The 55834-nt window shown below is 67.3% G+C and carries 52 protein-coding genes and 1 other RNA gene (2 of these 53 only partly in view); 30 read left to right on the top strand and 23 right to left on the bottom strand.

From position 1 onward, the window contains the following. Positions 1–46 carry the end of a CDP-6-deoxy-delta-3,4-glucoseen reductase gene (locus ACI766_RS28350; protein ID WP_003096331.1) on the top strand. The gene continues 923 nt to the left of window position 1, outside the view, so only the last 46 of its 969 coding nucleotides appear in the window; its start codon lies beyond the left edge, outside the window; its stop codon occupies positions 44–46. 36 nt (positions 47–82) lie between these two features. Here ACI766_RS28350 and glpT read toward each other — a convergent pair whose 3' ends face one another. Further along, complete coding sequence (gene glpT / locus ACI766_RS28345) at positions 83–1429, bottom strand: glycerol-3-phosphate transporter (protein ID WP_003096330.1); 1347 nt, start codon at positions 1427–1429, stop codon at positions 83–85. Between the two features lie 248 nt (positions 1430–1677). Beyond that, on the bottom strand, positions 1678–2655 hold the full coding sequence (locus tag ACI766_RS28340) for an NADPH:quinone oxidoreductase family protein (RefSeq protein WP_003114042.1): 978 nt from the start codon (positions 2653–2655) through the stop codon (positions 1678–1680). Positions 2656–2809: 154 nt separating this feature from the next. On the opposite strand from ACI766_RS28340, the gene ACI766_RS28335 reads away from it, so the two are divergent. From ACI766_RS28335 to ACI766_RS28320, 4 genes are all read left to right on the top strand, one after another. Next, positions 2810–3229, top strand: a complete 420-nt coding sequence (locus tag ACI766_RS28335) for a flagellar basal body-associated protein FliL (RefSeq protein ID WP_003096328.1) — start codon at positions 2810–2812, stop codon at positions 3227–3229. 206 nt (positions 3230–3435) lie between these two features. Beyond that, entirely contained in the window at positions 3436–4509 is a 1074-nt protein-coding gene (locus tag ACI766_RS28330; protein ID WP_003099200.1) for an HlyD family secretion protein, read from the top strand. Continuing rightward, the gene (gene rbbA, locus ACI766_RS28325; RefSeq protein ID WP_023086738.1) at positions 4506–7256 is read left to right on the top strand and encodes a ribosome-associated ATPase/putative transporter RbbA; all 2751 of its coding nucleotides are present in this window, start codon (positions 4506–4508) and stop codon (positions 7254–7256) included. The genes ACI766_RS28330 and rbbA overlap by 4 nt, the downstream gene beginning before the upstream one ends. A gap of 3 nt (positions 7257–7259) precedes the next feature. Further along, on the top strand, positions 7260–8384 hold the full coding sequence (locus ACI766_RS28320) for an ABC transporter permease (RefSeq protein ID WP_003099197.1): 1125 nt from the start codon (positions 7260–7262) through the stop codon (positions 8382–8384). A 9-nt stretch (positions 8385–8393) separates the two neighbouring features. Here ACI766_RS28320 and ACI766_RS28315 read toward each other — a convergent pair whose 3' ends face one another. Then, positions 8394–8852, bottom strand: a complete 459-nt coding sequence (locus ACI766_RS28315) for an EVE domain-containing protein (protein ID WP_003114044.1) — start codon at positions 8850–8852, stop codon at positions 8394–8396. 184 nt (positions 8853–9036) lie between these two features. Here ACI766_RS28315 and ACI766_RS28310 point away from each other — a divergent pair, with 184 nt between their 5' ends. Continuing rightward, positions 9037–9168 (top strand): hypothetical protein, encoded by a 132-nt coding sequence (locus ACI766_RS28310; protein WP_003096323.1) that lies wholly within the window; start codon positions 9037–9039, stop codon positions 9166–9168. 50 nt (positions 9169–9218) lie between these two features. Here the strand turns inward: ACI766_RS28310 and ACI766_RS28305 are convergent, their stop codons facing one another. From ACI766_RS28305 to ACI766_RS28290, 4 genes are all read right to left on the bottom strand, one after another. Beyond that, positions 9219–9830, bottom strand: coding sequence for a 5-formyltetrahydrofolate cyclo-ligase (locus tag ACI766_RS28305; RefSeq protein WP_003096321.1), 612 nt, complete (start codon positions 9828–9830; stop codon positions 9219–9221). A 9-nt stretch (positions 9831–9839) separates the two neighbouring features. Continuing rightward, positions 9840–10018: non-coding RNA, 6S RNA (ssrS, locus tag ACI766_RS28300), on the bottom strand. 33 nt (positions 10019–10051) lie between these two features. After that, a complete protein-coding gene (locus ACI766_RS28295; RefSeq protein WP_003096316.1) occupies positions 10052–10366 on the bottom strand; it encodes a cell division protein ZapA in 315 nt (104 codons plus the stop codon). After that, positions 10363–10572, bottom strand: a complete 210-nt coding sequence (locus tag ACI766_RS28290; RefSeq protein WP_003096314.1) for a TIGR02449 family protein — start codon at positions 10570–10572, stop codon at positions 10363–10365. Before ACI766_RS28290 ends, ACI766_RS28295 begins: the two co-directional genes overlap by 4 nt. A gap of 188 nt (positions 10573–10760) precedes the next feature. Between ACI766_RS28290 and ACI766_RS28285 the strand changes: the two genes are divergently transcribed. From ACI766_RS28285 to ACI766_RS28265, 5 genes are read left to right on the top strand one after another with little or no spacing between them, the layout of a single operon-like run. After that, a complete protein-coding gene (locus ACI766_RS28285) occupies positions 10761–11315 on the top strand; it encodes a YecA family protein (protein WP_003099193.1) in 555 nt (184 codons plus the stop codon). 9 nt (positions 11316–11324) lie between these two features. Then, positions 11325–12659: a Xaa-Pro aminopeptidase gene (gene pepP / locus ACI766_RS28280; RefSeq protein WP_003096308.1), complete on the top strand. Its 1335-nt coding sequence runs from the start codon at positions 11325–11327 to the stop codon at positions 12657–12659. Positions 12660–12666: 7 nt separating this feature from the next. Then, positions 12667–13851: a 2-octaprenyl-6-methoxyphenyl hydroxylase gene (gene ubiH, locus ACI766_RS28275; RefSeq protein ID WP_003099190.1), complete on the top strand. Its 1185-nt coding sequence runs from the start codon at positions 12667–12669 to the stop codon at positions 13849–13851. A gap of 4 nt (positions 13852–13855) precedes the next feature. Further along, entirely contained in the window at positions 13856–14338 is a 483-nt protein-coding gene (locus ACI766_RS28270) for a hotdog fold domain-containing protein (protein ID WP_003099189.1), read from the top strand. A 28-nt stretch (positions 14339–14366) separates the two neighbouring features. Further along, complete coding sequence (locus tag ACI766_RS28265; RefSeq protein ID WP_023086737.1) at positions 14367–15584, top strand: 2-octaprenyl-3-methyl-6-methoxy-1,4-benzoquinol hydroxylase; 1218 nt, start codon at positions 14367–14369, stop codon at positions 15582–15584. Positions 15585–15620: 36 nt separating this feature from the next. Here the strand turns inward: ACI766_RS28265 and ACI766_RS28260 are convergent, their stop codons facing one another. Further along, positions 15621–16442, bottom strand: a complete 822-nt coding sequence (locus tag ACI766_RS28260) for a hypothetical protein (RefSeq protein ID WP_003118038.1) — start codon at positions 16440–16442, stop codon at positions 15621–15623. A 38-nt stretch (positions 16443–16480) separates the two neighbouring features. Further along, positions 16481–17674, bottom strand: coding sequence for an MFS transporter (locus ACI766_RS28255; protein WP_003114048.1), 1194 nt, complete (start codon positions 17672–17674; stop codon positions 16481–16483). A 96-nt stretch (positions 17675–17770) separates the two neighbouring features. Here ACI766_RS28255 and ACI766_RS28250 point away from each other — a divergent pair, with 96 nt between their 5' ends. The 6 genes from ACI766_RS28250 to gcvP all read left to right on the top strand — a co-directional run bounded on the left by ACI766_RS28250 (position 17771) and on the right by gcvP (position 26157). Beyond that, positions 17771–18685, top strand: coding sequence for a LysR family transcriptional regulator (locus ACI766_RS28250; protein WP_003099180.1), 915 nt, complete (start codon positions 17771–17773; stop codon positions 18683–18685). A 67-nt stretch (positions 18686–18752) separates the two neighbouring features. Continuing rightward, positions 18753–19751, top strand: coding sequence for an extracellular solute-binding protein (locus ACI766_RS28245; protein WP_003096289.1), 999 nt, complete (start codon positions 18753–18755; stop codon positions 19749–19751). Positions 19752–19818: 67 nt separating this feature from the next. After that, positions 19819–21438 (top strand): ABC transporter permease, encoded by a 1620-nt coding sequence (locus tag ACI766_RS28240; RefSeq protein WP_003099178.1) that lies wholly within the window; start codon positions 19819–19821, stop codon positions 21436–21438. Between the two features lie 150 nt (positions 21439–21588). Then, on the top strand, positions 21589–22671 hold the full coding sequence (gene gcvT / locus ACI766_RS28235) for a glycine cleavage system aminomethyltransferase GcvT (protein ID WP_003114049.1): 1083 nt from the start codon (positions 21589–21591) through the stop codon (positions 22669–22671). 46 nt (positions 22672–22717) lie between these two features. Continuing rightward, entirely contained in the window at positions 22718–23107 is a 390-nt protein-coding gene (gene gcvH, locus ACI766_RS28230; RefSeq protein ID WP_003107397.1) for a glycine cleavage system protein GcvH, read from the top strand. 173 nt (positions 23108–23280) lie between these two features. After that, on the top strand, positions 23281–26157 hold the full coding sequence (gcvP, locus tag ACI766_RS28225; protein WP_023086735.1) for an aminomethyl-transferring glycine dehydrogenase: 2877 nt from the start codon (positions 23281–23283) through the stop codon (positions 26155–26157). Between the two features lie 34 nt (positions 26158–26191). Here the strand turns inward: gcvP and ACI766_RS28220 are convergent, their stop codons facing one another. From ACI766_RS28220 to ACI766_RS28205, 4 genes are all read right to left on the bottom strand, one after another. Further along, complete coding sequence (locus tag ACI766_RS28220) at positions 26192–26521, bottom strand: DUF2388 domain-containing protein (RefSeq protein ID WP_003118034.1); 330 nt, start codon at positions 26519–26521, stop codon at positions 26192–26194. 131 nt (positions 26522–26652) lie between these two features. Further along, positions 26653–27105, bottom strand: coding sequence for an NfeD family protein (locus ACI766_RS28215; RefSeq protein WP_003107402.1), 453 nt, complete (start codon positions 27103–27105; stop codon positions 26653–26655). Between the two features lie 221 nt (positions 27106–27326). Then, positions 27327–29111: a GspE/PulE family protein gene (locus ACI766_RS28210; RefSeq protein WP_003096276.1), complete on the bottom strand. Its 1785-nt coding sequence runs from the start codon at positions 29109–29111 to the stop codon at positions 27327–27329. Positions 29112–29148: 37 nt separating this feature from the next. Then, a complete protein-coding gene (locus ACI766_RS28205) occupies positions 29149–30513 on the bottom strand; it encodes an inorganic triphosphatase (RefSeq protein ID WP_023085852.1) in 1365 nt (454 codons plus the stop codon). Positions 30514–30626: 113 nt separating this feature from the next. Here ACI766_RS28205 and ACI766_RS28200 point away from each other — a divergent pair, with 113 nt between their 5' ends. The 3 genes from ACI766_RS28200 (at position 30627) to argE (ending at position 33871) form a co-directional block, all read left to right on the top strand. Continuing rightward, positions 30627–31304, top strand: a complete 678-nt coding sequence (locus tag ACI766_RS28200; protein ID WP_003100081.1) for a TIGR00153 family protein — start codon at positions 30627–30629, stop codon at positions 31302–31304. A 44-nt stretch (positions 31305–31348) separates the two neighbouring features. Beyond that, positions 31349–32617, top strand: coding sequence for an inorganic phosphate transporter (locus ACI766_RS28195; RefSeq protein ID WP_003100079.1), 1269 nt, complete (start codon positions 31349–31351; stop codon positions 32615–32617). Positions 32618–32716: 99 nt separating this feature from the next. Beyond that, positions 32717–33871, top strand: a complete 1155-nt coding sequence (gene argE, locus ACI766_RS28190; protein WP_003100077.1) for an acetylornithine deacetylase — start codon at positions 32717–32719, stop codon at positions 33869–33871. Here the strand turns inward: argE and ACI766_RS28185 are convergent. Beyond that, positions 33844–34545 carry a MarC family NAAT transporter gene (locus ACI766_RS28185; protein ID WP_014603398.1) on the bottom strand — a complete coding sequence of 234 codons (702 nt, stop codon included), beginning with the start codon at positions 34543–34545 and terminating at the stop codon, positions 33844–33846. The genes argE and ACI766_RS28185 overlap by 28 nt on opposite strands. A 336-nt stretch (positions 34546–34881) precedes the next feature. Here ACI766_RS28185 and argA point away from each other — a divergent pair, with 336 nt between their 5' ends. After that, positions 34882–36180, top strand: coding sequence for an amino-acid N-acetyltransferase (argA, locus tag ACI766_RS28180; RefSeq protein WP_003096265.1), 1299 nt, complete (start codon positions 34882–34884; stop codon positions 36178–36180). Positions 36181–36222: 42 nt separating this feature from the next. On the opposite strand, the gene gshA is transcribed toward argA, so the two are convergent. The 3 genes from gshA to ACI766_RS28165 form a co-directional block, all read right to left on the bottom strand. Then, positions 36223–37806, bottom strand: coding sequence for a glutamate--cysteine ligase (gene gshA / locus ACI766_RS28175; RefSeq protein ID WP_003109990.1), 1584 nt, complete (start codon positions 37804–37806; stop codon positions 36223–36225). Between the two features lie 206 nt (positions 37807–38012). Then, complete coding sequence (locus tag ACI766_RS28170; protein WP_042115369.1) at positions 38013–38375, bottom strand: PaaI family thioesterase; 363 nt, start codon at positions 38373–38375, stop codon at positions 38013–38015. 38 nt (positions 38376–38413) lie between these two features. Beyond that, positions 38414–40753: a Tex family protein gene (locus ACI766_RS28165; protein ID WP_003163050.1), complete on the bottom strand. Its 2340-nt coding sequence runs from the start codon at positions 40751–40753 to the stop codon at positions 38414–38416. 188 nt (positions 40754–40941) lie between these two features. On the opposite strand from ACI766_RS28165, the gene amgR reads away from it, so the two are divergent. Together amgR and amgS are read left to right on the top strand one after the other, a co-directional pair. After that, on the top strand, positions 40942–41685 hold the full coding sequence (gene amgR / locus ACI766_RS28160) for a two-component system response regulator AmgR (RefSeq protein WP_003096259.1): 744 nt from the start codon (positions 40942–40944) through the stop codon (positions 41683–41685). A 94-nt stretch (positions 41686–41779) separates the two neighbouring features. After that, complete coding sequence (gene amgS, locus ACI766_RS28155) at positions 41780–43099, top strand: two-component system sensor histidine kinase AmgS (protein WP_003096258.1); 1320 nt, start codon at positions 41780–41782, stop codon at positions 43097–43099. A gap of 76 nt (positions 43100–43175) precedes the next feature. Here the strand turns inward: amgS and ACI766_RS28150 are convergent, their stop codons facing one another. The 3 genes from ACI766_RS28150 to ACI766_RS28140 all read right to left on the bottom strand — a co-directional run bounded on the left by ACI766_RS28150 (position 43176) and on the right by ACI766_RS28140 (position 45761). Further along, a complete protein-coding gene (locus ACI766_RS28150; RefSeq protein WP_003100070.1) occupies positions 43176–44099 on the bottom strand; it encodes an LD-carboxypeptidase in 924 nt (307 codons plus the stop codon). Between the two features lie 190 nt (positions 44100–44289). Next, entirely contained in the window at positions 44290–45195 is a 906-nt protein-coding gene (gene rimK, locus ACI766_RS28145) for a 30S ribosomal protein S6--L-glutamate ligase (RefSeq protein WP_003096254.1), read from the bottom strand. A gap of 131 nt (positions 45196–45326) precedes the next feature. After that, complete coding sequence (locus ACI766_RS28140; protein ID WP_004347430.1) at positions 45327–45761, bottom strand: ATP-dependent zinc protease; 435 nt, start codon at positions 45759–45761, stop codon at positions 45327–45329. Between the two features lie 209 nt (positions 45762–45970). On the opposite strand from ACI766_RS28140, the gene ACI766_RS28135 reads away from it, so the two are divergent. Further along, a complete protein-coding gene (locus tag ACI766_RS28135) occupies positions 45971–46366 on the top strand; it encodes an RNA-binding S4 domain-containing protein (protein WP_003120401.1) in 396 nt (131 codons plus the stop codon). A 37-nt stretch (positions 46367–46403) separates the two neighbouring features. Here the strand turns inward: ACI766_RS28135 and ACI766_RS28130 are convergent, their stop codons facing one another. After that, on the bottom strand, positions 46404–47207 hold the full coding sequence (locus tag ACI766_RS28130) for a phosphatase PAP2 family protein (RefSeq protein ID WP_003109984.1): 804 nt from the start codon (positions 47205–47207) through the stop codon (positions 46404–46406). Between the two features lie 112 nt (positions 47208–47319). On the opposite strand from ACI766_RS28130, the gene hslO reads away from it, so the two are divergent. Beyond that, positions 47320–48213, top strand: coding sequence for an Hsp33 family molecular chaperone HslO (hslO, locus tag ACI766_RS28125; RefSeq protein ID WP_003096245.1), 894 nt, complete (start codon positions 47320–47322; stop codon positions 48211–48213). Between the two features lie 115 nt (positions 48214–48328). Next, complete coding sequence (locus tag ACI766_RS28120; RefSeq protein ID WP_003109982.1) at positions 48329–49870, top strand: phosphoenolpyruvate carboxykinase; 1542 nt, start codon at positions 48329–48331, stop codon at positions 49868–49870. A 57-nt stretch (positions 49871–49927) separates the two neighbouring features. On the opposite strand, the gene ACI766_RS28115 is transcribed toward ACI766_RS28120, so the two are convergent. After that, the gene (locus ACI766_RS28115; RefSeq protein ID WP_003118029.1) at positions 49928–50284 is read right to left on the bottom strand and encodes a hypothetical protein; all 357 of its coding nucleotides are present in this window, start codon (positions 50282–50284) and stop codon (positions 49928–49930) included. A 252-nt stretch (positions 50285–50536) separates the two neighbouring features. Here ACI766_RS28115 and ACI766_RS28110 point away from each other — a divergent pair, with 252 nt between their 5' ends. Beyond that, complete coding sequence (locus ACI766_RS28110; RefSeq protein WP_003100063.1) at positions 50537–51139, top strand: nitroreductase family protein; 603 nt, start codon at positions 50537–50539, stop codon at positions 51137–51139. A 14-nt stretch (positions 51140–51153) separates the two neighbouring features. Here the strand turns inward: ACI766_RS28110 and ACI766_RS28105 are convergent, their stop codons facing one another. Beyond that, positions 51154–52062 carry a LysR family transcriptional regulator gene (locus ACI766_RS28105; protein WP_003096239.1) on the bottom strand — a complete coding sequence of 303 codons (909 nt, stop codon included), beginning with the start codon at positions 52060–52062 and terminating at the stop codon, positions 51154–51156. A gap of 142 nt (positions 52063–52204) precedes the next feature. Here ACI766_RS28105 and ACI766_RS28100 point away from each other — a divergent pair, with 142 nt between their 5' ends. The 3 genes in view from ACI766_RS28100 to ACI766_RS28090 are tightly spaced (at most 26 nt apart) and all read left to right on the top strand, a layout consistent with a single transcriptional unit that may run on beyond the window. Further along, positions 52205–53440, top strand: a complete 1236-nt coding sequence (locus ACI766_RS28100; protein ID WP_087823884.1) for a 3-hydroxyacyl-CoA dehydrogenase — start codon at positions 52205–52207, stop codon at positions 53438–53440. Between the two features lies 1 nt (position 53441). Then, complete coding sequence (locus ACI766_RS28095) at positions 53442–55232, top strand: acyl-CoA dehydrogenase C-terminal domain-containing protein (RefSeq protein ID WP_003118026.1); 1791 nt, start codon at positions 53442–53444, stop codon at positions 55230–55232. 26 nt (positions 55233–55258) lie between these two features. Beyond that, a protein-coding gene (locus ACI766_RS28090; RefSeq protein ID WP_023108868.1) for an iron-containing alcohol dehydrogenase crosses the window boundary here: on the top strand, positions 55259–55834 show its 5' portion. Its footprint extends 588 nt past the window's final position; only the first 576 of its 1164 coding nucleotides appear in the window; the start codon lies at positions 55259–55261; its stop codon lies beyond the right edge, outside the window.

The raw sequence follows: 55834 nt of genomic DNA, 5'->3' as shown, positions 1-55834 counted from the left end.
GCACCAGATGCGCGCCGACGTGTTCGCCTACGCGCCGCGGGACTGAACGCGGCTCCGGCCTGGCGCCGGAGCCGCCGCGTCATCAGCCGGCTTGCTGCGGCGCGGCCTGGACCGCGGGTTTGCGCAGGGTCAGGCAGAGGAACAGGATGGCCAGCAGGCAGGCGCCGATCAGCAGCTTGAAGCCACCGTCCCAGCCGAAGTGATCCACCGTGTAGCCGACCAGGGCGTTGGCCGCCACCGAGCCGCCGAGGTAGCCGAACAGACCGGTGAAGCCGGCGGCGGTGCCGGCCGCTTTCTTCGGCGCCAGCTCCAGGGCCTGCAAGCCGATCAGCATCACCGGGCCGTAGATCAGGAAGCCGATCATGATCAGCGCGGCCATGTCGATCGCCGGGTTGCCGGCCGGGTTCAGCCAGTAGATCAGGGTGCCGACGGTCACCAGGATCATGAACACCACGCCGGTGGCGCCGCGATTGCCCTTGAACAGCTTGTCCGACAGCCAGCCGCAGAGCAGGGTGCCGGGAATCCCCGCCCATTCGTAGAAGAAGTACGCCCAGGACGACTTGTCGACGTTGAAGTGCTTGGCCTCCTTGAGGTAGGTCGGCGCCCAGTCGAGCACACCGTAGCGCAGCAGGTAGACGAACACGTTGGCCAGGGCGATGTACCAGAGCAGCTTGTTGCGCAGCACGTAGGTGACGAAGATCTCCTTGGTCGACAGCTCGCGCTCGTGGTGTTCGTCGTAGCCTTCGGGGTAGTCGTCCTTGTGCTTCTCGATCGGTGGCAGGCCGCAGGATTGCGGGGTGTCGCGCATGGCGAAATAGGCGAATACGGCTACGCCCACGGCGACGATGGCCGGCACGTAGAAGGCCGAGCGCCAGTCGCCGAACAGCGCCAGGCCGAGCAGGAACAGCGGGCCGATCAGGCCGCCGCCGACGTTGTGGGCGACGTTCCACACCGAGACCACGCTGCCGCGCTCCTTCTGCGACCACCAGTGGACCATGGTCCGTCCGCTCGGCGGCCAGCCCATGCCCTGGGCCCAGCCGTTGATGAAGAGCAGGACGAACATGATGGCGACGCTGGAGGTAGCCCAGTGCGCGAATCCGAAAATGAACATCACCGCCGCCGACACCAACAGGCCGAACGGCAGGAAGACCCGTGGGTTGGAACGATCCGAGACCAGGCCCATGATGAATTTCGACAGGCCGTAGGCGATGGCGATGGCCGACATCGCGACACCCAGTTGACCGCGGCTGTAGCCGTCCTCGATGAGGTAGGGCATGGCCAGGGAGAAGTTCTTGCGCAGCAGGTAGTAACCCGCGTAGCCGATGAAGATACCGGCGAAGATCTGCCAGCGCAGGCGCCGGTAGGTGCTGTCCACCTCGGCATCGGGCAGTGGCGCCTGGTGTGGCGCGGGACGAAAGATTCCGAACATCGCGAGCTCCGCTTGTTGTTGTGTCGCGCCTTTTTACGCGGTTGCGAACACTACATTTTTCGTAAATGAAAAAATAGCGGAAATGTTACAGGTTGAGTGCATTGGTCGGAAATAAGAAAGCCCCGGTCGGAAACCGGGGCCTTCATAGGGAAAAACATCTGACAGCGTGGGCCTCGGCCGGTGTATCGCTCCGGCCCGCCATGCCTTTCTCCGCACGGGCGGGAGGCAATACTCGCCGCCTTCGTGGCTCAGCGAACCTCCACCACCACCTTGCCGACCGCCCTGCGCTGGCCGAGGGCGTCGATAGCGTCGCCGGCCCGTTCCAGCGGGAAGCGCTGCGACACCAGCGGCTTCAGTTTGCCTTCGGCGTGCCAGGCGAACAGCTGGCGGAAGTTGTCAGCGTTGTCCTGCGGCTGGCGTTGGGCGAACGATCCCCAGAACACGCCGACCAGCGAGGCGCCCTTGAGCAGGGTCAGGTTGGCCGGCAGCGAAGGGATGCTGCCGCTGGCGAAGCCGACCACCAGCATCCGTCCGTTCCAGGCGATGCTGCGGAAGGCCTCCTCGAACAGTTCGCCGCCCACCGGATCGTAGATCACATCGACGCCCTGGCCGCCGGTCAAGGCCTTGAGCTGCTCGCGCAGGCTACCTTCGCTGTAGTTGATCAGTTCGTCGGCGCCGGCGGCCTTGGCCACGGCGAGCTTGTCGGGGGTACTGGCGGCAGCGATCACCCGCGCGCCCATGGCCTTGCCGATCTCCACGGCAGCCAGCCCGACCCCGCCGGAAGCGCCGAGCACCAGCAGGGTCTCGCCGGGTTGCAGATTGGCGCGCTGTTTCAGGGCGTGCATCGAGGTGCCGTAGGTCATGCCGAAGGCGGCGGCGCTGGCGAAGTCCATGCCTTCGGGAATCGGCATCACGTTATAGCCGGGCACCTTGACCTGCTCGGCGAAGCTGCCCCAGCCGGTCAGGGCCATGACCCGGTCGCCGGGCCTGACGTGGGCGACCTTTTCGCCGACCGCGGCGACCACCCCGGCCGCCTCGCCGCCCGGGGAGAAGGGGAAGGGCGGCTTGAACTGGTACTTGCCCTCGATGATCAGGGTGTCTGGGAAGTTGACCCCTGCGGCGTGCACATCGAGGAGGATTTCGTTCTTCGCCGGGCTCGGGCTGGCGATTTCTTCCAGGACCAGGCTGCTGGCCGGGCCGAAGGCTTTGCAGAGGACGGCTTTCATCGGGGACGCTCCAGTTTGCGGTCCGGCCAGTGTAGGAGGGAGACGCCGGGGGTCAATCAGCATCGCCGCAACTGATGGTTGTCCATAAACCCCGGGCTTGGGCCCGGCCGAGAGTCTGGCTATGCTTGCCGGCATTCGTCGAGGAGATGCGCCCGTGAGAACCCCCATTGCCCTGTCGCTGGCCCTGTGCCTGAGTCTGTTCCCGTCGTTCGCCTCGGCCGAGGAGGCCGCGCCGGAAGGCGAGGGCGCGAACAAGCCGGTCTACGTCGACCTGACCCCGGCGCTGGTCGGCAACTACGGCAGCGGGCCGCGCCTGCAGTACTACAAGGCCGACATCGCCCTGCAGGTGGCCGACAAGGACGCGGCGACCAAGGTCGAGCATCACGAGCCCTTGATCCGCAACCAGTTGATCATGCTGTTCGCCCAGCAGACCGACCAGAGCCTGGGTACGGTCGAGGCCAAGGAAAGCCTGCGCCAGGAGGCGCTGAAGCAGGTCCAGCAGACCCTCGAGCAGGAAGAGGGCAAGCCGCTGGTGACCGACCTGCTGTTCAACAACCTCATCGTCCAGCCCTGAGGTCAACTATCCGTTCTGTCCCGCGCTCCCGGATGCGAGGCACCGGCGATTCTGCTTTCCTGTGAGATTCGGTCGGGCGCGTCTGACGTGCATCAACACCCGCGCGCCGCCCTGGAGGGACAATCGAGCCAGTGAAGTCCGCGGCGGCCGCGCTTTCCAGCGTGAGCGCTATCGCCGCGGCCTGGCCGGACGTGCGAGGAGAAGGGATGAAACAGGAAAGCAAACGGTGGCTGAGCCGTGCCTTGATCGTGGCGGCGCTGCTCGGCGTAGGCGTGCTGGTCTGGCAGGTATCGCGACCGACCGGCCTGGGCGAGGGATTCGCCAGCGGCAACGGACGCATCGAGGCCACCGAGGTGGACGTGGCGGCCAAGCTTCCCGGGCGGGTCGCCGAGATCAAGGTCGACGAGGGCGACTTCGTCAAGGCCGGCGAAATCGTCGCGCGGATGGATACCCAGGTGCTCGAGGCGCAGTTGGCCCAGGCCCAGGCCCAGGTGCGCCAGGCGGAGAACGCCAAGCTCACCGCGACCTCGCTGGTGGCCCAGCGCGAGAGCGAGAAGAGCACCGCCCAGGCCGTGGTGGCGCAGCGCCAGGCCGAGCTGACAGCGGCGCAGAAGCGCTTCACCCGTACCGAGGCGCTGGTCAAGCGCAATGCCCTGCCGCAACAGCAACTCGACGACGATCGGGCGACCCTGCAGAGCGCCCAGGCGGCGTTGTCCGCGGCACGCTCGCAAGTGATTTCGGCGCAGGCGGCGATCGAGGCCGGGCGTTCCCAGGTAATCGAGGCGCAGTCGGCCATCGAGGCGGCCAAGGCCAGCGTCGCCCGGCTCCAGGCGGATATCGACGACAGCCTGCTCAAGGCGCCGCGCAACGGCCGCGTGCAGTACCGCGTGGCACAGCCGGGGGAAGTGCTGCCGGCCGGTGGCAAGCTCCTCAACATGGTCGACCTGGCCGACGTCTACATGACTTTCTTCCTGCCATCCATGCAGGCCGGCAGGGTCGGACTGGGCCAGGAAGTGCGCTTGGTGATCGACGCGGTGCCGGACTACGTGATCCCGGCCAAGGTTTCCTATGTCGCCAGCGTCGCCCAGTTCACCCCGAAAACGGTGGAAACCGCCAACGAGCGGGAGAAGCTGATGTTCCGGGTCAAGGCGCGGCTCGATCCGGCGCTGCTGGAAAAATACATCACCTACGTCAAGACCGGCGTGCCCGGAATGGCCTACCTGCGACTGGACCCTGAGGTCGAGTGGCCGGCCAACCTGCAGATCAAGGTTCCGCAATGACCGCTGGCGGGAGCGGCGTGGCGAGCCTCCGGGGCGTTTCGCTGCGCTACGGCGAGACGCGTGCGGTTGACGACGTCAGCCTGGAGATCCCGGCCAACCGCATGGTCGGCCTGATCGGTCCGGACGGGGTCGGCAAGTCCAGCCTGCTGGCGCTGCTGGCCGGCGCACGGAAGATGCAGGATGGCGAGATCCGCGTGCTCGATGGCGACATGCGCGACCGCCGCCACCGCCGGGCGGTCTGCCCGCGCATCGCCTACATGCCCCAGGGGCTGGGCAAGAACCTCTACCCGACGCTCTCGGTGTTCGAGAACGTCGACTTCTTCGGTCGGCTGTTCGGCCACGACAAGGCCGAGCGCGAGCGGCGCATCGCCGATCTGCTGCAAAGCACCGGATTGGCGCCGTTCGCCGAGCGTCCTGCGGGCAAGCTGTCCGGCGGCATGAAGCAGAAGCTCGGGCTGTGCTGCGCGCTGATCCACGATCCCGACCTGCTGATCCTCGACGAGCCGACCACCGGCGTCGACCCGCTGTCGCGCAACCAGTTCTGGGAGCTGATCGGCCGTATCCGCGCGGGCCGCGAAGGCATGAGCGTGCTGGTCGCCACCGCCTACATGGAGGAAGCCGAGCGCTTCGACTGGCTGGTGGCGATGGATGACGGAAAGGTCCTGGCCACCGGTACGCCGCAGGAGCTGCGCGAGCGTACCGGGACGCAGAGCCTCGAGTCGGCGTTCATCGCCCTGCTGCCGGAAAGCAAGCGCGCCGGCCACCATCGATTGGTGATCCCGCCGCGACCGCAGAGCGAAGGCGCGCCGCGGATCGCCATCGAGGCCGAGGGCCTGACCTGTCGTTTCGGCGACTTCGTCGCGGTCGATCACGTCAGCTTCCGTATCGAGCGTGGGGAAATCTTCGGCTTTCTCGGCTCCAACGGCTGCGGCAAGTCCACCACCATGAAGATGCTCACCGGCCTGCTGCCGGCCAGCGAAGGCACGTGCGCGCTGTTCGGCCAGCCGGTGGACGCCAGCGACATGGCGACCCGTCGCCGGGTCGGCTACATGTCCCAGGCCTTTTCCCTGTATGCCGAGCTGAGCGTGCGGCAGAACCTGGTGTTGCACGCCCGGCTGTTCCACCTGCCGGCGGATGGCATCCCGGCACGGGTCGGCGAAATGCTCCGGCGCTTCGACCTGGAGAAGGTGGCCGACGAGCTGCCCAACGACCTGCCGCTGGGCATTCGCCAGCGTCTGTCGCTGGCGGTGGCGGTGATCCACAAGCCGGAAATCCTGATCCTCGACGAGCCCACTTCGGGGGTCGACCCGGTGGCTCGCGACGGCTTCTGGGAACTGATGGTCGAGCTGTCGCGCCGCGACGGGGTGACCATCTTCATTTCCACCCACTTCATGAACGAGGCTCAGCGCTGCGATCGCATCTCGCTGATGCATGCCGGCAAGGTACTGGCCAGCGATACTCCCGATGAGCTGGTGCGCCAGCGTGGTCTGCCGACCCTGGAAGCGACCTTCATCGCTTACCTGGAGGAAGCCGCGGGTGCCGCCGCGCCAGCGCAACCGGCCGAGGCGCCGGCCGTCGCGGAGCAGCCCGGCGATGGCCAGGAGCGCCAGGCGCAACGCGAACGCTTCAGCCCCCTGCGGCTGTTCAGCTATGCGCGCCGCGAAGCCATGGAGCTGCGCCGCGACCCGATCCGCCTGACCCTGGCCCTGCTCGGCACCGCGCTGCTGATGTTCATCATCGGCTATGGCATCAACATGGACGTCGAGGACCTCTCCTGGGCGGTCCTCGACCGTGACCAGACCACCACCAGCCAGGCCTACGCGCTGAACATCGCCGGCTCGCGCTATTTCGTCGAACATGCGCCGATCACCGACCCGGACGACCTCGACCGGCGCCTGCGCAGCGGCGAGCTGAGCCTGGCGGTGGAGATTCCGCCGAACTTCGGGCGCGATCTCAAGCGTGGCTCCGATCCGGCCATCGGCGTGTGGATCGACGGAGCGATGCCGACCCGTGCCAACACCGTGCTCGGCTACGTGCAGGGTCTGCACACCAGCTACCTGGCGGACCTCTCGCGGCAGGCGGGTGGGGCCGAGGCCAGCGCGGCGGCCAGCACCGAGGTGCGCTATCGCTACAACCCCGACGTGGAAAGCCTGAAGGCGATGGTGCCGGCGGTGATCCCGCTGCTGCTGATCATGATCCCGGCCATGCTCACCGCCCTCGGCGTGGTGCGCGAAAAGGAACTGGGTTCGATCACCAACCTCTATGTCACCCCGGTGACGCGCCTGGAGTTCCTGGTCGGCAAGCAGCTGCCCTACGTCGCCATGGGCATGATCAACTTCCTGCTGATGCTGATCCTGGCCATCGTGGTATTTCGCGTGCCGCTCAAGGGCAGCTTCCTGGCGTTGACCATCGGCGCTTTCCTCTATGTGGTCACCAGCACTGGCCTAGGGCTGTTCCTCTCGACGTTCATGCGCAGCCAGATCGCCGCTGTATTCGGCGTGGCGATCGCCACCATGATCCCGGCGATCCAGTTCTCCGGGCTGATCCACCCGGTGTCCTCGCTGGAGGGTGCGGCGGCCTGGATCGGCAAGCTCTATCCGACCTCGCATTTCCTGGTGGTCAGCCGCGGCGCCTTTTCCAAATCGCTGGGCCTGTCCGATCTCTGGGCCTACTACCTGCCGCTTGCCGCTTCCATCGTGGTGCTGACCCTGCTCAGCGTGGCCTGCCTGAAGAAGCAGGAGGACTGAGCGATGCGCAGCCTGGCCAACATCTTCAACCTGGGCATCAAGGAGTTCCGCAGTCTCGGCCGCGACTACGCGATGCTGGCACTGATCGTCTGGGCCTTCACCCTGGGCGTCTACAGTTCCGCCACCGGTATTCCGGAAACCTTGCATCACGCGCCAATCGCGGTGGTCGACGAGGACCGCTCGCAGCTCTCGTCGCGTATCGTCAATGCCTTCCAGCCCCCATACTTCCGGCCGCCGGAAATGATCGGACATGCCGAGATGGATCGCGGCATGGACGTCGGCCTGTATACCTTCACCCTCGATATCCCGCCGGACTTCCAGCGCGACGTGCTCGCCGGGCGCAAGCCCTCGATCCAGGTCAACGTCGACGCGACCCAGACCGGGCAGGCCTTCTCCGGCGCAGGCTACATCCAGAACATCGTCGCCACCGAGGTGCGCGAATTCGTCAGCCGCTACCGCGCGGAGCCGAGCATGCCGGCGCAGATCGAGGTGCGCATGGAATTCAACCCGAACCTGACCCAGGCCTGGTTCGGTGGGGTGATGGAAGTGATCAACCAGATCACCATGCTGTCGATCATCCTCACCGGCGCCGCGCTGATCCGCGAGCGCGAGCACGGCACCGTCGAGCACCTGCTGGTGATGCCGCTGTCGGCCTTCGAGATCATGATGGCCAAGGTCTGGTCGATGGGGTTGGTGGTGCTGGTGGCGGCGGGGCTCTCGTTGCAGTGGGTGGTGCGTGGCTGGCTGGACGTGCCGATCAGCGGCTCGGTGGGACTGTTCCTGCTCGGCGCCGGATTGCATCTGTTCGCCACCACCTCCATGGGCATATTCCTCGGCACGGTGGCGCGTTCGATGCCGCAGCTCGGACTGTTGACCATCCTCGTGCTGCTGCCGCTGAACATTCTTTCGGGCGGCACCACGCCACGGGAAAGCATGCCGGAACTGGTGCAGAACATCATGCTGGCGGCGCCGACCACGCATTTCGTCAGCCTGGCCCAGGCGATCCTGTTCCGCGGCGCCGGTTTCGACATCGTCTGGCCGCAGTTCGCCGGTATCGTGGTGATCGGTTCGGCGTTCTTCTTCGGCGCGCTCTGGCGTTTCCGCCGGACCATCTCGCAGATGGCCTGAGCGATGGCTTCAGCGTTTCGCCAGCGGCAGGATCGCCTGCCATTCCTCGGCGCTGACCGGCATTACCGAGAGGCGGCTGCCCTTCTGCACCAGGGCGAGGTTGGCCAGGGCGTCCTGGGCCTTCAGCCGGGCCAGTGGAACGACCTCGGCGAAGGCTTCGACGAAGCTGACGTCGCGGGCGCTCCAGGGGTTCTTCCCGGCGCTGGCCTTGGGGTCGTGGTAGGGGCTGGCGGGATCCAGGGCCGTGGGATCGGGGTAGGCTTCGCCTTCGATGCGGGCGATACCGGCGATGCCGGGCTGCGGGCAACTGGAGTGGTAGAAGAAGAACAGGTCGCCGGGGTTCATGCTGCGGATGAAGTTGCGCGCCTGATAGTTGCGCACGCCATCCCAGCGGGCGGTTCCGAGGCGTTGCAGGTCGCGGATCGAGAGTTCGTCCGGCTCGGATTTCATCAGCCAGTAGGCAGGCATGAACTTTGCTCCTCTTTCGTAGATATACGTAGGAAACGTCTGCGCGTGACCACCGGTCGCCGGTGTAATTGCGTATGACTTCAGCTTATCGGAAAATGCCGTTTTTCAGCGGGGCAGGGTGCTCAGGCGATAAGATAATCGCAAGGACCGGCCTCGAAAATTGCCTGGAAGGGGGAGGCAATCGATGAAGCGCAAGCCAGACTTGCTGTGGGTTTTGGTCATCATCTTCGGACTTGGGGTCGTCACCACCGGTTATACCCAGAGCCTCTGGGAACGACAGGCCAGCACGCCCGCCCAGGTGACGCAACAGCCGTAAGACTCGCCGGGTATCGCATGGAACGCGGTACCCAGGGTTCTCCCTCCTTCCTAGCGTTTCCCTGCCACGTACCAGCCCGCATCGGTCACCGTTCCCGCCAGGGGAATGTCCCAGCTGGCCAGCGCCAGTCGATCCACCTTCTGACATTCATGGGCCAGGCCGATCAGCGTCGGTTTGTGACCATTTTTGCGCCTCGCCAGGTAGGCCAGGCTGCGGTCGTAGAAGCCGCCGCCCATGCCCAGGCGCCCGCCCTGTTCGTCGAACCCCACCAGCGGCAGCAGTACCAGGTCCAGCGCCCAGGCCTTGCGCTGGCGGCCGGCGTCGGCCAGCGGTTCGCTGATGCGGAAGCGGTTGCGGGTCCAGCGTTCGCCGCTGCCGACCCGCTGGAATACCATGCGCGTCCGCGGCCAGGGCGCCAGCACCGGCAGGTAGGTGGCCTTGCCGCGCTTCTGCGCCGCACGCAGCAGCGGACGCGGGTCGATCTCGCCGTCGTTGGGCAGGTACAGGGCGATATGGCGGGCACGGCGGAAAAGGGGATGCTGCGCCAGTTGTCGATAGAGGGCGCGGGCGGCGAGGCGTTGCTGCAGGGGGGAGAGCGCGCGGCGCGCCTGGCGGAGCTTGCGGCGCAGGGCCGGGCGGCTGAGGTCTTGCGATTCGATCATGTGGAAAGGTAGCTCCCCGGTCGTGCCGCTGTCGGGTTAGCCCTTGAACCCGAAAGTTCAAGGTGGCGGTTGCAGTAGACCTTAAGGCTTTCCGTCGTGCGGACATGCACACCGGTCCAACTGGCAACCTCCGTTGTTGCAGTTATCGGCTCAGGGACATCACCGACTGGCCAACACACCAGGGAGCGGAGGCCAGTATACCCGAATTGGCCGCGCCCGGGTCAGGCTTCGCCGGCATCGGCCGGATTCGCCAGGGCGCGGTCGACGCGATCGAGCAGTTCGCGCACGCGCTCGCGGGTCGAGCTGCTTTCCTGGTCCAGGCGCTCCTTGCGGTGCAGCAGGTCGTGGGTGATGTTGAGGGCGGCCATCACGGCAACCCGGTCGGCGCCGATGACTTTGCCGCTGGAGCGGATCTCGCGCATCTTGCCGTCCAGGTAACGGGCGGCGCTTTCCAGGTTGGCGCGCTCGTCGTCCGGGCAATTGATGCAGTATTCCTTGTCGAGAATCTGCACGGTGAGGGTATTCGACTGGCTCATGTGTCCTGCTCCAAGGCTTTCAGACGCAAAATCATCGCTTCGACCTTGTGTCTCGCCATTTCGTTCTTTTCGATCAGATGAGCGCGCTCCTCGCGCCAGGACTTTTCGTTCGCCCGCAGCAGCCGGTTCTCCGCCTTGAGCTGTTCCAGCTTCTGGAGCAGCTGGTCGAACTTGGCCGTCAACAATTGCAGATCGGCGTCTTCCATGGGCTCTCGCTTGGGAATTGGGGTGATTGGACAACTATATAGGATCGTCCCCGGTCGGGGCCAATGCCCCGGCCGGGCCGGCGCGCCGGCAACCGGTCGCATGGTCTTGCCGGGGCGGGCGGTGCTAGGATAACCATCTTCATTTCACGTGTAGCGCCCCAATGGCGCCCAGCCGTCAGGGTCCCGAGATGTCCACTCAGAATTCCGCCTACAGCGCCTTTTCCTCCCTTCTCGCCGAGGCGGCCATGCCGGTCTCGCCGGCCGAACTGCACGGCCATCTGCTGGGTCGGGTCTGCGCCGGCGCCGGCTTCGACGAGGCCGCCTGGCAACACGCTGCCGCCGAACTGCTCGGCGGCGCGCCGGGCGAACGACTCAAGGCCGCGTTGTCCGGCCTGCTCGGCATGGTCCGGCAGGACTTTTCCGCCGGCGAGGTCGCCGTCGTCATGCTCCTGCCCGACGACGAAACCCCGCTCGCCCAGCGCACCGAGGCGCTCGGCCAATGGTGCCAGGGTTTCCTCGCCGGTTTCGGCCTCACCGCCCGCGAAGGCAGCCTGACCGGCGAAGCCGAGGAAGTGCTGCAGGACATGGCCGCCATCGCCCAGGTCCAGGGCCAGCTGGAAGACAGCGAGGACGGCGAGACGGACTATATGGAAGTCATGGAATACCTGCGGGTCGCTCCGCTGCTGCTGTTCGCCGAGTGCGGCAAGCCGCTGGAGCCCGCTCCCAAGCCTTCACTGCACTGAGGTTTCTGCATGATCCGTATCCCCAAGTCGGAGTACGCCCGTCGGCGCAAGGCGCTGATGGCGCAGATGGAACCCAACAGCATCGCCATCCTGCCGGCGGCGCCGATGTACATCCGCAATCGCGACGTCGAGCATGTCTACCGCCAGGACAGCGACTTCCAGTACCTCACCGGCTTCCCCGAGCCGGAGGCGGTGATGGCGCTGATTCCCGGCCGTGCTCACGGCGAATACGTGCTGTTCTGCCGCGAGCGGGATCCGGAGCGTGAACTGTGGGACGGCCTGCGCGCCGGCCAGGACGGTGCGATCGGCCAGTACGGCGCCGACGACGCCTTTCCCATCGGCGATATCGACGACATCCTGCCCGGCCTGATCGAAGGCCGCGACCGGGTCTACTACGCCCTTGGCGCCAATCCCGACTTCGACCGCCGGCTGATGGACTGGATCAACGTGATCCGCTCCAAGGCCCGCCAGGGCGCGCAGCCGCCGAACGAGTTCGTTGCCCTCGACCACCTGCTGCACGACCAGCGGCTGTACAAGAGCGCCAACGAAGTGAAGGTCATGCGCTACGCCGCCGAGGTCTCCGCCCGGGCGCACATCCGGGCGATGGAGGTGTGCCGGCCGGGGCTGTTCGAGTACCACCTGGAAGCCGAACTGGAATACGAGTTCCGCAAGGGCGGGGCGAAGATGCCGGCCTACGGCTCGATCGTCGCCGCCGGACGCAACGCCTGCATCCTGCACTACCGCGAGAACGATGCGGCGATCAAGGACGGCGACCTGATCCTGATCGATGCCGGCTGCGAGATCGACTGCTACGCCAGCGACATCACCCGTACCTTCCCCGCCAATGGCCGCTTCAGTCCCGAGCAGAAGGCGATCTACGAACTCGTGCTGGAAGCCAACATGGCGGCGTTCGACTACATCGCCCCCGGTCGCCACTGGAACGAGGCCCATGAGGCCACCGTACGGGTCATCACCGCCGGGCTGGTGCGCCTGGGCCTGCTGGAGGGCGACGTCGACGAGCTGATCGCCCACGAGGCCTACAAGGCTTTCTACATGCACCGCGCCGGCCACTGGCTGGGGATGGACGTGCACGACGTCGGCGAGTACCGCGTCGGCGGCGAATGGCGGGTGCTCGAACCGGGCATGGCGATGACCGTCGAGCCGGGCATCTACATCGCCCCGGACAATACCTCGGTGGCGAAGAAGTGGCGCGGTATCGGCGTACGCATCGAGGACGACGTGGTGGTCACCCGCAATGGTTGCGAAGTGCTGACCAACGGCGTGCCGAAGACCGTCGCCGAGATCGAGGCGCTGATGGCCGCGGCCAAGAGCGAGGCAGCCTGAGGTGACGATGAGCAAGGTCAACCTGGCGATCATCGGCGGGGGCCTGGTCGGCGCCTCGCTGGCGCTGGCCCTGCAGGCCGGCGCTCGGGAGCGCGGCTGGTCGATCGTGCTGATCGAACCCTTCGCCCCCGGCAACGCCTACCAGCCCAGCTACGACGCCCGCTCTTCGGCGCTGTCCTACGGCAGCCGGCAGATCTACGAGCGACTCGGCCTGTGGCCGGCGATCGCCGAGCGCGCCGAGCCGATCCTGCATATCCATGTTTCCGACCGCGGCCGCTTCGGCGCCACCCGCCTGACCGCCATCGAGGAAGGCGTGCCGGCGCTGGGCTACGTGGTGGAGAACGCCTGGCTCGGCCAGTGCCTGTGGAAGGCGCTCGACCCCGAGGTGGTGCGCTGGCACTGCCCGGCCGAAGTGAAGACCCTGGAAGCCCGGGAGGGCGGTTACCGGCTTACCCTCGACGACGAGACGCAACTCGATTGCGAGCTGGCGATCCTCGCCGATGGCGGTCGTTCCGGGCTGCGCGAACAACTTGGCATCGCCGTGGAGCAGACGCCGTACCGGCAGACTGCGCTGATCGCCAACGTATCGCCCTCCGAGGCGCACCTCGGGCAGGCCTTCGAGCGCTTCACCCCCAGCGGTCCGATGGCCCTCCTGCCGTTGCCGGATAACCGTTGCGCGCTGATCTGGACCCGCCCAGGCAAGGACGCCGAACGCCTGCGTGGCCTCGATGACGCGGCCTTCCTCGGCGAGCTGCAGGCTGCCTTCGGCTACCGCCTCGGCGCCTTCCGCCAGGTCGGCGCACGGCACTGCTACCCCTTGCACCTGGTCGAGGCCCGCGAGCAGGTGCGTCCGCACCTGGTGGTGCTGGGCAACGCTGCGCACAGTCTGCACCCCATCGCCGGCCAGGGCTTCAACCTGTCGTTGCGCGACACCCTGGCGCTGGTCGACGCCCTGCTCCACGACGACGCGCCGCTGGGCGAGTTCGCCGTGCTGCAGCGCTACCTCGATGGGCAGCGCCTGGACCAGCAGATGACCGTCGGCTTCTCCGACCGGGTGACCCGGCTGTTCTCCAACGACCGCGCGCTGCTCGGCGCCGGGCGCAACCTCGGCCTGCTCGGGCTCGACCTGCTGCCGCCGGCCAAGCGCTGGTTCGCCCGCCAGGCCATGGGCCTCGGCGCGCGGCCGCTGTAGCGCCATGCCGGTCTGGTCGAGGGCGCGCAAGGCCCGCCTGCTGCGCTTCGCCATGAATCTCTACCCGCCCTTCCTGGGGGCGGGCATCCGTGTGCGGCACATCGCTGGCGATTTCCGCGAGGTTCGGGTGCGCATGGGCCTGAACCGGCTCAATCGCAACTATGTAGGCACCCAGTTCGGCGGCAGCCTCTACGCGATGACCGACCCGTTCTTCATGCTGATGCTGATGGAGAACCTGGGCCGCGACTACGTGGTCTGGGACAAGGCGGCCAACATCGAGTTCGTCAGCCCGGGCAAGGGCCCGGTGCATGCGCATTTCAGCATCGACCAGAAGCTGCTCGACGAGGTCCGCGAGCGGACCGCCGGCGGCGAGAAGTACCTGCCCCGGCTGCACGCCGAAGTGCGCGACGACGCCGGCACCCTGGTGGCGCGGGTTCAGAAAACCCTGTACGTGCGGCTCAAGCCGCGCCTGCGGAACGCGGCCTGAAGAGGGCCCACGAGTGGAGAACGAGGATATGCACGCGGATCTGGTCATCGTCGGCGCCGGCATGGTCGGTAGCGCCCTGGCCCTGGCCCTGGAGGGCAGCGGCCTGGAGGTGCTGCTGGTGGACGGCGGCTCGCTCGACGTGGCGCCGTTCAAGCCGGAGGCGCCCTACGAGCCGCGGGTCAGCGCGCTGTCCGAAGCCAGCCGGCGGATTCTCCAGCGCCTGCATGCCTGGGACGGCATCGTCGCGCGCCGCGCCGAGCCCTATCGCGAGATGCAGGTGTGGGATGGCTCCGGCACCGGGCGGATCGGCTTCAGCGCCGCCAGCGTGCACGCCGAGGTACTCGGCCATATCGTCGAGAACCGGGTGGTGCAGGACGCCCTGCTGGAACGCCTGCACGATTCCACCACCGGCCTGCTGGCCAATGCGCGCCTGGAACAGATGCGCCACTCCGGCGACGACTGGCTGCTGATCCTGGCCGACGGTCGCCAGCTGCGTGCGCCGCTGGTGGTCGCCGCCGACGGCGCCAACTCGGCGGTACGCCGCCTGGCCGGCTGCGCCACCCGCGAATGGGATTACCTGCACCACGCCATCGTCACCAGCGTGCGCTGCGAGAACGCGCACCGCGCAACCGCCTGGCAGCGCTTCACCGACGACGGTCCGCTGGCCTTCCTGCCCCTGCCGGACCGCGGCGACGAGCACTGGTGCTCGATCGTCTGGTCGACCACCCCGGAACAGGCAGAACGCCTGATGGCGTTGGACGAGGATGGCTTCCGCGCCGCCCTCGGCGAAGCCTTCGAACAGCGCCTGGGCGCCATCCTGCATGCCGACCGGCGCCTGTGCATCCCGCTGCGCCAGCGGCACGCCAAGCGTTACGTCGAGCCGGGCCTGGCGCTGGTCGGCGATGCTGCGCACACCATCCACCCGCTGGCCGGACAGGGCGTGAACCTGGGCTTCCTCGATGCGGCGGTGCTGTCCGAGGTCCTGTTGCACGCCCTGGAGCGCGGCGAACGGCTTGCCGACGAACGCGTGCTGAGTCGCTTCGAGCGGCGGCGGATGCCGCACAACCTGGGCATGATGACGGCGATGGAAGGCTTCGAGCGCCTGTTCCAGGCCGACCGGTTGCCGCTGCGCTGGCTGCGCAACGCCGGCCTGCGCCTGGTCGACGGCCATCACGAGGCGAAGGCGCTGTTCGTCCGCCAGGCGCTTGGCCTCAGCGGCGACCTGCCGATGCTGGCACGAGTCTGAGCGGGGCGGCCCCCCTGACGGGAGGGCCGCCAGTCCTCAGAACAGCGCCGCGCAGTCACGCATGACCTGCGCCTTGTTGCGCAGGTAGAGCCCGAACAGGTTGCGCGCGGCTTCTTCGTTCACCTCGATTTCCATCGCCTCGACGAAGGCGTTCACCGCCGCCGTGGCGTGGGCGAAGTGATTGCTCTCGGTGCCGCCGGTGTGCACCGTTACCCAGGCCACGGTGGCGCGGGCGCGTTCGGCGGGTACGCCCATGTCGCGGCTGAACCATTCCTTGTACAGCGGGTGGATGTACTCCACCTCGCCGTGGGTATAGACCTCGTGTACCAGCGTGGTCAGCAGTCCCTGCATCAGGTCGCGCTCGCGCAGGCGCTGGCGGTCGGTCCAGTCCTTGAACGCCTGCGCCGAAGGCAGGCAGTTCTCGCGCAGCAGCCAGCGGTCGTCGCCGCAAAGGGTGGTGGCCATGGTGTAGAAAAGATCGGCATGCACGGTGTTGCCGAGGGCGCCGAGGTCTTCGTCGGTGATCCGTTGCAGGCTGCCGCAGGCTCGATAGAGCTGGTCTGCCGCTGCCGAACCCTGTTCCGAACGGGCCAGCAGGGTAAGGCGATTGGCCAGTCCGGAAACGCTGGCCGCCGAGTTGTTGGTCTTCGACCAACTGGCGAAGAACTTGCGCAGCGGCTCGACCGCCTGGCGCCGGGCGGTGACCCGGGCGAAGGCGTCCTCGATGTCCAGCAACGACGCCGTCTCGTCCCAGAAGGCCCGGAACAGTGCGTGGCGCAGGGTTCCGGCGGGCATGTCGTTGAGGACCGGCTCGATGACGCCGAGCAGCTTGCTGTGGGGGGTGATGACATGGTTCATGGCTAACCTCCTGTCGGTTCTTGTTGTTCTTGCGATGGTTACGGTCTTCCTTGCGACGCGCGCAGGGCCGCGCGTTCGGCCTGTGGTGCGGACCAGCCGTAGCGGGTCAGAAGCAACGGCAGCAACTGGGCCAGGAGGATCAGGCCCAGGCAGCCCGGCCAGCCCCAGCGCTCCCAGAATGGCGCCGGCAGTACCGCGCCGAGGCTGCCGCCGGCGTAGTAGCAGGTCAGGTAGAGGCCGACGGCACCGGCCTTGTCGGTCCCGGCATTGCTGGCGGTGAAGGCGTTGACCGTGGACTGTGCGAGGAACACGCCGGTGGCGCTGAGGGCCAGGCCGACGAGAATCGTCGGCAGGCCCGGCGCCAGGGTCAGCAGCGAGCCGCACACGCCCAGCAGCGATGCGCCCAGCAGCAACTGGCGGTGCGGGCGGGTGCGGGCCAGGCGGCCGCTGGCGGGAATCACCAGCAGGGCGAGGAGGAACACCGCGTAGATCGAGCCGAGCTGAGCGGTGTCCAGGCTGTACGGCGGACGGCTGAGATGGATGCCGATATAGGTGAACATGGCGACCTGGGAAAAGAGGACACAGAACCCCACCGCGTAGGACGACAGCAGCGGAGCCCGGAACAGTTCACGGGATACTAAGGGGCGTTTCCCCGGTGCGGGCGCGTGCCTGCCAGAATTGGCAGGGAGCAGCGCACGGATGGCGACAGCGATGAGCAGGGTCAGCCCGGCGAGGATCCGGAAGGCGACGCGCCAATCCCACTCCTCGGTCAGCAGGCCGGTGAGGAAGCGTCCGGCGAAGCCGCCGAGGATGGTCCCGGCGACATAGAGGCTGGTCAGCTCGATGACCGCGCCGCCGCTCCAGCGCTCGCCGATGTAGGCCACGCTGCTGGCGAACAGCAGGGGAATCAGCATCCCTTCGGCGAAGCGCCAGAGCAGGAAGGCGGCGAAGCTGCCGGCATGGGCGGCCAGCAGCATGGGCACGCAGAGCAGGCTGGCGGCGAAGGCGATCACCCGGCTGCGCTCGCGGCCGCCGCTGAGTCGGCCGACGAAGGGCGCGGCGAGAGCCACCGCCAGGGTGGTGGCGGTGATGCTCCAGTTCGATTGATGGGCGCTGATGTGGAAGCTCGCCGCCAGTTCGTCGAAGATGCCCTGGGTGGTATAGAGATTGAGGAACGCAGCGCAACCGCAGAGAAACAGCGCGAGGCGGGGGAAACCCTGGGACGAATTCATGGAACGCTCTGCCTGGACGAGAAACCCCCTGTTATAGGGGCGCTCCCGACGGGCTGGCCAATACCGATTCAGGACCGATCGATACCGAGGAACCGCATGCTCGACCTACGCCGCCTGCGCTGCTTCGCAGCCGTTGCCGAAACCCTGCATTTCGGCCGCGCCGCCCAGCGCCTGCACATGGCGCAGCCGCCCTTGACCCGGCAGATATCCGCGCTGGAGGAAGAGCTGGGCTTTCGCCTGTTCGACCGCTCCAGCCGGGCGGTGACCCTCACCGCCGAGGGCAGCCTGTTCCTGCCTTACGCACGCGCCCTGCTGGACCAACTGGAGCGCACCGCCGGCTTCGCCCGCAAGCTGGCGCAGGGGCTGGCCGGCCACCTGACCCTCGGCTACGCCAGCTCCATCGCCCTGTCGGACCTGTTCACCGAGGCGATCCGACTGTTCCGCGAGCGCCATCCGGAGGTGCAACTGGAGCTGCTCGAAGGCGCTTCGGCGGCGCAATGGGCGCAGATCGCCGAAGGCGGCATCGATGTGGGGCTGGGGCGCCTGCCGCCGCCGGAAGGCCAGGTCGGCATCGAGGTGCTGGCCCTGGGCGGCGAGCCGCTGGTGGTGGCCGTGCCCAACGGCGATCCGCTGGCGCGGCAAGAGCGGATCGACCTGTACGATCTGCGTGATCGGCCGCTGATCCTGTTTCCACTGGACTACGGCTCCGGCCTCAACGAACTGATCGAGCGCCTCTACCGGAAGGCCGGGCTGGCGCTGACGAGGGGACCGGCCGGACGCCAGATCACCTCGATCATCGCCCTGGTCGCGGCCGGCCAGGGCGTTGCCCTGGTGCCGCGTTGCAGCACCGCGCTGGCCCGGGCCGGAGTCGTCTATCGCCCGCTGGCCGAGCCCGAGGCGCTGGCCGATTTCCTCGTCTTCACCCGCCGCCATGGCCGCAGCGCCGCGGTGGAGGCGTTCCTCGCCATCCTCGGTGGCTTGGACGCAGGCGAAACACCCCGACACATTTAGTCGCGCGGGTTCGCAAGCGAGATTTCTTATCATTCGTGCCTACGTTCCGCTGACGAGGCTGTTCTTCATGCAGGCAAGCAAAGCTCTACTCGCCGCCCTGGCCCTGGGCATCACCGGCCTGGCCCAGGCCGCCGACGAAGTGGTGGTGTATTCCTCGCGCATCGACGAGCTGATCAAGCCGGTGTTCGATGCCTACACCAGCAAGACCGGCGTGAAGGTCAAGTTCATCACCGACAAGGAAGCGCCGCTGATGGCGCGGATCAAGGCCGAAGGCGCTAACACCCCGGCCGACCTGCTGCTCACCGTGGACGCCGGCAACCTCTGGCAGGCCGAGCAGATGGGCCTGCTGCAACCGTTCAAGTCGGCCACCATCGAACGGAACATTCCCTCGCAGTATCGTTCCAGCACCGATAGCTGGACCGGACTGTCGCTGCGCGCGCGGACCATCGTCTACTCCACCGAGCGGGTCAAGCCGGAAGAGCTGAGCACCTACGAAGCCCTGGCCGACAAGCAATGGGAAGGCCGCCTGTGCCTGCGCACGGCGAAGAAGGTCTACAACCAGTCGCTGACCGGGACCCTGATCGAGACCCACGGGGCGCAGAAGACCGAGGAAATCCTCCAGGGCTGGGTGAACAACCTGGCCACCGACGTATTCGCCGACGACAACGCGGTGATCCAGGCGGTGGACGCCGGCCAGTGCGACGTCGGCATCGTCAATACCTACTACTACGGGCGCCTGCACAAGCAGAACCCGAACCTGCGGGTCAAGCTGTTCTGGCCGAACCAGGCCGACCGCGGCGTCCACGTCAACCTGTCGGGCATCGGCCTGACTCGCCACGCGCCGCATCCCGAGGCAGCCAAGGCGCTGGTGGAATGGATGACCGGGCCCGACGCCCAGGCGCTGTTCGCCGGGATCAACCAGGAATTCCCGGCCAACCCGCAGGTCGCGCCGTCAGCCGAAGTCGCCAGCTGGGGCAGCTTCAAGGCCGACAGCATCCCGGTGGAAGTTGCCGGCAAGCGCCAGGCCGAGGCGATTCGCCTGATGGACCGCGCCGGCTGGAACTGACCGCCGGTTATACTCGACGCCCCGGCTCGTCCGAGCGGGGCGTCGTTCGTTCCGCACCGAGGATTTCGTGGCCCATCCCGCTCCCCGCCGCTGGTACCCCATCACCTTCACCGTTGCCGCGCTGGTGCTGCTGCCGCTCAGCGTGCTGCTGCTGAGCTGGCTGGAGATCGACCGGGAAATCTGGAGCCACCTGTGGGATACCCAGTTGCCGCGCCTGCTCGGCAACACCCTGACCCTGGTGCTCGGCGTCGGCATCGGCGTGACTCTGCTCGGGGTCAGCCTGGCCTGGCTCACCAGCCTCTGCGAATTCCCCGGGCGGCGCTGGCTGGACTGGGCGCTGATGTTGCCGTTCGCGATCCCGGCCTACGTCCTGGCGTTCGTCTTCGTCGGCCTGCTGGATTTCGCCGGACCGGTGCAGAGCCTGCTGCGCGAGTGGTTCGGCAGCGGCCTGCGGTTGCCGCGCGTACGCTCCACCGGCGGGGTGATCCTGGTCCTGGTGCTGGTGTTCTATCCCTATGTCTACCTGCTCGCGCGCAGCGCCTTCATCGCCCAGGGCAAGGGCCTGATGGAAGCCGCGCGGGTTCTCGGCCTGTCGCCCTGGCAGGCGTTCCTGCGGGTCGCCCTGCCGATGGCGCGGCCGGCGATCGGCGCCGGCCTGGCGCTGGCGGTGATGGAAACCCTGGCCGACTTCGGCGCGGTATCGGTGTTCAACTTCGACACCTTCACCACCGCCATCTACAAGACCTGGTACGGCTTCTACAGCCTCTCCAGCGCCGCCCAGCTGGCCAGCCTATTGTTGCTCGGGGTATGCCTGGTGCTGCTCGGCGAGCGCCACACGCGAGGCCGAGCCAAGGCCGCCAGCGAGCGTCCGCGCGGCGCGCCGCTGTATCGCCTGCGCGGCGCCAGGGCGCTGGCGGCGAGCGCCTGGTGCGGGCTGGTGTTCCTCTGCGCCTTCGTGATTCCCGTGGCGCAACTGGTTGTCTGGTTCTGGCGCCAGGGCCGTTTCGACCTCGACGAGCGCTACTGGGACCTGATCGGCCATACCCTGACGCTGGGCGGCATCGCCGCGCTGGCGACGGTCGCCGTGGCCCTGCTGCTGGCCTTCGCCGTGCGCCTGGCGCCGACCCGCGCTATCCGCGGCGCGGTGGGCCTGGGCAACCTCGGTTATGCGCTGCCGGGCTCGGTCCTGGCGGTTTCGATCATGCTGGCCTTCAGCTGGCTGGACAATCACTGGGTGATCCCGCTTTCCAGCGCCCTCGGCGGCGCCGGCAAGCCGCTGCTGCTGGGCAGTCTGTTCGCCCTGCTGCTGGCCTACCTGATCCGTTTCATGGCGGTGGCCTACGGGCCGCTGGAAAGCGGGCTGGCGCGGATCCGCCCGTCGCTGCCGGAAGCCTCGCGCAGCCTCGGCGTGGGCGGCCCGCTGCTGTTCCTGCGGGTCTACCTGCCGCTGTTGCTGCCGGCCTCGCTGAGCGCCGCGCTGCTGGTCTTCGTCGACGTGCTCAAGGAGATGCCGGCGACCCTGCTGATGCGTCCCTTCGGTTGGGACACCCTGGCCGTACGGATCTTCGAGATGACCAGCGAGGGCGAATGGGCGCGCGCCTCGCTGCCGGCCCTGACCCTGGTGCTGGTCGGCCTGCTACCGGTGGTCGGGTTGATTCGTCGTTCTGCCCATCATTCAGATCGCTGAGCCCAGTATCCATGCAGGTCGTAGGGTCTATGCACGGATCGCGGCACGCTTCCATGGTGTCCTGCTCCGGGGCTTGCGGCTACAATGCGCGCGATTTCGTGCCGGCGGTCCCTGCCGACGGCACCCGCTACGCCCGGAAGGAGAATACCCATGGGATTGCGCACCCCGCTTTACGAGCTGCACGTCGCGCTCGGCGCCAAGATGGTCGATTTCGGCGGTTGGGACATGCCGCTGCACTACGGTTCGCAGGTCGAGGAGCACCATCAGGTCCGGCGTGACTGCGGCGTCTTCGACGTGTCCCACATGACCGTGGTCGACGTCGCCGGCGAGCAGGCCACGGCCTATCTGCAGCATCTCCTGGCGAACGACGTGGCGCGTCTCGGCGAAACCGGCAAGGCGCTCTACAGCGCGATGCTCAACGAAGAGGGCGGGGTGGTCGACGACCTGATCGTCTACCTGACCGAGCACGGCTACCGGGTGGTGGTCAATGCTTCCACCCGCGACAAGGACATCGCCTGGATGCAGGCGCAGGCCGCCGGCTTCAAGGTCGACCTGCAGGAACGCGGCGACCTGGCGATGCTCGCCATCCAGGGCCCCAACGCCCGCGTGCACAGCTCCGAACTGGTATCCCCGGCACGCGCCGCGCTGATACGCGAACTCAAGCCGTTCCAGGGCCGTGCCGAGGGCGATTGGTTCATCGCCCGCACCGGCTACACCGGCGAGGACGGCCTGGAAATCATGCTGCCGGCCGCCGAGGCGCCGGGTTTCCTCAACGAGCTGGTTGGCGCCGGGATCTCCCCGGCGGGCCTGGGTGCGCGCGATACGCTGCGCCTGGAGGCCGGGCTCAATCTCTACGGCCAGGACATGGACGAAAGCGTTTCCCCGCTTGCCGCCAACATGGGCTGGACCGTAGCCTGGGAGCCGGTTGCGCGGGACTTCGTCGGCCGCCGCGCGCTGGAAGCGCAGAAGGCCGCCGGCGACCAGCCGAAGCTGGTCGGCCTGGTACTGGAGGAGCGCGGCGTGCTGCGCGCCCACCAGGTGGTGCGGGTAGCTGGCATTGGTGAGGGGGAGATCACCAGCGGCAGCTTTTCGCCTACCCTGAACAAGTCCATCGCGCTGGCCCGCGTGCCGGCCGCCACCGGCGACCGCGCCGAGGTGGAAATCCGCGGCAAGTGGTACCCGGTACGGGTGGTCCAGCCCAGTTTCGTGCGTCACGGCAAGCCCCTGATCTAACCTGGCAATGGCGACCGCCGTCGCCCCCGACTTCGAGGAAAACAAGATGAGCAATATTCCCGCCGAACTGCGTTACGCCCAGAGCCACGAATGGGCTCGCCTGGAAGCCGACGGCAGCGTTACCGTGGGCATTTCCGACCATGCCCAGGAAGCCCTTGGCGATGTGGTCTTCATCGAGCTGCCGGAGCTGGGCAAGACCCTCGCCGCCGGGCAGGAAGCGGGCGTGGTCGAGTCGGTGAAGGCCGCCTCCGACATCTATTCGCCGATCGGCGGCGAAGTCATCGCCATCAACGAAGCCCTGGCCGACACCCCGGAAGACGTCAACAACGACCCGTACGCGTCCTGGTTCTTCAAGCTCAAGCCGAGCAATCCGGCCGAGCTGGACAAGCTGCTCGATGCCGCTGGCTACCAGGCCGCCGTCGACGCGGAAGGCTGAGCCGCCGCGTAGTCGCGACAAAACCCGCTATCCTTGGACAAGGCCTCGATCATTCGAGGCTTTGTTCTTTTTGCAGCGGCGAAATGCGTTTTCGCCGTCGTTGCTTTCTCATTCGATATCCGTTCGGCGACGATCGCTGGCAGGGCGATGCCGCCCCCAACGAGACCGAAGCCATGTCGCAGACGCCGTCCCTCGCCCAGCTCCAGCCCGCCGATGCCTTCCTGCGCCGCCACCTCGGCCCCGATCCTGCGGAACAGCAGGCCATGCTGGACTTCCTCGGAGTTTCCACTCGCGCCGAACTGATCGTGCAGACGGTGCCGCCGGCGATCCGCCTCAACCGGCCGCTGGAACTGCCCGCCGCGCTCGACGAACAGGCCGCCCTGGCGCGCCTGCGCGGCTACGCCGGGCTCAACCAGCGCTGGACCAGCCTGATCGGCATGGGCTACTACGGCACCGTGACGCCGTCGGTGATCCTCCGCAACGTGCTGGAGAATCCCGGCTGGTACACCGCCTATACGCCCTACCAGCCGGAAATCGCCCAGGGCCGCCTGGAAGCGCTGCTGAATTTCCAGCAACTGACCATCGACCTCACCGGACTCGACCTGGCCAGCGCCTCGCTGCTCGACGAAGCCACCGCCGCCGCCGAGGCCATGGCCCTGGCCAGGCGGGTGGCGAAGGCCAGGAGCAACCGGTTCTTCGTCGATGCGCATTGCCATCCGCAGACCGTTTCGGTGTTGCGGACCCGCGCCGAGGCGTTCGGTTTCGAGCTGGTCGTCGACGAGCCGGACAATCTTGCCGCCCACGCGGTGTTCGGCGCCTTGCTGCAATACCCGGACAGTCGCGGCGAGATCCGCGACCTGCGCCCGCTTATCGAGGCGTTGCACGGCCAACAGGCGCTGGCTTGCGTCGCCAGCGACCTGCTCGCCCTGTTGTTGCTGACCCCGCCGGGGGAACTCGGTGCCGACGTGGTGCTCGGCAGCGCCCAGCGCTTTGGCGTACCGATGGGCTACGGCGGGCCGCACGCGGCGTTCTTCGCCACCCGCGAAGGGTACAAGCGGGCAATGCCGGGGCGGATCATCGGCGTTTCCCGCGACGCCCGCGGCAACCCGGCGTTGCGCATGGCCCTGCAAACCCGCGAGCAGCACATCCGTCGGGAAAAGGCCAACTCGAACATCTGCACCGCCCAGGTGCTGCTGGCCAACATTGCTTCGCTGTATGCCGTCTACCATGGGCCACAGGAGCTGAAACGCATCGCCCAACGCGTCCAGCGCCTGACCGCGCTGCTGGCGGCGGGCCTGGAAAGCAAGGGACTGCGGCGGCTCAACCGGCACTTCTTCGACACCCTGACCTACGAGGTCGGCGAGCGTCAGGCGGCGATCCTCGAACGGGCGCGGGCGGCACGGGTCAACCTGCGCGTGGTCGACGACCGGCGGCTGGCCCTGAGCCTCGACGAAACCTGTGACGCGGCGACCCTGGCGACCCTGTTCGAGATCTTCCTCGGCGCCGGCCACGGGCTGGATGTCGCGCACCTGGATGGCGGGGCGGTGGCCGACGGCATCCCGGCGGTCCTGCAACGCACTTCGGCCTACCTGCAGCATCCGGTGTTCAACGCCCACCACAGCGAGACCGAGATGCTTCGCTACCTGCGCCAGCTGGAAGGCAAGGACCTGGCGCTGAACCAGGCGATGATCCCGCTCGGCTCCTGCACCATGAAGCTCAACGCCAGCAGCGAAATGATCCCCATCACCTGGCCGGAATTCGCCGAACTGCATCCGTTCGTGCCGCGCGAGCAGGCCGAGGGCTATCGCCGGATGATCGACGAACTGGAAGCCTGGCTGCGGGCGATCACCGGCTTCGACGCCATCTGCATGCAGCCGAACTCGGGAGCACAGGGCGAATATGCCGGGTTGCTGGCGATCCGCCGCTACCACCAGAGCCGCGGCGATAGCCAGCGCGACATCTGCCTGATCCCCGCATCGGCGCATGGCACCAACCCGGCCTCGGCGATCATGGCCAGCATGCGGGTGGTGATCGTCGAGTGCGATCCCTGCGGCAACGTCGACCTCGACGACCTGCGCCTCAAGGCGGCCGAGGCGGGCGACCGGCTGTCCTGCCTGATGATCACCTATCCCTCGACCCACGGCGTCTACGAGGAGGGGATAGGCGAGATCTGCGAAGTGGTCCACCGCCACGGCGGCCAGGTCTACATGGACGGCGCCAACCTCAACGCCCAGGTCGGCCTGGCGCGACCGGCGGACATCGGCGCGGACGTCTCGCACATGAACCTGCACAAGACCTTCTGCATCCCCCATGGTGGTGGCGGGCCGGGCATGGGGCCGATCGGGGTCAAGCGGCACCTGGCGCCGTTCGTCGCCAACCATCCGGTGATCCGCGTCGAAGGGCCGAACCCGCTGAACGACGCGGTCAGCGCGGCGCCCTGGGGCAGCGCCAGCATCCTGCCGATCAGTTGGATGTACATCGCCATGATGGGCCCGCAGCTGGCCGACGCCAGCGAGGTGGCGATCCTCTCCGCCAACTACCTGGCGAACCGCCTGGACGGGGCGTTCCCGGTGCTCTACCGCGGGCGCAACGAGCGCGTCGCCCACGAATGCATCCTCGACCTGCGACCGCTCAAGGCGCAGACCGGGATAACCGAGGAAGACGTGGCCAAGCGCCTGATGGACTACGGCTTCCACGCCCCGACCATGTCCTTCCCGGTGCCGGGCACGCTGATGGTGGAGCCGACCGAGAGCGAGTCGAAGGCGGAGCTGGATCGTTTCGTCGAGGCGATGCTGAGCATCAGGGCCGAGATCGGCAAGGTGGAGAGCGGCGCCTGGCCGGCGGAGGACAACCCGCTGAAACGGGCGCCGCATACCCTGGCCGACGTCACCGGGATCTGGCAGAGACCCTACGAGATCGCCGAGGCGGTGACCCCGAGCGAACATGCGCGGGCGTTCAAGTACTGGCCGGCGGTTAACCGGGTGGACAACGTCTACGGTGACCGCAACCTGTTCTGCGCCTGCGTGCCGCTGGACGACTACCGCGAGTGACCTCGCCTCCGGGCGGAGGCGAGGTCGCCGTGGCCTACTGCTGGACGGCGGACTGCTCGCCGCCGGCGAGGATCGCGCTGGCCAGTTCCATGTCGCTGGCCTGCAGGTCCGGGTTGTCGTTGCGCAGCTTCTGCAGGGCGGCTTCCAGGTACGGCCCGCGGATCGCGCCGTCGCTGGCGATGTAGCTGCCGGCGTCGTCCTGCGCGGCGACGATCAGCTTGTGGTCGTGGCGGAAGGTCAGGTAGGTGGAGGCCGTGGTGGCACCCGAGGAAATGATGTTGCGCCAGAAGGTATCGGCCATGGCCGAGCCCAGCGGCAGGGCGGCGATGACCAGGGTGGTGGCGGCGAGTTTGACGGAACGCATGGGGGAACTCCTGATAGGGGGCTGCGTGTTACATCAGATCGCGTTTGCCGTCCCGGAGTTCCAGCGGGGATGACCGTCCGGTCGCTTTTTCCGCTGCCGTACAGCCCCCGCCGGCCGGGAGCTACAGCGATTCAGGGCGCGGCAGGCTCGACGTGCAGCAGGGCGCCGTCCTGGCCGGTGACCCGGACCAGGGCGCCGCGCGGCAGGTCGGGACCGCTGACCAGCCACGACGCGTCCTCGACGCGCAGCTCGCCGAGCCCGCCGACGATCGCCCGGTGCAAGGGAAAGGTGCGGCCGAACAGGTCGTCGCCGCGTCGCTGCAACCCTGGCGTTTCCTCGACGCTACCGGCCTTGCGGCGACGGCGCCGATGCAAGGCGGCGACCAGCCCGGAGAGCAGGACGAACAGCCCTACCTGCCAAGGCCAGGCCAGTCCCGGCAGGAGCGCGCCGAGCGCACCGACACAAGCGGCGGTGAGGCCGACCCGCAGCAGATAGCCGCCGGCACCGAAGATTTCCAGGAGCAGGAGGACGGTACCGAAGGCCAGCCAGTCCCAGAAGTCCAGGCGTAGCAGCAGGATTTCCATCGGCCGGCCCTCAGCGCCGGCTCGGCGGCCGGCCGAGCCACATCGAGCCAGGGACGCCGCTCGCGGCTCGCCGCAGGTGCGGTGCGCCGCGGCTGGGGAGCGTCGGCGCGGGGACGGCGGGGGGAACGCTCGTCATCGTCTACATCCTTGTCTGTGGGCCTGGCAGGCCCGTCCGGCGTTGTGCCGTGCAACCGTCGGAACTCCGCCGACGGGATGTGCCGCTACTTCTGTTCGCTCTGCGGGGTCACCCGCAGTACTTCCTCCAGCGTACTGATACCTGCGGCGACCTTCTGCGCGCCGGACAGGCGCAGGCTGCGGGTGCCTTCCTTGTACGCCTGGCGGCGCAGGGCGACCAGGTCGGTGTCGGCGGTGATCAGTTCTTTCAGGCTATCGCTGAGCAGCATGATTTCATAGACGCCGGCGCGCCCGCGATAGCCGGTGTCGCGGCACTCCAGGCAACCCACGGCCTGGTGCGCGCCGCTGGGCGGCGGGGCGCTCCAGGGGCGGGTCAGTTCGTGCCAGTCGCTGTCCGCCAGTTGCATCGGCGCCTTGCAGTGCGGGCAGAGCGTGCGCACCAGGCGTTGGGCCATGACCCCTAGCACCGTGGCGCGGATCAGGTAGTAGGGTACGCCCAGTTCGAGCAGGCGGGTGATCGCCGTGGGGGAGTCGTTGGTGTGCAGGGTGGAGAGCACCAGGTGCCCGGTGAGCGCCGCCTGGATCGCCATCTCGGCGGTCTCCAGGTCGCGGATCTCGCCGACCATGATGATGTCCGGGTCCTGCCGCAGCAGGGCGCGTACGCCGCTGGCGAAGGTCAGGTCGATGTTGTGCTGGACCTGCATCTGGTTGAACGAGGGCTCGATCATCTCGATCGGGTCCTCGATGGTGCAGACGTTCACCTCATCGGTGGCCAGTTGCTTGAGCGTGGTGTAGAGCGTGGTGGTCTTGCCCGAGCCGGTGGGGCCGGTGACCAGGATGATGCCGTTGGGCTGGCTGGTCATGCTCTGCCAGCGGCGCAGGTCGTCGGCGGAGAAGCCGAGCTGGTCGAAGCTCTTGAGCAGCACCTCGGGGTCGAAGATGCGCATCACCATCTTCTCGCCGAAGGCGGTGGGCAGGGTCGACAGGCGCAGCTCCACCTCGGCGCCGTCCGGGGTCTTGGTCTTGACCCGGCCGTCCTGCGGCTTGCGTTTCTCCGCCACGTTCATCCGTCCCAGCGACTTCAGGCGGCTGACCACCGCCATGGTCACCTGCGGCGGGAACTGGTAGACGTTGTGCAGCACGCCGTCGATACGGAAGCGCACGGTGCCCTGCTCGCGGCGCGGCTCGATGTGGATGTCGCTGGCGCGCTGCTGGAAGGCGTACTGGAACAGCCAGTCGACGATGGTGACGATGTGCGCGTCGTTGGCGTCCGGCTCCTGGTCGGCGGCGCCGAGGTTGAGCAACTGTTCGAAGTTGCCGACGCCGCTGATCTTCTGGTCCGGCGAGGTGGCGCCGCTGACCGAGCGGGCCAGGCGGAAGAACTCGACGGTGTAGCGCTGGATGTCCGCCGGGTTCGCCACCACCCGCTTGATCGGTCGCTTGAGCACATGCACCAGGTTGCTTTCCCAGCCCTGTACGAAGGGCTGGGCGCTGGCGATGGTGACTTCCTCCGGACTCAGCGCGACGGCGAGGATGCCATGGCGCTGGGCGAAGGCGTAGGACATCAGCGGAGTCACCGCGGCGACGTCGATCTTCAGCGGGTCGATGCGCAGGTAGGGCTGGCCGGCGTACTCGGCCAGCCACTGGGTGAGGGTCTCCAGATCGAGCTTGCGTCCGGGGCGCTTGAGATCCTCGACCTGCTGCGCGGCGAGGAACTCCAGCGGATGCTGCTGGTTGCGCACCGCGCTGCGGCGGATCGCCAGGCACTGTTCGGCCTGCTCCTGCCCGACCCGGCCCTGGGCGACCAGCTCGCGGAGCAGGTCGCCGAGGTCCAGCAGGCGGTCCTGGGCGGCGGTGGCGAACACGGACATGCAGACTCCCTTCGGATGATGGCGGTAGCGGCGAAGCTTATTTCATCAGCGCCTTCCAGGGTTTGAGCGTCAGCACAGTATGGGCCTGCGCGGCGCGGGCAGCCAGGCGCTCGGCATCGACAGGTTGCCGCAGCAGCTCCAGCAACTTGGCCAGTTCGCCGTAGAGGCGGTCGGCTTCCGGCAGGTCGAGCACGCCGCGCGCCAGGCGCAACCAGGTAAGCATGCGCTGCAGGCGCGGCGCTTGGTCGGGGAGCAGCTCGGGATGCTGGTGGGCGCGCGCCAGCGGCGTGGCCTGGGCTTCTTCGGCAAGGCTACGCAGCAGCCACTTGCCCAGCGCGGCAGAGCCCTGGCGGTTGCCGCGCTCGTTGCGCGACTCGGTCCAGGCCTTGGCCAGCAGCCAGCGCGAGGCATTCAGGGAGAACAGGCCCCAGCGGGTCTCGTCGAGTTCGCCGCGGAACAGTTGCGGCGCCTGCTGGCGTAGCGTCTCGTCGTCACGGCCGCGCTCGATGCGCGGCGCCCAGTCGGCAAGGAGAGCGTCCAGCGCTTCGCGCAGCTCGCGACTGCTGGCGCGTGGCACCGCCTGGCCAAGGCTGCCGAGCAGGGTGCGCAGGTCCTGCAGGTGTTGCAGCCAGTCCTCCAGCAGGCGCCAGTGGCCGTTGAAGCGATACTGTTCGGCCAGTCGCTGGCTGCTGCCGAGCAGGTACCAGGCGATGGCGGCGAAGGCACCGTCCAGCGGGGTTTCCGCCAGCAGTTTCTGGGCCGGGGGATCGACCTCGTAGCTGTTCGGGTCGAACAGGCGGTAGCCGCGCTCGGCCTTGCTGATGTCGCAGGGCATCAGCGGCAGGTCGGCGGCCAGTTCCGCGGCCAGCTCCAGCAGCGCGGCGGCATCGCCCTGGCGCAGTTCCAGCTCCAGTTCGCAGATTTCCTCCTGGTTGTCGCCGGCGACCACCTTGCCCAGGTCGAGCGCCGCCTCCACGACTACCCTGGCCTTGCCGCGGCCCCAGGCGATCTCGGCGCGCTGGCGGACGAAGTCGGTGCTGAAGATCGGCTTGAGCTGCTTCTTGTCGAGATCCTTGAGGGCCGCCGGCCAGCACTTGTCGTCGAGTTTCTTCAGGTCGAGCTTGTTCTTTTCCAGGTACCAGTCCCACTCGTTGCGTTCGGACAACCCGGCCACGCTCTGCCCGCGGCTTTTCAGCGTCTGGATGTACTGCTCGCCGTCGCGGCGCATGCGCAGCGCGACCTTGGCCCGGGCCAGCTCGCGGCCGGGGGTGTCGTAGTACTGGTTGTACAGTTCGCGGCGCTCCCAGCCCGATTTGTTGCGCTTCTTCAGCAACGGGTGCTCCTGCAAGGCTTCCAGGGTGGCGCGGCTGACGCGGAGTTTGATTTCGGTTTCTTTCTGCATGGGGCGATGTCCGGCTCGGGACGCCAGGCGTCCGCGGGTGAAGGTGTTCCAGATCAAAGGCGCGCGGGGTGGGTGGCCTATACTTTTCGGCATTTCCACCAGGGAGGCGTTCCATGCCGACCAATCCGTTCATCAGCCTGTTCGGCCGTTCGCCGATCGGGCCGATGCAGCAGCACATCGCCAAGGCCCACGAATGCGCGGCCGGCCTGTTGCCGTTCTTCCGCGCGGTGATCGCCGAGGACTGGGCGCAGGTCGAACAGGTTCAGCAGGACATGGTGCGACTGGAGCAGGAAGCCGATCGGCTGAAGAAGAACGTCCGGATGCACCTGCCCAAGAGCCTGTTCCTTCCGGTGCCGCGCTCCGATCTGTTGGAGCTGCTCAGTGTACAGGACAAAGTCGCCAATCGCGCCAAGGACATCGTCGGGCTGATGCTGGGCCGGCGCATGCGCATCCCGTTGCCGCTACAGGGCCAGATGCTCGCCTATGTGCAGCGCTCGGTGGACGCCAGCGCCCAGGCGTTGCGGGTGGTCAACGAACTCAACGAACTGCTCGAGACCGGCTTCGGCGGGCGCGAGACCAGTCTGGTGGAGAGCATGGTGGAGGAACTCGAGGCGATCGAGAACGATACCGACCGCATCCAGGTCGAGGTACGCCGCGAGCTGTTCCGTCTGGAAAGCGAGCTGCCGCCGGTGGACGTGATGTTCCTCTACCAGATCATCGAATGGATCGGCGATGTCGCCGACCGCGCCCAGCGGGTCGGCAACCGCCTGGAGCAATTGCTGGCGCGGTGAGCGCCAGTCTTCTTTCCGACCCTGCCTGCACACGGATACCGCCCATGTCCCTGATCGCCGACCACGGCTTCGCCTTCCTCGTACTCGCCTGCCTGTTCGGTTTCTTCATGGCCTGGGGCGTCGGCGCCAACGACGTCGCCAACGCCATGGGCACTTCGGTGGGCTCGCGCGCTCTGACCATCCGCCAGGCGATCCTGGTGGCCATGGTCTTCGAGTTCTGCGGTGCCTATTTCGCTGGTGGCGAAGTCACCGAAACGATCAGGAGCGGCATCGTCGACCCGCAGTACATGACCCCCGACCTGCTGGTCTTCGGCATGCTCTCGGCCTTGCTGGCCGCCGGGGTCTGGCTGTTGCTGGCGACGATCAAGGGCTGGCCGGTGTCGACCACCCACTCCATCGTCGGCGCGATCATCGGCTTCGCCTCGGTCGGTGTCTCGGTGCACGCGGTGCACTGGGGCGCGATCGGCCCGATCGTCGCCAGTTGGGTGGTGACGCCGGTGCTGTCCGGGCTGCTCGCCTTCGCCCTGTTCAGGAGCGTGCAGTGGCTGGTACTGCATGCCGAGGACCCGTTCCGCAGCGCGCGCCGCTACGTGCCGCTGTACATGTTCCTGGCGGGCTTCATGGTCGCGCTGATGACCGTCGGCAAGGGCCTGAAGCATGTCGGCCTGGAGCTTTCCGGCCTCCAGACGCTGGGCCTGGCGTTGCTCGCCGGCGGCCTGGTGATGGGCCTGGGCATCGTCCTGCTGTTGCGCATCCGACCCACTGGCGGAGCCGATCCGCGTGGCGGCTTCGCCAGCGTCGAGCGGGTCTTCGCGGTGCTGATGATCTTCACCGCCTGCTCCATGGCTTTCGCCCATGGTGCCAACGACGTGGCCAACGCCATCGGCCCGGTGGCGGCGGTCGTCGCGGTGGTCCAGGCCGGCGGCGACCTGGATCTGGTGAGCCGTTCGCCGGTGCCGTCCTGGGTACTGCTGCTGGGCGCGGTGGGCATCGTCATCGGCCTGGCTACCTATGGCTACCGGGTGATCGCCACCATCGGCCGGGAGATCACCGAGCTGACCCCCAGCCGCGGCTTCGCCGCCGAGCTGGCGACCGCCTCCACGGTGGTTGGCGCCTCGGCCATCGGCCTGCCGGTATCCACCACCCATACCCTGGTCGGCGCGGTGCTCGGCATCGGCATGGCGCGCGGCATCGGCGCGCTCAACCTGCGGGTGATCGGCTCGATCTTCCTGTCCTGGGTAGTGACCCTGCCGGCCGGCGCGGTGCTGGCGATCCTGTTCTTCCTGGTCCTGCGCGCGCTGTTCGGCGCCTGAGCGCGATCTTCGTCGGCTGGCGCAGGCGGAACCGGAACGGACGGTTTTATCCACTGCCGCGATAGGCCATGATGGGGCTCGATCCGTGTGGAGAGTCCCATGCCGTTGCCGTCTCTGAAAGACCAGTTCGGCGCGCTGATCGCCGCGTCTTCCGTCAGTTGCACCCAGCCCGAGCTGGACCAGACCAACCGCCCGGTGGTCGACCTGCTGGCCTCCTGGCTGGGCGATCTAGGCTTCCGCTGCGAGATCCGGGAAGTCTCGCCGGGCAAGTTCAACCTGCTGGCCAGCTACGGCAGCGGTCCCGGCGGGCTGGTGCTGGCCGGCCACACCGATACCGTGCCCTACGACGAAGCGCTGTGGAGCAGCGATCCGCTGCGCCTGGACGAGCGCGACGGCCGCTGGTACGGCCTCGGCAGTTGCGACATGAAGGGCTTCTTCCCGCTGGCCATCGAGGCCTTGCTGCCGCTGCTCGACCAGCCGTTCCGCCAGCCGCTGATGATCCTCGCCACCTGCGACGAGGAAAGCTCGATGGCCGGCGCCCGTGCCCTCGCCGAAAGCGGGCGACCGCTGGGTCGCGCCACGGTGATCGGCGAGCCGACCAACCTGCGGCCGATCCGCCTGCACAAGGGGGTGATGATGGAGCGCATCGAGATTCTCGGGCAGAGCGGCCATTCGTCCGATCCGAACCTCGGCCGTAGCGCCCTGGAGGCCATGCACGCGACCATCGGCGAGCTGATGGCGCTGCGCGGGGAATGGCAGCGGGCCTGGAACAACCCGCAGTTCAGCGTGCCCCAGCCGACCCTGAACTTCGGTTGCATCCACGGTGGCGACAATCCCAACCGCATCTGCGGCCAGTGTTCGCTGGAATTCGACCTGCGCCCGCTACCCGGCATGCAGCCTGAGCAGTTGCGCGAGGCGATCCGCCAGCGCCTGCGGCCGCTGGCCGAACGGCACCAGGTGAGCATCGACTACCAGCCGCTGTTCCCTGCCGTGCCGCCGTTCGAACAGGCGCAGGACAGCGAACTGGTACGCGTCGCCGAACGCCTGACCGGGCATCGCGCCGAGGCCGTGGCGTTCGGTACCGAGGCGCCGTACTTCCAGCGCCTGGGCAGCGAGACCCTGGTCCTCGGCGCCGGCGACATCGCCTGTGCCCACCAGCCCGACGAGCACCTCGAACTGGCGCGTATCGAACCGATGGTCGGCGTGCTGCGCCGGCTGATCCAGCATTACTGCCTGACGCCCGCCGCCGACTGAAGCGCGGCGTGGCCGGCGACCAGCTCGAAGCCGCCGTTGATGACGAACTGCACGCCCATCGCCACCAGCAGGAAGCCGACCACTCGCGAGATGGCGTCGATCCCGGATTCGCCGAGGAACTTCATGATGCGCCCGGAGCTTTGCAGGGCGATCCAGAAGATCAGCGCGGTGAGCAGGGTGACGGTGATCGCCGCGAGGTGGATGAACAGCGGAATGCTTCCGTAGGTGGATTGCAGCGTCGACGCCGAGCTGACCACCAGGGCGATGGTCCCCGGCCCCGCGGTACCCGGCAGGGCCAGCGGAACGAAGGACAGGTCGCGGAAGTGCGGGGTGTTCTTTTCCTCGTCCGACAGCAGGTCGTGCTGGACTTCGGTCTCGTCCGGCGTGGTGGCGGGGAACAGCATGGTGAAGCCGATATAGGCGACGATCAGCCCGCCGGCGATGCGCAGGCCTGGAATGGAGATGCCGAACACCTGCATCACCAGGCTGCCGCCGTAGAAGCTGACCAGCATGATCAGCGCCACGTAGAGGCTGGCCTTGAATATCTGCCGGTTGCGCTCCGCCGGCGGCAGGCTGCCGCCGAGGCCGAGCAGCAGTGAGACGCTGGTCAGCGGGTTGGCTACCGGGAGCACGGCGAGCAGGCCGACCAGGACGTGATGGAAGTATTCGCTCATGGATTTTCCTCGTTCGCGTGGGTGCGCGCCGGACGGCACGGCGAACGAGGCAGCCTAGCGAAAAAGCGCTGCGCGAGTTAACCGGGGTTTTCGGATAGTTTTTTTCAAAAATAGTGGTAAAACGGTTCGTTCCGGCCCCAGGCCCCGTACCATGGTCGAATCCCGCGGTCGGGGGGCCGCCGAGGGTTTAAACTCGCGCGTGATCCATCCGTCTCGTTAACCAGAAAGTGAGGAGAAGCCTGTCGATGTTGCTGCGACGACGATAACGGCGCCCTTCGGGCCGTCCCGGCCGCTCACGCTTTGCTCTCGCTCACGAAACGACAGGCTTTCCCCACCATGCCCGACTACGTCAACTGGTTACGTCACGCTTCGCCCTACATCAACTCGCACCGGGACCGCACCTTCGTGGTCATGCTCCCCGGCGAAGGGGTGGAGCATCCCAATTTCGGCAATATCGTCCACGACCTGGTCCTTCTCCACAGCCTCGGTGCGCGCCTGGTGCTGGTGCACGGTTCGCGTCCGCAGATCGAGGCGCGCCTGGCCGCGCGCGGCCTGGCTCCGCGCTATCACCGCGACCTGCGAGTGACCGATGCACCGACCCTGGAGTGCGTCATCGACGCCGTGGGTAGCCTGCGCATCGCCATCGAGGCGCGGCTGTCGATGGACATGGCCGCCTCGCCGATGCAGGGCGCGCGCCTGCGGGTCGCTGGCGGCAACCTGGTCACCGCGCGGCCGATCGGCGTGGTCGAGGGTGTCGACTATCACCATACCGGTGAGGTCCGTCGCATCGACCGCAAGGGTATTGGCCGCCTTCTCGACGAGCGCAGCATCGTTCTGCTCTCGCCGCTGGGCTACTCGCCGACCGGGGAAATCTTCAACCTGGCCTGTGAAGACGTGGCCATGCGCGCCGCCATCGACCTGGAAGCGGAAAAGCTGATTCTCTACGGCGCCGAACAGGGCTTGCTGGACGCATCCGGCAAACTGGTCCGCGAACTGCGCCCGCAGCAGGTGCCCGCGCACCTGCAACGGCTGGGCAACAGCTACCAGGCCGAGCTGCTGGACGCCGCGGCGCAGGCCTGCCGGGCCGGGGTCAAGCGCAGCCATATCGTCAGTTACACCGAGGACGGCGCGCTGCTCAGCGAGCTATTCACCCGCACCGGCAACGGCACCCTGGTCGCCCAGGAGCAGTTCGAGCAGTTGCGCGAGGCGGGCATCGAGGACGTTGGCGGGCTGATCGAGCTGATCCGCCCGCTGGAAGAGCAGGGCATCCTGGTACGCCGTTCCCGCGAGGTGCTGGAACGCGAGATCGAACAGTTCAGCATCGTCGAGCGCGAAGGGCTGATCATCGCCTGCGCCGCGCTCTACCCGATCGCCGATTCCGAGGCGGGCGAGCTGGCCTGTCTGGCGGTCAACCCGGAGTACCGCCACGGCGGGCGTGGCGACGAACTGCTGGAGCGGATCGAGGAGCGCGCGCGCGGACTCGGCCTGAAGACCCTGTTCGTGCTCACCACGCGGACCGCGCACTGGTTCCGCGAGCGCGGCTTCCAGCCCAGCAGCGTCGAACGGCTACCGGCGGCGCGGGCCTCGCTGTACAACTTCCAGCGCAATTCGCAGGTATTCGAGAAGAGCCTTTGATCCGCCGGCGCGTCCCTGGGCGCAGGGGCGCGCCGGCTTGGCTCAGTTGCTGATCAGGCCGAGGATGCTCGCCTGGTAGGCGGCGACGAAGGTATCGAAGTCGCCATCCTGGTCGCGTTCCAGCTCCGTCTGTTCGGCCAGGGAGTCGCTGGCCATCTTCTCGAAGCGCGCCTGCTCTTCGGCGGCCAGCGGATGCTGGCGGAAATACTCCGCGTGTTCGCGGCTCTGGCGCAGGGAGAACGCTTCGAAGCTCTCGCCGCGCTCGCGCATGACCTTCAGCACCTGCGCCGAAGGCGTCAGTTCCGCATCGGCCACCTTCGCCCGCTGCGCTGCCAGCGCCGCCGCGTGGGCTTCGCCGCCGCGCGCGCGGTCGAGCAGTGCCGCGGTGTCGGCGATTCGTTCGAGCAGCTCGTTCGCCCAGACCTGCAATTCCACCGGCTGGCCGCGGCGTTGCAATTGCAGGCCCGGCCGCCTGCCTTCCTTGACCACGGCGAGGAAGTTGTCGGTGGCGTCGCTGCACTCGCCGTTCAGCAGCGGGCTGTCGCTGAACGCGCAGAACAGCAGGAAGGCGTCGAGGAAGCGCGCCTCGTCCAGGTCGATGCCCAGCGGCAGGAACGGGTTGATGTCCAGGCAGCGCACTTCCACGTACTGCACGCCACGAGCGGCCAGGGCCTGCACCGGACGCTCGCCGGTGTAGGTGACGCGCTTTGGCCGGATGCTCGAGTAGTACTCGTTCTCGATCTGCAGGATGTTGGTGTTCAGCTGCACCCATTCGCCATCCTGCTTGGTGCCGACCTTCTCGTAGGGCGGGTAGGGCGTGCTGACCGCCTGGCGCAGGCTGTCGATGTAGCTCTGCAGGTCGTTGTAGCAGGGCGTCAGGCCGGCCTGGGCGTTGTTCTGGTAGCCCAGGTCGCTCATCCGCAGGCTGGTGGCGTAGGGCAGGTAAAGCGTGTGTTCGTCGAGGCGCTCCAACTGGCTCGGGCGGCCACGCAGGAAGCCGGCGTCGAGGGCCGGCGAGGCGCCGAACAGGTACATCAGCAGCCAGCTGTAGCGGCGGAAATTGCGAATCAGGGCGATGTAGGCGGCGGACTGGTAGTCGCGTTCCGACAGCTCGCTGCCTTCGGCCTGGCGCAGCAGCGGCCAGAGCCTCTCCGGCAGGGAGAAGTTGTAGTGGATGCCGGCGATGCACTGCATGGTCTTGCCGTAGCGCAGCGCCAGGCCCTTGCGGTAGACGTACTTCAGGCGGCCGATCATCGAGCTGCCGTAGCGGGCGATCGGGATGCTCTCCTCGTCCGGCAGCTCGCAGGGCATCGATGGGCTCCACAGGTATTCGCCGTCCAGTTTCGAACTGGCGAAGCGGTGGATGCGCTCGAGATCGCCCAGAGTGTCGGCGACGTCGGTTTCCGTGGGCGTGATGAACTCCAGCAAGGCCTCGGAGTAGTCGGTAGTGATCTGCGGATGGGTCAGGGTCGAACCCAGGGCCCGGGGGTGGGGGGTGAGCGCCAGCTTGCCGTCGCTATCGACTCGCAGGCATTCGCGCTCGATGCCATGCAGGCACTCGGTCAGCAGGGGCAGGTTGGCTGCGGCGCCGAGCAGAGCCAGGCGGCGGGAGAGAAGATCGCTCAAGTCGGGATTCCTTGTGATCGCGTCCCAGATCGGTCGCCCCAATATGAGGGTGGACCGAGCGGTCTACAAGAGGGAGGACGTAAATGCGTTTTCGCTTCGTCCTGGGGCCGGTCGCCGCGACTTCGGCGGGAGCCGTCGAGGCGGGCGCCCGGCACGGATCGGGATCGCCGTTGCGCGCCATTCTGCCGCATGGCGGCCGCGCCGGTTTACAACTGGGCGAAGGTACCTTGTCCTTTCGCGACCAGTTTGTCGCCTTGCCGCACCTCGGCTTCCACCACCAGGCTGCGGCGCCCGGCATGGAGGACGCGGGCGACGCAGCGCACCTCGCCGTCGGCGACGGCGCGGATGTAGTTGATCTTGCATTCCAGGGTGACGCTCTGGCGGTCGAAACCATGGGAACTGGAGCAGGCCAGCCCCATGGTCACGTCCATCAGCGAGAACAGCGCGCCGCCGTGCATGACCCCGCCGCGGTTGCGCAGGTGCGCGGCCATCGGCAGGCGTACCTCGGCGACGCCGTCGCCGAGGCTGACCGGGTCCAGGCCGACCAGTTCGCTGTAGGCGCTGATCATCTGCTCGCGGGCGGGCATCTCGCTCATGGACGGCTCCGTCACTTCTTCTTCAGTTGCTTGGCGTTGGCGAACAGCGCGGCCATGGCGTTGTTCGCCGGCGGCGCGCTCTGTCCGCGCGGGGCGCCACGCTCCTGGCGCGGCTGGCCGCTGCCGGTGGGACGCCCGCCGCGCTGGCCTTCGACCTTCTCGCCGGGGGTGTCGCTCATGCGCATGGACAGGCCGACACGGTTGCGCGGGATGTCCACTTCCATGACCTTGACCTTGACGATGTCGCCGGCCTTGACCACTTCGTACGGATCCTTGACGAACTTCTCGGACAGCGCCGAGATGTGCACCAGGCCGTCCTGGTGGACGCCGATGTCGACGAACGCGCCGAAGTTGGTGACGTTGGTCACCACGCCCTCCAGGACCATGCCCGGCTTGAGGTCCTTGAGGCTCTCGACGCCTTCCTGGAATTCTGCGGTCTTGAACTCCGGACGCGGGTCGCGGCCGGGCTTGTCGAGTTCCTTGAGGATGTCGGTGACGGTCGGCAGGCCGAAGGTCTCGTCGGTGAACTTCTTCGGGTCGAGGCGCTTGAGGAACGCCGAGTCGCCGATCAGCGAGCGGATGTCGCGCTCGGTGTCGGCGGCGATGCGCTGCACCAGCGGATAGGTCTCCGGGTGCACCGCCGAGGCGTCCAGCGGGTTGTCGCCGTTCATCACGCGGAGGAAGCCGGCGGCTTGCTCGAAGGTCTTTTCGCCCAGGCGGCTGACTTTCTTCAGCTCGTCGCGGGTGCGGAACGCTCCGTTGGCGTCGCGGTGCGCGACGATGTTCTGCGCCAGCGTCGAGTTGAGGCCGGAGATGCGTGCCAGCAGGGCGGCGGAGGCGGTGTTGACGTCGACGCCGACGGCGTTCACGCAATCCTCGACCACCGCGTCCAGGCTACGCGCCAGCTTCAGCTGGGACACGTCGTGCTGGTACTGGCCGACGCCGATCGACTTGGGCTCGATCTTCACCAGCTCCGCCAGCGGGTCCTGCAGGCGACGGGCGATGGATACGGCGCCGCGCAGGGACACGTCCAGCTCGGGGAACTCCTTCGCCGCCAGTTCGGAGGCGGAATACACCGATGCGCCGGCTTCGCTGACCATGATCTTGGTCAGCTTCATGCCCGGATACTTCTTGATCAGTTCGCCGGCCAGCTTGTCGGTCTCGCGGCTGGCGGTGCCGTTGCCGATGGCGATCAGCTCGACCTGGTGCTTGGCGCACAGCGCGGCGAGCACGGCGAGGGTCTGGTCCCACTGGTTCTTCGGCGCATGTGGGTAGACGGTGGCGGTGTCCAGCAGCTTGCCGGTGGCGTCGACCACCGCGACCTTGACCCCGGTGCGCAGGCCCGGGTCGAGGCCGAGGGTGGCGCGCGGGCCGGCCGGGGCGGCCAGCAGCAGGTCGTGCAGGTTGCGCGCGAACACGCTGATCGCCTCGTCCTCGGCGCCGTCGCGGAGCTCGCCGAACAGGTCGGTTTCCAGGTGGGTATAGAGCTTGACCTTCCAGGTCCAGCGCACCACCTCGGCCAGCCACTTGTCGGCGGCGCGGCCCTGGTTGGACAGGCCGAAGCGCTCGGCGATCATGACCTCGCATGGGTGCAGGGTGCCCGGCGCTTCCTCGCCGACCTTCAGCGAGGCGCTGAGGACGCCTTCGTTGCGTCCGCGGAAGATCGCCAGGGCGCGGTGCGACGGGGCGCTTTTCAGCGGCTCGTCGTGTTCGAAGTAGTCGCTGAACTTGGCGCCTTCCTGTTCCTTGCCGGGGACCACGCGGGCGGTCAGGGTCGCTTCGTTCTTCATGAACACGCGCAGCTTGTCGAGCAGCGTGGCGTCTTCGGCGAAGCGCTCCATGAGGATGTACTTGGCGCCTTCCAGCACCGCCTTGACGTCGGCGAAGCCTTTCTCGGCGTCGACGAAACGCGCGGCCTCGCTTTCCGGGACCAGGGTCGGGTTGTCGAACAGTGCGTCGGCCAGCGCGCCGAGGCCGGCTTCCAGGGCGATCTGGCCCTTGGTGCGGCGCTTCTGCTTATAAGGCAGGTAGAGGTCTTCGAGACGGGTCTTGGTGTCGGCGAGCTTGATGTCGCGGGCCAGTTCGGGGGTCAGCTTGCCCTGTTCCTCGATGCTGGCGAGGATCGCGCCGCGGCGTTCTTCCAGTTCGCGCAGGTAGCGCAGGCGCTCTTCCAGCATGCGCAACTGGGTATCGTCGAGGCTGCCGGTGACCTCTTTGCGGTAACGGGCGATGAAGGGAACGGTGGAGCCTTCGTCGAGCAGGGCGACGGCAGCGGCGACTTGCTGCGGTTGAACGCGGCCGGAGGGCAGTGCGGAGAGCTCTTCGGCGATACGGGTGTTGATGCTGTCCATTGATCCACCTGGTAAAACGAACGAAAACGGGCCGTGTAGACAACGCCCCGCCGCAAAAGCGCCGCATTATACCTGCCAAGTTTCGCCTTGGAGGGCGGCTGGTCGGGGAAAAATCTGCTAACAATGGACAGTCCGGCCCAGCCGCTACCTGGGCGATAATGCCCGCCTGACTCATTCTGGGAGTTTCTATGTCGAACCCTGCCGCCCTGGCCGAAGGTGAAAAGATCCTCGTCGTCGACGACGACGCCCGCCTGCGCCGCCTGCTCGAACGTTTCCTCGACGAGCAGGGCTACCGCGTCCGCGCGGTGGAGAACACCGAGCAGATGGATCGCCTTCTATCCCGCGAACTGTTCCAGCTGGTTGTGCTCGACCTGATGCTTCCCGGCGAGGACGGCCTCACTGCCTGCCGCCGCCTGCGCGAACAGAACAACCAGGTGCCGATCATCATGCTCACCGCCAAGGGCGACGAGGGCAGCCGCATCCAGGGCCTGGAACTGGGCGCCGACGACTACCTGGCCAAGCCGTTCAACCCGCGCGAACTGCTGGCGCGGATCAAGGCCGTGCTGCGCCGCCAGGCGCCGCTGGTGCCCGGCGCGCCTGCCGGTGCCGACGAGGTGGTGACCTTCGGCGACTATCAGCTGTTCCTCGCCACCCGCGAACTGAAGAAGGGCGACGAGGTACACATGCTGACCACCGGCGAGTTCGCCGTGCTCAAGGCCCTGGTGCAGCACGCCCGCGAACCGCTGACCCGGGACAAGCTGATGAACCTCGCCCGTGGCCGCGAGTGGGATGCCCTGGAGCGTTCCATCGACGTGCAGATCTCGCGCCTGCGCCGGCTGATCGAGCCGGACCCGTCCAAGCCGCGCTATATCCAGACGGTCTGGGGCGTCGGCTACGTGTTCGTGCCGGACGGCAACGCGCGCAAGGCCTGAGTCTCCGCGCGGCCGGTGCAGCGATGCACCGGCCGCGTCGTCTTACCCGCAACAGGCGTCGGCCCCGTCCGCCGGCGCGCAACCGGTCCGATCGATGAAAACGCCGCTCTGGTTCCCGCAAAGTTTCTTCGCCCGCACCCTCTGGCTGGTGCTGATCGTCGTGCTGTTCTCCAAGGCGCTGACCCTGGTCTACCTGCTGATGAACGAGGACGTGATCGTCGACCGCCAGTACAGCCACGGCGCGGCGCTGACCATCCGCGCGTTCTGGGCTGCCGACGAGGAGTCGCGCGCGGCCATCGCCAAGGCTTCCGGCCTGCGCTGGGTGCCGAGCAGCGCCGACCAGCCCGGCGAGCAGCACTGGCCGTACACGGAAATCTTCCAGCGGCAGATGCAGATGGAGCTGGGGCCGGACACCGAGACCCGCCTGCGTATCCACCAGCCGTCGCAGCTCTGGGTGCGCGCACCGAGCCTCGGCGAAGGCTGGCTGGCGGTGCCGCTGTATCCGCATCCCTTGCGTGGCCAACGGATCTGGAGCGTGCTCGGCTGGTTCCTCGGCATCGGCCTGCTCTCCACCGCCGCCGCCTGGATCTTCGTCCGCCAGCTCAGCCAGCCGCTCAAGCGCCTGGTGGTCGCCGCCCGCCAGTTCGGCCAGGGGCGCAGCGTGCGCCTGCCGCTGGGACCGGAGACGCCGAGTGAAATGGCCGAGGTGTATCGCGCCTTCAACCAGATGGCCGAGGACATCGAGCAGGGCGGGCGCGAACGCGAATTGATGTTGGCCGGTGTCTCCCACGACCTGCGCACCCCGCTGACGCGCCTGCGCCTGTCGCTGGAGTTGCTGCCGGAGAGCGAACGGGAGATGGTCGAGGACATGATCCGCGACATCGAGGACATGGACGCGATCCTCGACCAGTTCCTCGCCTTCATCCGCGACGGCCGCGACGAGCCGGTGGAGGAGGGCGACCTGACCGACCTGGTGCGCGAGGTCGTGGCGCCGTTCAACCAGACTCGCGAGCAGGTGCGCATGGCCTTGCAACCGGTACCGGCGATGCCGTTGCGGCGTGTGTCGATGAAGCGTCTGCTGGGCAACCTGATCGACAATGCCCTGAACCACGGCGGCGGTTCGGTGGAGGTGGCCAGCTACGTGGCCGGCGAAAGCGCGGCGCCCTACGTGGTGCTGAGCGTGCTCGATCGCGGCCAGGGCATCGATCCCGCGGAAGTGGACAGCATCTTCAATCCCTTCATCCGTGGCGACAAGGCGCGTGGCGGCAAGGGCACCGGCCTCGGCCTGGCGATCGTCAAGCGCATCGCCGCCCAGCACGGCGGCAGCGTCGAACTGCGCAACCGCGATGGCGGCGGCCTGGAAGCGCGGGTCTGCCTGCCGCTGGGGTTGCTGCTGCCGCGCGGCGCGGCCTGATACCCGACGGGTTTGTGCCGTTCCAGCGGCACTTCCCGCCCCCTCTCGCGCTTACGGAGAAGGGCGCGCCCCGTCCCTACCAGCGCAACCGGTTTCCCTCGAGCACCGCGGTCTTCCCGTAAGGCCAGGCTCGGTTCTGCGCACCATGCCCGCTGGGCAGGTGGTGGTAGAGCGGCACCTCGATGGCGGCGGCGTATTCGCCGAATATCCGCTCCAGGCTGTGGGCGACTTCCTTGCGCGGGCAATCGGTGAACGAGCCCAGGCAGATCGCGCCGAGCTGGCGCGCGTCGATGCTTTCGAGCAATTGCCAGAGGCTGCGCTCCAGGCGGTAGTAGGGTTCGCCGACGTCCTCCAGGACCAGGATCGACCCCGCCGGGGCGTGCAGGCCGCCGAGTGTGCCGGCCATGCAGGCCAGGGCGGTGAGGTTGCCGCCGATCAGCGCGCCTTCGACGCGTTGCTTGTGTCCGCCGAGGTGCTGCACCGGGAGTTCATGGTCGATTCCGGCCAGCAAGCGGCTGACCGAGGCCAGCGAGGCTAGCCGCTCCTGCTGCTCGCGGGGGGCGCTCAGCGGCGACAGACCGAGTCCGGTGGCCACCGGGCCGTGGATCGCAGGCAGGCCGTGGCGGTGGAAAGCGCTGAGCAACACCGAGATGTCGGAGAAACCGATCAGTGGCCGCGGCGAGGCCGCCTGCAGGCGCCCCCAGTCCAGGCCCGGCAGCAACTGGCCGCAGCCGTAGCCGCCGCGCAGGCACCAGACCGCGGTGATGTCCGGCATGTCGAAGGCGTTGTGCAGGTCTTCCAGGCGCTGCTCGACCGTCCCGGCGAGGTAGCGGTAGCGGGCTTCGACGTGGCGGCCGAGATGGTAGTCCACGCCGTGCACTTCCAGTTGCCGCAGGGTCGCCTCCAACACGTCGGTGGCGATGGCCGAGGCTGGCGCGATCAGCGCCACCCGGCCGTCGATGGGCTGCCAGGTCTGGTCGGAGGAAGGACGAGAGGTCATGCGGCGATTCCGTGAAGCGTCAGGAAAGGATTCGAGTGCCGGAAGAGCCCAGGGTTCGGCGGGGTTTCCGGCATCGGTTGCGGCGGTGCTTCATTCAAGCGTGGCATGGACCTTCTGTCGAGGCCGGGATCGCCAGCGTAATGCGGTGCGTCCGATGCGCCGGGACAACGCATGCGTTGTCTGGTCCGGCTCACCCCTTTCCCTTCGTCCTGGCCAGGTGGGGGCCGCCGTTCTTTTCCAGGTACTGGATGATGATCCCGGCGATGTCCTTGCCGGTAGTGGATTCGATACCTTCCAGGCCCGGCGAGGAGTTCACCTCCATTACCAGAGGACCATGGTTGGAGCGCAGGATGTCCACCCCGGCGACGTTCAGGCCCATCACGCGGGCGGCGCGGATGGCGGTCATGCGTTCTTCCGGGGTGATCTTGATCAGGCTGGCGCTGCCGCCTCGGTGCAGGTTGGAGCGGAACTCGCCGGGCGCTGCCTGGCGCTTCATCGAGGCGATCACCTTGTCGCCGACCACGAAGCAGCGGATGTCGGCGCCGCCGGCTTCCTTTATGTACTCCTGGACCATGATGTTGTGCTTGAGCCCCATGAAAGCCTCGAGCACCGATTCGGCGGCCTTCTCGGTTTCGCAGAGGACCACGCCGATGCCCTGGGTGCCCTCCAGCAGCTTGATCACCAGCGGTGCGCCACCGACCATCTCGATCAGGTCCGGGACGTCGTCCGGGGAATGAGCGAAGCCGGTCACCGGCAGGCCGATGCCCTTGCGCGACAGCAGTTGCAGCGAGCGCAGCTTGTCCCGCGAGCGAGCGATGGCGACCGACTCGTTGAGCGGGAACACGCCCATCATCTCGAACTGGCGCAATACCGCGCAGCCGTAGAAGGTCACCGAGGCGCCGATGCGCGGGATCACCGCGTCGAAGCCCTCCAGCGGTTGTCCCCGGTAGTGGATCTGCGGCTTGTGGCTGGCGATGTTCATGTAGGCGCGCAGCGTATCGATGACCACCATTTCATGGCCGCGCTCCCGCCCGGCCTCCACCAGGCGACGGGTCGAGTAGAGCCGGGGATTGCGCGACAGCACGGCGATTTTCATTCAGCACCTGTGGATGGGTTGGACCGGCTGGCGGGCAGCGGCGGCGAGGCTGTGGGTTGTCGTCGCGGCAGGCATCGGACCGGCCGTTTCGGGAATGGATGGAGGTTGGACAGGTGCTGCCGGCGAATGGCTCAAACCGGGCTCCCGTCGAGCAGGTCGATGTTCGTCGCCGCGGGCAGGGCGGCCGGCGACTCGGGACGATCCTGGACGTAGGCCAGGGCCGGGTTGACCACCAGTTGCCCGGCGATCAGCGCCTTGGAGCCGAGCAGCACGCGATAGCGCATGGACTTGCGGCAGGCCAGGGTGAACTCTACCGGCCACATGCGATCGCCCAGCGCCAGGGTGGTGCGGATCACGTAGCGGGTCTGGGCCTGGCCGTTGGAGCTGCGAATGCTCTTGCGCGCGACCATCGGCGCTTCGCAACGGTGCCGGCGCTGCACCAGCGTGCCGAGGTGGGCGGTGAAGCGCACCCACTTCTCGCCGTCGCGCTCGAAGGGAACGATGTCCGATGCATGCAGGCTGGAGGTGCTGGCGCCGGTGTCGATCTTCGCGCGCAGCCCGACCATGCCCAGTTCGGGAAAGGCGATCCACTCGCGCAGACCGATGACGGAAAGCTGGTCGAATGTCTTCACGGGTAGGCATTCCAGGCGTTTTGCCGGCATTCTAGCAGGGCTATGGGCGGCCGCCAGACGGCTGCCCGAGGATGCCGAAGACGAACCTAGCGGCTGTCGATGACAGTCGCGAGACAGCGGCGGAACGAATACGGGAAATGCCAGTGAGCGAGAAAGACGACGACAAGGTGCGCCTGGACAAGTGGCTCTGGGCGGCGCGCTTCTTCAAGACCCGGGCGCTGGCCAAGGCCGCGATAGAGGGCGGCAAGGTGCATTGCCGGGGCGAGCGGTGCAAGCCGAGCAAGGAACCCAGGGTAGGGGAGGAGTTGACCATTCGTACGGGCTTCGACGAGCGAACCGTGACCATTCGCGCGCTTTCCGTAGTCCGGCGTGGCGCGCCGGAGGCCCAGGCTCTCTACGAGGAAACCGCGGACAGCGTGGCAAGCCGCGAGCGCGCGGCGGCCATGCGCAAGGCCGGGGCGCTGGGCGTACAGACAGAGGGGCGGCCGAGCAAGAAGCAGCGGCGGCAGATCCACCAGTTGCGCGGCGGCCAGGACTGAGAAGCGCCGGTCTCCCGCAGGGGAGACCGGGATGGCCTCAGGCCGAGTCGCGGACCACGCCGAGGCGGCCGATCAGCGGCAATTTCGCCAGCAGGCGGAACAGCGGTTCGGTCACCTGCACCAGCCAGCCGCTGGCCTTCGCCGCCAGCGGTGTGTAGCAGCCCCAGGCGAGGGCCAGCAGGGCCATCTGCAGGCCGCCGATGTAGTCGTCCTGGCCCCAGTGCGCGCCGGCTACCAGGCGCGGCAGCATGAACAGCACGGCCAGGGTCCAGATCAGCAGGAACTGCCCGGCGCGGCGGGCGAACAGCGACATGAACAGCGCCCAGACCAGCAGCACCGAGGCGTGGTCGCCGGGGAAGCTGCGCTTGGAGCGGTCCTTGATTTCCCACACGCGTTCCCAGTCCGGGAAGTGGTCGCTGAGGTGGATGGCCTTGTCCATCAGCATCGACAGGCTGGCGTGCTGCCAGTGCAGGTGGTGGGCGATCTTGGCGTAGAGCACGCGGATCACCACCAGGATCAGCAGGGTCACGATGAAGCCGAAGGTCAGCCGCCGTACCTGGTTCGCTGGCAGCAGCCAGTCGCCGCGAATCAGCAGGCAGAGCAGGATCACCCCGACCACCGCGTCGAACGGTCGGGTACTGAGCAGGCCCCAGAGTTTCAGCCAGGTTTCGTTGAGGGCGAGGGAGCCGTTGAGCTTGTCGAAGAGCCAGAAGTCGAAGCCGTTCATCAGCTCGCGGGTGGGGCCCCAGAGCCACAGGATCAGCAGCAGGAGCGCCAGAAGATGACAGGTGGCGAACTTGCGCCATTGCCAGGCCGCTTGGAACGGAGAGGCATTATCCATAAAATCGTTTCCCCCTATCGGCGCCGGGTCGGCGTACGACTGTCACGAAGCGCGCTTTTATAGGCCTTTGTCACTCACTTGTCATTCCCTCATTCGTAGCGTTGTGTCCCGCATGTCCCATTCAGATCAGAGCCAGCGTTTCCTTTTCGACGATACCGACGTGCGCGGCGAGATGGTCGATCTCGAGCGCAGCTACAGCGAAGTGCTGGCCAAACATCCCTATCCGGAACCGGTCGCGCAGCTGCTCGGGGAGATGCTCGCGGCGGCCTCGCTGCTCTGCGGCACGCTCAAGTTCGACGGCCTGCTGGTATTGCAGGCGCGCTCCAGCGGCGCGGTTCCGCTGTTGATGGTGGAGTGTTCCAGCGACCGCCAGGTGCGTGGCCTGGCCCGCTATTCGGCGGAGTCCATCGGCGCCGACGCCGGCATGCAGGAACTGATGCCCGAAGGCGTGCTGACCCTCACCGTGGACCCGGTCAAGGGCCAGCGCTACCAGGGGATCGTCGCCCTGGAGGGGGTGAACCTGGCGGAATGCCTGTCCAACTACTTCGCCAGCTCGGAACAGCTGCCGACCCGTTTCTGGCTCAACGCCAACGGCCGCCGCGCCCGCGGCCTGCTGCTGCAGCAGCTTCCCGCCGACCGCCTGAAGGACCCCGAGGCCCGCGAGGCCAGTTGGCAGCACCTGACCACCCTGGCCGACACGCTGACCGCCGAAGAGCTGCTGGCGCTGGACAACGAGACCGTCCTGCACCGCCTCTACCACGAGGAAACCGTGCGCCTGTTCGAGCCGCAACCGCTGGTCTTCCATTGCAGTTGCTCGCGGGAACGTTCGGCCAACGCCCTGGTCAGTCTCGGGCAGGCCGACTGCGAGCGGCTGCTCGAGGAGGAAGAAGGCTCGATCAGCATCGACTGCCAGTTCTGCAACCAGCGCTACCTGTTCGACGCCTCCGACGTCGCCCAGTTGTTCGCTGGCGCTGGCAGCCAGGGGCCTTCCGAGACCCGCCACTGACGATTTTTCATCCAGCGGGCTTTTCTGGCATAATCCCGCCACTTTTTTCCTGTAGTGAGTTTTTTGAAGCGCTACGAAGTTTGGAGGACTCGGCCTCTGGCCGACGGGGAACCACATGACGCAAGCCAACAACGCCGTGTACACCGATATCAGCGCCGCCCAACTGGTAGAAGAAGCCATTCGCCGCGGTGAGGGCGAACTGGCCGCCAACGGCTCGCTGGTCGTACGTACCGGCCATCGCACCGGCCGTTCGCCGGTCGACCGTTTCATCGTCGAAGAGCCGAGCACCAAGGACGCGATCGCCTGGGGCAACATCAACCGTCCGTTCCCGGCCGACAAGTTCGATGCGCTGTGGGCCCGCGTGGAAGCGTTCAACAACGCCCAGGACCATTTCGTTTCCCATGTTCATGTAGGTTCCGCCGAGGCTTACTACCTGCCGGTGAAGATGACCACCGCTACCGCCTGGCAGAATCTGTTCGGCCGTTGCCTGTTCATCGAGCCGGAGCAGTACAACCCGGCCGGCAAGGACGAGTGGCAGGTCCTCAATGTCGCCAACTTCGAATGCGTGCCCGAGCGCGACGGCACCAACTCCGACGGTTGCGTGATCCTCAATTTCGCCCAGAAGAAAGTGCTGATCGCAGGCATGCGTTATGCCGGCGAGATGAAGAAAGCCATGTTCTCCGTGCAGAACTTCCTGCTGCCCGAGCGCGATGTGCTGCCGATGCACTGCGCTGCCAACATCGGCGAAGCGGGCGATGTGACCCTGTTCTTCGGCCTGTCCGGCACCGGCAAGACCACCCTGTCCGCCGATGAAAGCCGTTACCTGATCGGTGACGACGAGCACGGCTGGGGCGAGGGCGTGGTGTTCAACGTCGAAGGCGGTTGCTATGCCAAGTGCATCGACCTGTCCGAGAAGAACGAGCCGGTCATCTGGAAAGCCATCAAGTTCGGCGCCGTGCTGGAGAACGTGGTTCTCGACGAAGAGCGCGTGCCCAACTACGCCGATGACAGCCTGACCCAGAACAGCCGCGCCGCCTACCCGCTGGAGCACGTCGAGAAGCGTTCGGAGAAGAACCTCGGCGGCGAGCCCAACGCGGTGATCTTCCTGACCTGCGACCTGACCGGCGTACTGCCGCCGGTATCGATCCTGAACAATGAGCAGGCGGCCTACCACTTCCTGTCCGGCTATACCGCGCTGGTCGGCTCCACCGAGATGGGTTCCGGCGGCGGTATCAAGTCGACCTTCTCCACCTGCTTCGGTGCTCCTTTCTTCCCGCGTCCGGCCGGCGTTTATGCCGAGCTGCTGATCAAGCGCATCAAGGCCTTCGGCTCCAAGGTCTACCTGGTCAACACTGGCTGGACCGGCGGTGGCTACGGCGTCGGCAAGCGCTTCAACATCCCGACCACCCGTGGCGTGATCGCGGCGATCCAGAGCGGCGCGCTGATCGGCGCGGAAACCGAGCACCTGGACATCATCAACCTGGACGTGCCGAAGGCCGTTCCGGGCGTCGAGACCAATCTGCTCAACCCGCGCAACACCTGGGCTGACAAGGCTGCCTACGACGAGGCGGCGAAGGGCCTGGCCAAGCAGTTCATCGAAAACTTCAAGAAATTCGAGGTTTCCGATGCGATCAAGGCCGCCGGCCCGCAGCTGTAAGCCACGTTTCGGCACCATGAAAAAACCGCCTTCGGGCGGTTTTTTCATGGGCGAACGTCAGGGGTAGGTGACGGTGATCAGGTAGTTGCCGGAGCGGCGATCGCTTCCGGCCAGCTCATAGTGCGCCGAGAAATCCCGTTCACCGATGACCGTATCGCTGGGTTGCAAGTGGCGCACCTCGCCGGTCTTCATCGAACGGATGCTGACATCCGCGGTGCGCGCCTGCATGGGACAGCCACTGAGGTGGAAACTGCCCTTGCTTTCGTCTTGGCGGGGAGCGCTCATCGAGCATGGTGGCTCGACAATGGCGCCGGTGAAGCGGATGACGCCGCTGATGCTGCCGGGGGCGGCGAACAGGTTGCTGGAAGTTCCTACAAGAAGACCGAACAAAGCCAGTTGGCCCATCCTGTTCATGAGCTTACTCCTACGTGAGTTCATCCTTATTTTTCTGCGTTCGTGCGTCCCGGGAGGGGCCCTCTCCCAGGCGCTGGCATTGGAGTGGAATATAGGACAATTCCTTAGGAAAATTCCTTCCTAGGAATAGTCCTAGTCTTAATTCTGTAAGTAGCTGCTGTGGGGCTGCGTCGGATTTATTGAAGTCTGGTTTATCTTCTCGCCAATGCCCTAGAGTGGGCGCCCCTTTGTTCCCTCGCAGTGGATTTCCCCATGCATATCGAAGACGCCGTTCGTAGTCGCCGTGCCATCAAGGGCTACGACTCATCCTTCAGCCTGACTCGCGAAGAGAAGGACCATCTCCTGGACCTGGCGCTGCATGCGCCTTCCGCCTTCAACCTGCAACACGTGCGGCTGGTCGAGGTCAGCGATCCGCAATTGCGCGTGCAGTTGCGTGAAGTGGCCTGGGACCAGGCGCAGGTCACCGACGCGGCGATGCTGGTGGTGGTGTGCGCCCAGCTCGACAGTTGGGAGCGCAACGCGCAGCGGGTCTGGGACGGTGCTCCCGAGGCGGTACAGGCGTTCATGGCAGGCGCCATCGACACCTACTACCGCGGCAAGCCCCAGGTACAGCGCGACGAAGCCATGCGCAGCTGCGGCCTGCTGGCGCAGACCCTGATGCTGGTCGCCCGCGGCCAGGGCCTGGATTCGTGTCCGATGGATGGTTTCGACTTCGATGCCGTGGCCCGGCTGATCAACCTGCCGGACAACCATGTGATCGGCCTGATGGTCGCGGTCGGGAAAAAGGCCGTTGAACCCTGGCCGCGCAGCGGCAAGCTGCCGCGGGAAGAACTGGTCATTCGCGACCGCTTCTGACTGCCCGGATTCCCCTAGTCCGGTCCGGCGGCCCCGACCTGGCGGATCTGTTCGACCAGCCATTGCAGGGCGATGTCGCGTTCGCGCTGGGCCAGAAACACCAGTTCCAGGTGGAACGGGCCGAGGTCGAACGGCAGGTCGAACGATTGCAGGGGCAGCAATCGTTCGAAGTAGTGCGCCAGTTGTCGCGGCAGGACGCCGACCAGGTCGCTGTACGCGGCGATGTGCGCTGCCTGCAGGTAGTTCGGCGTGGTGTAGGCCACTTGCCGCTTGAGCCCCTGGCTGCCCAGCCACTGGTCGACCATCCCCTTGGTCTGCCCGCCGTGCACCCACAGGTGCTGCAGCTCCAGGAAGGTGGCCAGGTCGGGAGCCTGCGCCAGCAGCGGGTGCTGACGCCGGGCGACCAGTTGCAGGGTCTCGCTGGCCCAATGGCGGCGCTGGAAGCGCGCCGGGACGTTTTCGAAGCGGCCTAGCACCAGGTCCAGTTCGCCTTTGTCCAGCGCCTCGGCCGGCAAGGTCGGGGTCAGGTGCTGGATGGCGATGGAGATTCCCGGCGCCCGCTCACTCAGGCGGCGCATCAGGGCGGGCATGCAGATCAGTTCGACGTAGTCGGTCACCGCTACGGTGAAGCGCTGCCGGCTGCGCCCCGGATCGAAGCCCTCGCCGTCGCCCAGGCTCTGTTCGATCTGCCGCAGCGCCGCGCGGATCGGCGCTTCCAGCGCCAGCGCCCGGGGCGTCGGCTGCATCGCACGACCGGCGCGGACCAGCAGCGGGTCGTCGAGCAGCTCGCGCAGGCGGTTCAGCGCATTGCTCACTGCCGGCTGGCTCAGCGCCAGGCGCTCCGCCGCGCGCGAGACGTTGCGTTCGCGCAGCAGCGCGTCAAGGACGCGTAGCAGGTTGAGGTCGAAGGTTTGGATATTCACTGCCTGAATTCCAGCTATCACAAGACTAAATTTCAAAAATAGTACGACCTTCCCCTAAGGTAGTGGTCGCTTTTTGTGCGGTCGGACTGCCCCAGGTTTCGTCCACCGTTCCTCCTGCGCTCGCTACAACGAGGACAAGACCATGAGCCAGAACTTTTCCTTCCGCCAGGCCGCGGTGATCGGCGCCGGCACCATGGGTCGCGGTATCGTCATGTGCCTGGCCAACGCCGGTCTCGACGTGCAGTGGCTGGACAGCAACCCGCAGATGCTCAACCAGGCGCTCGGCGCCGTGGCCGACACCTACGCGCACAACGTGCGTCAGGGGCGCATCGGCGAAGAGGAAGCGGCCGCGCGCCGCGCCCGCATCACGCCGGTCCAGCACCTCGCCGCGATGCGCGAGGCGGACCTGGTGATCGAGGCGGTCTACGAGAACCTGGAACTCAAGCAATCGATCTTCCGCGAGCTGGACGCGGCGCTGAAGCCCTCCGCGGTGCTGGCCAGCAATACCTCCTACCTGGACATCGACGCCATCGCCGCGGTCACCGCGCGTCCGGGTCAGGTGCTCGGCCTGCACTTCTTCAGCCCGGCGCACATCATGCGGCTGCTGGAGATCGTGCGCGGCGCGCAGACCGCGCCGGCGGTGCTGGAGGCGGCCCTGGCGCTGGGCGAGCGGATGGGCAAGGTCAGCGTGGTGGCCGGCAACTGCCACGGCTTCATCGGCAACCGCATGCTCGAACCCTACGCCACCGAGGCCCGCCTGATGCTGCTGGAAGGCGCCCTGCCGTACCAGGTGGACCGGGCTCTCCAGGCGTTCGGTTTCGCCATGGGGCCGTTCCGCATGTACGACGTGGTCGGTATCGACCTTGAGTGGCGCGCCCGCGAGTTGGCCGGGGTCGGCCAGGACCAGCCGGCCGTGCAGGTGGACAACCGCCTTTGCGAGATGGGCCGCTTCGGCCAGAAGAGCGGTGCCGGCTACTACCGCTACGCGCCGGGTAGCCGCCAGGCGGAGCACGATACCGAGGTGGATGCCCTGGTGCTCTGGGTTGCCGAAACGCTGGGCTACCCGCGGCGCGATTTCGCCGACGAGGAAATCCTCGAGCGTTGCCTGCTGGCGCTGGTCAACGAGGGCGCGAAGATCCTCGACGAGGGTATCGCCGCCCGTAGTGCCGACATCGACACTGTCTACCTGAACGGCTACGGCTTCCCCGCCGCGGAGGGCGGTCCCATGGCCTGGGCCGATCGCCTCGGCGCGGCCGAGCTGCTGCAACGCTTGCGTTTCCTCGAACAGCGCCACGGCGCACGCTGGAAGCCGGCGTCCCTGGTCGAGCGCCTGGCCGCCGAGGGCGGAGCCTTCGCCGACCTGCAGGAGGCGCGCTGAGATGGATTACCAGGCCCCCTTGCGCGACATGCGCTTCGTTCTCCATGAACTGTTCGATGTCGGCGCGCATTGCGAACTGCTGGGCAACGGCATCGATCGCGAACTGATCGACGGCGTGCTCGAGGAAGGCGCGCGCTACACCGGCCAGGTGGTGGCGCCGCTCAATCGCAACAGCGACGAGGAAGGCGCGAAGCTGAAGGACGGCGTGGTGACCACCCCCACCGGCTTTCGCGAAGCCTACCGGCAGTACAGCGAGAACGGCTGGGCGAGCATGACCGGACCCACCGAGTACGGCGGCCAGGGCTTCCCGCAGATGGTCTCCGCGTGCTTCCACGAGATGCTGATGGCCGCCAGCCTGTCCTTCCGCGTCTATTCGGGGCTGACCGAGGGCGCCGTGCTGGCCCTGTACAAGCATGGCGACGAGGCGTTGCGGCGCGACTACCTGGGCAAGCTGGTGAGCGGCGAATGGGCCGGCACCATGTGCCTGACCGAACCCCAGGCCGGCACCGACCTCGCCCTCCTGCGCACCCGCGCCGAGGCGCAGGCCGACGGCAGCTACGCGATCAGCGGCAGCAAGATCTTCATCAGCGGTGGCGAGCAGGACCTCACCGAGAACATCGTCCACCTGGTGCTGGCGCGCCTGGCGGACGCGCCGGCCGGGGTGAAGGGCATCAGTCTGTTCCTGGTGCCGAAGTTCGTCGCCAATCCCGATGGCTCCCTGGGCGAGCGCAACAGCCTGGGGTGCGGCGCCATCGAGCACAAGATGGGGATCAAGGGCGCCTCCACCTGCGTGATGAACTTCGACGGCGCCAGGGGCTGGCTGCTGGGCCAGGCGAACCAGGGCCTGGCCTGCATGTTCACGATGATGAACGACGCGCGCTTCCAGGTCGGCCTGCAGGGCCTGGGTATCGCCGAACGGGCCTTCCAGGGCGCCCTCGGCTACGCCCGCGAACGCCTGCAGTCGCGCGCCCTGGTCGGCCCGCAGGCACCGGACAAGGTCGCCGACCCGATCATCGTGCACCCCGACGTGCGGCGCATGCTGCTGACCCAGAAGACCCTGGTCGAAGGCTGCCGCATGCTGGCGGCCTGCTGCGCACGCCAGCTCGACCTGGAACACGGCCATCCGGATGCCGACGGCCGGCGCGCGGCGACGCGCCGTGCAGCGCTGCTGATCCCCATCGTCAAGGCCTTCCTTACCGATGTCGGCCAGGAAGTCGCCAGCCTCGGCGTACAGGTCTATGGCGGTCACGGTTTCATCCGCGAATGGGGCATGGAGCAGTTGATGCGCGACAGTCGCATCACCCAGATATACGAAGGCACCAATGGCATCCAGGCGCTCGATCTGGTCCGCCGCAAGCTGCTCGGCGACCAGGGCGGCGAACTGCTGGCGCTGCAAGGCGAACTGGCGGTGGCCAGCGAGGCGCTGCAAGGGCGTGCTGCGCTGGCGCCACTGGCTGAGCCGGTGCTGCAACGCCTGGAGGAGTGGCGGCAGCTCACCGGCCAGGTACTCGAGGCCTGCGCCCGCGATCCCCAGGAGATCGGCGCCACTTCGGTGGACTTCCTCCAGTACAGCGCCTACGTATTGCTCGCGGCCCTCTGGTTGCAAGCCGCGGCACGAGCCCAGGAAGCGCTGGACGGCGGCTCCGGCGAGGGCGATTTCTATCGGGCCAAGCTGCGCAGCGCCGATTTCTACCTGCGGCGCATCCTGCCGCGGGCGAGCATGCACCGCGAAGCCTTGCTCGGTGGCGCCGACTGCCTGATGGCCCTGCCCGAGGAGCATTTCTCGTTCTGACGGGCGTCTCGCCCAAGGAGACCGATATGCAAGCTTTCAGTTTCGCCACTACCGCGCAGATCCTCTGCGAGGTCGGCTCCGCCATCCGCCTGGCGGAACTCTGCCGCGAGCGAAGGGCGCGCCGCGTGTTGATCGTGACCGATCCGGGGATCACCCGGCTCGGCTTGCTGGATGCGATCCTGCCCGGCTTCCCGCGCCTGGGCCTGGCCGTCGAGGTGTACGACCAGGTGCTCGCCGATCCGCCCGAGTCGGTGGTCGAGGCCGCGCTCGGGCGGGCGCGGGGCATGGCTGCCGAGCTGGTGGTCGGTTTCGGCGGCGGCAGCTCCATGGACGTAGCCAAGCTGGTCGCGCTGCTCGCCCACCCAGAAGCAGGGCAGGGGCTCGGCGAGGTCTTCGGGGTCGGCAACGCACGCGGGCCGCGCCTGCCGCTGATCCAGGTGCCGACCACCGCCGGGACCGGCTCCGAGGTGACGCCGATCGCCATCGTCACCACCGGCGAGACCACCAAGATGGGCGTGGTCTCGCCCCACTTGCTGCCCGACCTGGCGCTGCTCGACGCCGACCTGACCCTCGGCTTGCCGCCGGCGGTCACCGCGGCGACC

The organism is Pseudomonas sp. DL, assembly GCF_047199225.1.
GTDB classification, from domain to species: domain Bacteria; phylum Pseudomonadota; class Gammaproteobacteria; order Pseudomonadales; family Pseudomonadaceae; genus Pseudomonas; species Pseudomonas aeruginosa.
Note: the sequence above shows the minus strand (reverse complement) of the source record. Positions and strands in the feature narration are given on the sequence as shown.

Coding starts and splice junctions, on each gene's coding strand:
- pepP (WP_003096308.1), top strand. CDS start 11,325: ATGATCCGTATCCCCAAGTCGGAGTACGCCCGTCGGCGCAAGGCGCTG.
- ubiH (WP_003099190.1), top strand. CDS start 12,667: ATGAGCAAGGTCAACCTGGCGATCATCGGCGGGGGCCTGGTCGGCGCC.
- ACI766_RS28260 (WP_003118038.1), bottom strand. CDS start 16,442: ATGAACCATGTCATCACCCCCCACAGCAAGCTGCTCGGCGTCATCGAG.
- gcvH (WP_003107397.1), top strand. CDS start 22,718: ATGAGCAATATTCCCGCCGAACTGCGTTACGCCCAGAGCCACGAATGG.
- ACI766_RS28330 (WP_003099200.1), top strand. CDS start 3,436: ATGAAACAGGAAAGCAAACGGTGGCTGAGCCGTGCCTTGATCGTGGCG.
- glpT (WP_003096330.1), bottom strand. CDS start 1,429: ATGTTCGGAATCTTTCGTCCCGCGCCACACCAGGCGCCACTGCCCGAT.
- ACI766_RS28100 (WP_087823884.1), top strand. CDS start 52,205: ATGAGCCAGAACTTTTCCTTCCGCCAGGCCGCGGTGATCGGCGCCGGC.
- amgR (WP_003096259.1), top strand. CDS start 40,942: ATGTCGAACCCTGCCGCCCTGGCCGAAGGTGAAAAGATCCTCGTCGTC.
- hslO (WP_003096245.1), top strand. CDS start 47,320: ATGTCCCATTCAGATCAGAGCCAGCGTTTCCTTTTCGACGATACCGAC.
- ACI766_RS28290 (WP_003096314.1), bottom strand. CDS start 10,572: ATGGAAGACGCCGATCTGCAATTGTTGACGGCCAAGTTCGACCAGCTG.
- ACI766_RS28310 (WP_003096323.1), top strand. CDS start 9,037: ATGAAGCGCAAGCCAGACTTGCTGTGGGTTTTGGTCATCATCTTCGGA.
- ACI766_RS28120 (WP_003109982.1), top strand. CDS start 48,329: ATGACGCAAGCCAACAACGCCGTGTACACCGATATCAGCGCCGCCCAA.
- ACI766_RS28215 (WP_003107402.1), bottom strand. CDS start 27,105: ATGGAAATCCTGCTGCTACGCCTGGACTTCTGGGACTGGCTGGCCTTC.
- ACI766_RS28245 (WP_003096289.1), top strand. CDS start 18,753: ATGCAGGCAAGCAAAGCTCTACTCGCCGCCCTGGCCCTGGGCATCACC.
- ACI766_RS28150 (WP_003100070.1), bottom strand. CDS start 44,099: ATGACCTCTCGTCCTTCCTCCGACCAGACCTGGCAGCCCATCGACGGC.
- rimK (WP_003096254.1), bottom strand. CDS start 45,195: ATGAAAATCGCCGTGCTGTCGCGCAATCCCCGGCTCTACTCGACCCGT.
- argA (WP_003096265.1), top strand. CDS start 34,882: ATGCCCGACTACGTCAACTGGTTACGTCACGCTTCGCCCTACATCAAC.
- ACI766_RS28295 (WP_003096316.1), bottom strand. CDS start 10,366: ATGAGCCAGTCGAATACCCTCACCGTGCAGATTCTCGACAAGGAATAC.
- ACI766_RS28220 (WP_003118034.1), bottom strand. CDS start 26,521: ATGCGTTCCGTCAAACTCGCCGCCACCACCCTGGTCATCGCCGCCCTG.
- ACI766_RS28270 (WP_003099189.1), top strand. CDS start 13,856: ATGCCGGTCTGGTCGAGGGCGCGCAAGGCCCGCCTGCTGCGCTTCGCC.
- gcvT (WP_003114049.1), top strand. CDS start 21,589: ATGGGATTGCGCACCCCGCTTTACGAGCTGCACGTCGCGCTCGGCGCC.
- ACI766_RS28205 (WP_023085852.1), bottom strand. CDS start 30,513: ATGCAGAAAGAAACCGAAATCAAACTCCGCGTCAGCCGCGCCACCCTG.
- ACI766_RS28140 (WP_004347430.1), bottom strand. CDS start 45,761: ATGGTCGGGCTGCGCGCGAAGATCGACACCGGCGCCAGCACCTCCAGC.
- ACI766_RS28320 (WP_003099197.1), top strand. CDS start 7,260: ATGCGCAGCCTGGCCAACATCTTCAACCTGGGCATCAAGGAGTTCCGC.
- ACI766_RS28165 (WP_003163050.1), bottom strand. CDS start 40,753: ATGGACAGCATCAACACCCGTATCGCCGAAGAGCTCTCCGCACTGCCC.
- ACI766_RS28115 (WP_003118029.1), bottom strand. CDS start 50,284: ATGAACAGGATGGGCCAACTGGCTTTGTTCGGTCTTCTTGTAGGAACT.
- ACI766_RS28185 (WP_014603398.1), bottom strand. CDS start 34,545: ATGAGCGAATACTTCCATCACGTCCTGGTCGGCCTGCTCGCCGTGCTC.
- amgS (WP_003096258.1), top strand. CDS start 41,780: ATGAAAACGCCGCTCTGGTTCCCGCAAAGTTTCTTCGCCCGCACCCTC.
- argE (WP_003100077.1), top strand. CDS start 32,717: ATGCCGTTGCCGTCTCTGAAAGACCAGTTCGGCGCGCTGATCGCCGCG.
- ACI766_RS28265 (WP_023086737.1), top strand. CDS start 14,367: ATGCACGCGGATCTGGTCATCGTCGGCGCCGGCATGGTCGGTAGCGCC.
- ACI766_RS28250 (WP_003099180.1), top strand. CDS start 17,771: ATGCTCGACCTACGCCGCCTGCGCTGCTTCGCAGCCGTTGCCGAAACC.
- ACI766_RS28285 (WP_003099193.1), top strand. CDS start 10,761: ATGTCCACTCAGAATTCCGCCTACAGCGCCTTTTCCTCCCTTCTCGCC.
- ACI766_RS28095 (WP_003118026.1), top strand. CDS start 53,442: ATGGATTACCAGGCCCCCTTGCGCGACATGCGCTTCGTTCTCCATGAA.
- ACI766_RS28110 (WP_003100063.1), top strand. CDS start 50,537: ATGCATATCGAAGACGCCGTTCGTAGTCGCCGTGCCATCAAGGGCTAC.
- rbbA (WP_023086738.1), top strand. CDS start 4,506: ATGACCGCTGGCGGGAGCGGCGTGGCGAGCCTCCGGGGCGTTTCGCTG.
- ACI766_RS28130 (WP_003109984.1), bottom strand. CDS start 47,207: ATGGATAATGCCTCTCCGTTCCAAGCGGCCTGGCAATGGCGCAAGTTC.
- ACI766_RS28340 (WP_003114042.1), bottom strand. CDS start 2,655: ATGAAAGCCGTCCTCTGCAAAGCCTTCGGCCCGGCCAGCAGCCTGGTC.
- ACI766_RS28170 (WP_042115369.1), bottom strand. CDS start 38,375: ATGATCAGCGCCTACAGCGAACTGGTCGGCCTGGACCCGGTCAGCCTC.
- ACI766_RS28195 (WP_003100079.1), top strand. CDS start 31,349: ATGTCCCTGATCGCCGACCACGGCTTCGCCTTCCTCGTACTCGCCTGC.
- ACI766_RS28315 (WP_003114044.1), bottom strand. CDS start 8,852: ATGCCTGCCTACTGGCTGATGAAATCCGAGCCGGACGAACTCTCGATC.
- ACI766_RS28200 (WP_003100081.1), top strand. CDS start 30,627: ATGCCGACCAATCCGTTCATCAGCCTGTTCGGCCGTTCGCCGATCGGG.
- gcvP (WP_023086735.1), top strand. CDS start 23,281: ATGTCGCAGACGCCGTCCCTCGCCCAGCTCCAGCCCGCCGATGCCTTC.
- ACI766_RS28305 (WP_003096321.1), bottom strand. CDS start 9,830: ATGATCGAATCGCAAGACCTCAGCCGCCCGGCCCTGCGCCGCAAGCTC.
- ACI766_RS28210 (WP_003096276.1), bottom strand. CDS start 29,111: ATGTCCGTGTTCGCCACCGCCGCCCAGGACCGCCTGCTGGACCTCGGC.
- ACI766_RS28255 (WP_003114048.1), bottom strand. CDS start 17,674: ATGAATTCGTCCCAGGGTTTCCCCCGCCTCGCGCTGTTTCTCTGCGGT.